At 65.5% G+C, this 56,774-nt stretch carries 51 protein-coding genes (1 of these 51 running past the window's edge); 28 read left to right on the top strand and 23 right to left on the bottom strand.

The window, feature by feature from the left end; genetic code table 11:
* The 3 genes in view from ACTJI5_RS14345 to ACTJI5_RS14335 are tightly spaced (at most 17 nt apart) and all read left to right on the top strand, a layout consistent with a single transcriptional unit that may run on beyond the window.
* A protein-coding gene (locus ACTJI5_RS14345; RefSeq protein ID WP_440860799.1) for an alpha-amylase family glycosyl hydrolase crosses the window boundary here: on the top strand, positions 1-405 show its end. 1,389 nt of this gene lie to the left of the window's left edge; the window shows 405 of its 1,794 coding nt (coding positions 1,390-1,794); its start codon lies beyond the left edge, outside the window; it ends in the stop codon at positions 403-405.
* A gap of 17 nt (positions 406-422) precedes the next feature.
* A complete protein-coding gene (locus tag ACTJI5_RS14340) occupies positions 423-2,063 on the top strand; it encodes an alpha-amylase family glycosyl hydrolase (RefSeq protein WP_440860798.1) in 1,641 nt (546 codons plus the stop codon).
* Complete coding sequence (locus tag ACTJI5_RS14335) at positions 2,063-4,105, top strand: glycoside hydrolase family 97 protein (RefSeq protein WP_440860797.1); 2,043 nt, start codon at positions 2,063-2,065, stop codon at positions 4,103-4,105. Before ACTJI5_RS14340 ends, ACTJI5_RS14335 begins: the two co-directional genes overlap by 1 nt.
* A 101-nt stretch (positions 4,106-4,206) precedes the next feature.
* Here ACTJI5_RS14335 and argJ read toward each other — a convergent pair whose 3' ends face one another.
* The 6 genes from argJ to ACTJI5_RS14305 form a co-directional block, all read right to left on the bottom strand.
* A complete protein-coding gene (gene argJ, locus ACTJI5_RS14330) occupies positions 4,207-5,433 on the bottom strand; it encodes a bifunctional glutamate N-acetyltransferase/amino-acid acetyltransferase ArgJ (protein ID WP_440860796.1) in 1,227 nt (408 codons plus the stop codon).
* A 157-nt stretch (positions 5,434-5,590) separates the two neighbouring features.
* Positions 5,591-7,024, bottom strand: a complete 1,434-nt coding sequence (locus ACTJI5_RS14325) for an aldehyde dehydrogenase family protein (RefSeq protein ID WP_440860795.1) — start codon at positions 7,022-7,024, stop codon at positions 5,591-5,593.
* A 95-nt stretch (positions 7,025-7,119) separates the two neighbouring features.
* Complete coding sequence (locus ACTJI5_RS14320) at positions 7,120-8,430, bottom strand: M20/M25/M40 family metallo-hydrolase (protein ID WP_439512403.1); 1,311 nt, start codon at positions 8,428-8,430, stop codon at positions 7,120-7,122.
* A 146-nt stretch (positions 8,431-8,576) separates the two neighbouring features.
* Positions 8,577-9,188: a flavodoxin family protein gene (locus tag ACTJI5_RS14315; RefSeq protein ID WP_439512402.1), complete on the bottom strand. Its 612-nt coding sequence runs from the start codon at positions 9,186-9,188 to the stop codon at positions 8,577-8,579.
* A 52-nt stretch (positions 9,189-9,240) separates the two neighbouring features.
* A complete protein-coding gene (locus ACTJI5_RS14310; RefSeq protein WP_058537800.1) occupies positions 9,241-10,725 on the bottom strand; it encodes a PQQ-dependent sugar dehydrogenase in 1,485 nt (494 codons plus the stop codon).
* A gap of 105 nt (positions 10,726-10,830) precedes the next feature.
* A complete protein-coding gene (locus ACTJI5_RS14305; protein WP_440860794.1) occupies positions 10,831-11,349 on the bottom strand; it encodes a hypothetical protein in 519 nt (172 codons plus the stop codon).
* A gap of 146 nt (positions 11,350-11,495) precedes the next feature.
* Between ACTJI5_RS14305 and ACTJI5_RS14300 the strand changes: the two genes are divergently transcribed.
* Both ACTJI5_RS14300 and ACTJI5_RS14295 read left to right on the top strand, forming a co-directional pair.
* A complete protein-coding gene (locus ACTJI5_RS14300; protein WP_058537802.1) occupies positions 11,496-11,708 on the top strand; it encodes a helix-turn-helix transcriptional regulator in 213 nt (70 codons plus the stop codon).
* A gap of 5 nt (positions 11,709-11,713) precedes the next feature.
* Entirely contained in the window at positions 11,714-12,364 is a 651-nt protein-coding gene (locus ACTJI5_RS14295; protein WP_440860793.1) for a hypothetical protein, read from the top strand.
* 66 nt (positions 12,365-12,430) lie between these two features.
* Here ACTJI5_RS14295 and glnA read toward each other — a convergent pair whose 3' ends face one another.
* From glnA to ACTJI5_RS14260, 7 genes are all read right to left on the bottom strand, one after another.
* Positions 12,431-13,843 carry a type I glutamate--ammonia ligase gene (gene glnA / locus ACTJI5_RS14290; RefSeq protein ID WP_056368135.1) on the bottom strand — a complete coding sequence of 471 codons (1,413 nt, stop codon included), beginning with the start codon at positions 13,841-13,843 and terminating at the stop codon, positions 12,431-12,433.
* A gap of 71 nt (positions 13,844-13,914) precedes the next feature.
* Positions 13,915-14,253, bottom strand: a complete 339-nt coding sequence (locus tag ACTJI5_RS14285) for a P-II family nitrogen regulator (RefSeq protein WP_058537804.1) — start codon at positions 14,251-14,253, stop codon at positions 13,915-13,917.
* 228 nt (positions 14,254-14,481) lie between these two features.
* A complete protein-coding gene (locus ACTJI5_RS14280) occupies positions 14,482-16,668 on the bottom strand; it encodes a PQQ-dependent dehydrogenase, methanol/ethanol family (RefSeq protein ID WP_440860792.1) in 2,187 nt (728 codons plus the stop codon).
* A 289-nt stretch (positions 16,669-16,957) separates the two neighbouring features.
* Complete coding sequence (gene map, locus ACTJI5_RS14275; RefSeq protein ID WP_310257326.1) at positions 16,958-17,797, bottom strand: type I methionyl aminopeptidase; 840 nt, start codon at positions 17,795-17,797, stop codon at positions 16,958-16,960.
* A 170-nt stretch (positions 17,798-17,967) separates the two neighbouring features.
* Complete coding sequence (clpA, locus tag ACTJI5_RS14270; RefSeq protein WP_440860791.1) at positions 17,968-20,310, bottom strand: ATP-dependent Clp protease ATP-binding subunit ClpA; 2,343 nt, start codon at positions 20,308-20,310, stop codon at positions 17,968-17,970.
* 222 nt (positions 20,311-20,532) lie between these two features.
* Positions 20,533-21,189, bottom strand: a complete 657-nt coding sequence (locus tag ACTJI5_RS14265; RefSeq protein WP_440860790.1) for a hypothetical protein — start codon at positions 21,187-21,189, stop codon at positions 20,533-20,535.
* 98 nt (positions 21,190-21,287) lie between these two features.
* Positions 21,288-21,548: a hypothetical protein gene (locus ACTJI5_RS14260; protein WP_440860789.1), complete on the bottom strand. Its 261-nt coding sequence runs from the start codon at positions 21,546-21,548 to the stop codon at positions 21,288-21,290.
* Positions 21,549-21,658: 110 nt separating this feature from the next.
* Between ACTJI5_RS14260 and ACTJI5_RS14255 the strand changes: the two genes are divergently transcribed.
* A complete protein-coding gene (locus tag ACTJI5_RS14255) occupies positions 21,659-23,131 on the top strand; it encodes a helicase HerA domain-containing protein (protein WP_440860788.1) in 1,473 nt (490 codons plus the stop codon).
* 178 nt (positions 23,132-23,309) lie between these two features.
* Here ACTJI5_RS14255 and ACTJI5_RS14250 read toward each other — a convergent pair whose 3' ends face one another.
* Complete coding sequence (locus ACTJI5_RS14250; RefSeq protein ID WP_058539920.1) at positions 23,310-23,507, bottom strand: DUF1192 domain-containing protein; 198 nt, start codon at positions 23,505-23,507, stop codon at positions 23,310-23,312.
* A 119-nt stretch (positions 23,508-23,626) separates the two neighbouring features.
* Here ACTJI5_RS14250 and ACTJI5_RS14245 point away from each other — a divergent pair, with 119 nt between their 5' ends.
* From ACTJI5_RS14245 to ACTJI5_RS14235, 3 genes are all read left to right on the top strand, one after another.
* Entirely contained in the window at positions 23,627-24,628 is a 1,002-nt protein-coding gene (locus tag ACTJI5_RS14245) for an NAD(P)H-quinone oxidoreductase (protein ID WP_082639891.1), read from the top strand.
* Between the two features lie 72 nt (positions 24,629-24,700).
* Positions 24,701-25,264, top strand: coding sequence for a hypothetical protein (locus tag ACTJI5_RS14240; protein WP_440860787.1), 564 nt, complete (start codon positions 24,701-24,703; stop codon positions 25,262-25,264).
* 89 nt (positions 25,265-25,353) lie between these two features.
* Positions 25,354-25,974, top strand: coding sequence for a glutathione S-transferase family protein (locus ACTJI5_RS14235; RefSeq protein WP_440860786.1), 621 nt, complete (start codon positions 25,354-25,356; stop codon positions 25,972-25,974).
* Here the strand turns inward: ACTJI5_RS14235 and ACTJI5_RS14230 are convergent.
* Entirely contained in the window at positions 25,956-26,690 is a 735-nt protein-coding gene (locus ACTJI5_RS14230; RefSeq protein WP_440860785.1) for an FMN-dependent NADH-azoreductase, read from the bottom strand. The genes ACTJI5_RS14235 and ACTJI5_RS14230 overlap by 19 nt on opposite strands.
* A gap of 105 nt (positions 26,691-26,795) precedes the next feature.
* Between ACTJI5_RS14230 and ACTJI5_RS14225 the strand changes: the two genes are divergently transcribed.
* The 4 genes from ACTJI5_RS14225 (at position 26,796) to ACTJI5_RS14210 (ending at position 30,519) form a co-directional block, all read left to right on the top strand.
* Complete coding sequence (locus ACTJI5_RS14225; RefSeq protein ID WP_440860784.1) at positions 26,796-27,716, top strand: LysR substrate-binding domain-containing protein; 921 nt, start codon at positions 26,796-26,798, stop codon at positions 27,714-27,716.
* 104 nt (positions 27,717-27,820) lie between these two features.
* Positions 27,821-28,456 (top strand): cell cycle transcriptional regulator TrcR, encoded by a 636-nt coding sequence (locus ACTJI5_RS14220; protein ID WP_440860928.1) that lies wholly within the window; start codon positions 27,821-27,823, stop codon positions 28,454-28,456.
* 3 nt (positions 28,457-28,459) lie between these two features.
* Entirely contained in the window at positions 28,460-29,584 is a 1,125-nt protein-coding gene (locus ACTJI5_RS14215) for an MBL fold metallo-hydrolase (RefSeq protein ID WP_440860783.1), read from the top strand.
* An 11-nt stretch (positions 29,585-29,595) separates the two neighbouring features.
* On the top strand, positions 29,596-30,519 hold the full coding sequence (locus ACTJI5_RS14210) for a TraB/GumN family protein (RefSeq protein WP_440860782.1): 924 nt from the start codon (positions 29,596-29,598) through the stop codon (positions 30,517-30,519).
* Between the two features lie 7 nt (positions 30,520-30,526).
* On the opposite strand, the gene ACTJI5_RS14205 is transcribed toward ACTJI5_RS14210, so the two are convergent.
* A complete protein-coding gene (locus tag ACTJI5_RS14205) occupies positions 30,527-30,802 on the bottom strand; it encodes a hypothetical protein (RefSeq protein ID WP_037518141.1) in 276 nt (91 codons plus the stop codon).
* Between the two features lie 133 nt (positions 30,803-30,935).
* On the opposite strand from ACTJI5_RS14205, the gene ACTJI5_RS14200 reads away from it, so the two are divergent.
* Complete coding sequence (locus ACTJI5_RS14200; protein WP_310257356.1) at positions 30,936-32,117, top strand: DUF481 domain-containing protein; 1,182 nt, start codon at positions 30,936-30,938, stop codon at positions 32,115-32,117.
* Positions 32,118-32,267: 150 nt separating this feature from the next.
* On the opposite strand, the gene ACTJI5_RS14195 is transcribed toward ACTJI5_RS14200, so the two are convergent.
* From ACTJI5_RS14195 to ACTJI5_RS14175, 5 genes are all read right to left on the bottom strand, one after another.
* Complete coding sequence (locus ACTJI5_RS14195) at positions 32,268-33,806, bottom strand: M20/M25/M40 family metallo-hydrolase (protein WP_440860781.1); 1,539 nt, start codon at positions 33,804-33,806, stop codon at positions 32,268-32,270.
* Between the two features lie 211 nt (positions 33,807-34,017).
* Positions 34,018-35,541: a fumarate hydratase gene (locus ACTJI5_RS14190; RefSeq protein ID WP_440860780.1), complete on the bottom strand. Its 1,524-nt coding sequence runs from the start codon at positions 35,539-35,541 to the stop codon at positions 34,018-34,020.
* A 69-nt stretch (positions 35,542-35,610) separates the two neighbouring features.
* Entirely contained in the window at positions 35,611-36,447 is an 837-nt protein-coding gene (locus ACTJI5_RS14185) for a hypothetical protein (protein WP_440860779.1), read from the bottom strand.
* Positions 36,448-36,481: 34 nt separating this feature from the next.
* Complete coding sequence (locus ACTJI5_RS14180) at positions 36,482-36,946, bottom strand: Fur family transcriptional regulator (RefSeq protein ID WP_440860778.1); 465 nt, start codon at positions 36,944-36,946, stop codon at positions 36,482-36,484.
* A gap of 102 nt (positions 36,947-37,048) precedes the next feature.
* Positions 37,049-37,483, bottom strand: a complete 435-nt coding sequence (locus ACTJI5_RS14175) for a MerC domain-containing protein (protein ID WP_082639892.1) — start codon at positions 37,481-37,483, stop codon at positions 37,049-37,051.
* Positions 37,484-37,626: 143 nt separating this feature from the next.
* Here ACTJI5_RS14175 and ACTJI5_RS14170 point away from each other — a divergent pair, with 143 nt between their 5' ends.
* A complete protein-coding gene (locus ACTJI5_RS14170; RefSeq protein WP_440860777.1) occupies positions 37,627-38,916 on the top strand; it encodes an NADH:flavin oxidoreductase/NADH oxidase family protein in 1,290 nt (429 codons plus the stop codon).
* 94 nt (positions 38,917-39,010) lie between these two features.
* Here the strand turns inward: ACTJI5_RS14170 and ACTJI5_RS14165 are convergent, their stop codons facing one another.
* Positions 39,011-40,678, bottom strand: a complete 1,668-nt coding sequence (locus tag ACTJI5_RS14165; protein WP_440860776.1) for an AMP-binding protein — start codon at positions 40,676-40,678, stop codon at positions 39,011-39,013.
* A 135-nt stretch (positions 40,679-40,813) separates the two neighbouring features.
* Between ACTJI5_RS14165 and ACTJI5_RS14160 the strand changes: the two genes are divergently transcribed.
* The 6 genes from ACTJI5_RS14160 (at position 40,814) to ACTJI5_RS14135 (ending at position 47,235) form a co-directional block, all read left to right on the top strand.
* Entirely contained in the window at positions 40,814-41,350 is a 537-nt protein-coding gene (locus tag ACTJI5_RS14160) for a hypothetical protein (protein WP_440860775.1), read from the top strand.
* Positions 41,351-41,401: 51 nt separating this feature from the next.
* On the top strand, positions 41,402-43,234 hold the full coding sequence (gene pabB / locus ACTJI5_RS14155; protein ID WP_440860774.1) for an aminodeoxychorismate synthase component I: 1,833 nt from the start codon (positions 41,402-41,404) through the stop codon (positions 43,232-43,234).
* Between the two features lie 129 nt (positions 43,235-43,363).
* Positions 43,364-44,575 (top strand): pyridoxal phosphate-dependent aminotransferase, encoded by a 1,212-nt coding sequence (locus tag ACTJI5_RS14150; RefSeq protein WP_310257373.1) that lies wholly within the window; start codon positions 43,364-43,366, stop codon positions 44,573-44,575.
* A 339-nt stretch (positions 44,576-44,914) separates the two neighbouring features.
* Positions 44,915-45,604, top strand: a complete 690-nt coding sequence (gene msrA / locus ACTJI5_RS14145; protein WP_440860773.1) for a peptide-methionine (S)-S-oxide reductase MsrA — start codon at positions 44,915-44,917, stop codon at positions 45,602-45,604.
* A 168-nt stretch (positions 45,605-45,772) separates the two neighbouring features.
* Entirely contained in the window at positions 45,773-46,918 is a 1,146-nt protein-coding gene (locus ACTJI5_RS14140) for a serine hydrolase (protein WP_440860772.1), read from the top strand.
* Between the two features lie 5 nt (positions 46,919-46,923).
* Positions 46,924-47,235 (top strand): hypothetical protein, encoded by a 312-nt coding sequence (locus ACTJI5_RS14135; protein WP_058539936.1) that lies wholly within the window; start codon positions 46,924-46,926, stop codon positions 47,233-47,235.
* Positions 47,236-47,239: 4 nt separating this feature from the next.
* Here the strand turns inward: ACTJI5_RS14135 and ACTJI5_RS14130 are convergent, their stop codons facing one another.
* Positions 47,240-48,364, bottom strand: coding sequence for a M23 family metallopeptidase (locus ACTJI5_RS14130; protein WP_440860771.1), 1,125 nt, complete (start codon positions 48,362-48,364; stop codon positions 47,240-47,242).
* Positions 48,365-48,570: 206 nt separating this feature from the next.
* Between ACTJI5_RS14130 and sucC the strand changes: the two genes are divergently transcribed.
* The 7 genes from sucC to ACTJI5_RS14095 all read left to right on the top strand — a co-directional run.
* On the top strand, positions 48,571-49,776 hold the full coding sequence (gene sucC, locus ACTJI5_RS14125) for an ADP-forming succinate--CoA ligase subunit beta (RefSeq protein WP_058539938.1): 1,206 nt from the start codon (positions 48,571-48,573) through the stop codon (positions 49,774-49,776).
* Positions 49,777-49,883: 107 nt separating this feature from the next.
* Positions 49,884-50,633, top strand: coding sequence for an electron transfer flavoprotein subunit beta/FixA family protein (locus ACTJI5_RS14120; protein WP_440860770.1), 750 nt, complete (start codon positions 49,884-49,886; stop codon positions 50,631-50,633).
* Positions 50,630-51,559 (top strand): electron transfer flavoprotein subunit alpha/FixB family protein, encoded by a 930-nt coding sequence (locus tag ACTJI5_RS14115; RefSeq protein WP_439512433.1) that lies wholly within the window; start codon positions 50,630-50,632, stop codon positions 51,557-51,559. Before ACTJI5_RS14120 ends, ACTJI5_RS14115 begins: the two co-directional genes overlap by 4 nt.
* Before the next feature lie 6 nt (positions 51,560-51,565).
* Positions 51,566-52,921 carry a DUF389 domain-containing protein gene (locus tag ACTJI5_RS14110; protein ID WP_440860769.1) on the top strand — a complete coding sequence of 452 codons (1,356 nt, stop codon included), beginning with the start codon at positions 51,566-51,568 and terminating at the stop codon, positions 52,919-52,921.
* 92 nt (positions 52,922-53,013) lie between these two features.
* Positions 53,014-54,294, top strand: coding sequence for a serine hydrolase domain-containing protein (locus tag ACTJI5_RS14105; protein ID WP_440860768.1), 1,281 nt, complete (start codon positions 53,014-53,016; stop codon positions 54,292-54,294).
* A gap of 56 nt (positions 54,295-54,350) precedes the next feature.
* Positions 54,351-55,343: a cupin-like domain-containing protein gene (locus ACTJI5_RS14100; RefSeq protein WP_440860767.1), complete on the top strand. Its 993-nt coding sequence runs from the start codon at positions 54,351-54,353 to the stop codon at positions 55,341-55,343.
* 113 nt (positions 55,344-55,456) lie between these two features.
* A partial coding sequence (locus ACTJI5_RS14095; RefSeq protein WP_440860766.1) for a phosphotransferase occupies positions 55,457-56,774 on the top strand: 1,318 nt, incomplete at its 3' end.

Raw genomic sequence — 56,774 nt, 5'->3', positions numbered from 1 at the left:
GCCTCGAAGGTCGCGGCGTATAACGACAATGACCTGATCGGCAGCGACGCGACGACCGCGACGGCCAGTTTCGACCCCGCGCATCCGCTCTATCGCCATATCGCGGCGCTGTCCGAAATCCGGCGCAAGACGCCCGCGCTGACGCGCGGCGCGACAAAGGTTCGCGCCTTCTCTGAAAAGCCCGGATTGCTTGCGGTATCGCGCTTCGATCCCGACACCGGCCGCGAAGTGCTGCTCGCGTTCAACACGTCGGCGGCGCCGCTGTCGGCGAATATTGCCATCGATATGAAAAGCGCGGGCTTTACCGCGCTCCACGGTGACTGTCCGGCAAGCCCCGCCGCGCCGGGCAGCATCCATCTTTCTCTCCCCGCCTTTGGCACGATCATCTGCCAGGCCAGCGAATAAGCGAAGACCACGCCATAATGACCCAGCCCCTCGTCCAGAATGTCAGCTTGCCCGCCGCCGCAGAGGCGCCGTGGTGGAAGGGCGCGGCGATCTATCAGATCTATCCGCGCAGCTTTGCCGATTCGAACGGCGACGGGATCGGCGACCTCGCCGGCATCACCGCGCGGCTCGACTATGTCGCCGCGCTCGGCGTCGATGCGATCTGGCTGTCGCCCTTCTACCCCTCGCCGATGGACGATTTCGGTTATGACATCGCCGATTATGAGGGCGTCGACCCGATTTTCGGCACGCTCGCCGATTTCGACGCGCTGATCCAGCGCGCGCATGCGCTGGGGCTGAAGGTCACGACCGACCTTGTGTTCGCCCACACATCCGATCGTCACGCCTGGTTCGCCGAAAGCCGCGCGAGCAAGGACAATGACAAGGCCGACTGGTATGTCTGGGCCGATGCGAAGCCCGACGGGTCGCCGCCGACCAACTGGCAGTCGGTGTTCGGCGGCCCGGCGTGGACGTGGGACGCGCGGCGCGGCCAATATTATATGCATAATTTCCTGGGCTCGCAGCCGCAGCTCAACGTCCATAACCCGGAGGTGCAGGACGCGCTGCTCGGCGTTGTGCGTTTCTGGCTCGACCGCGGCGTCGATGGCTTTCGCATCGATGCGATCAACTTCTCGATGCACGACCCCGAGTTTCGCGACAATCCGCCCGCGCCGCCGTCGAACAAGGTCCGCACCCGTCCGTTCGATTTCCAGCAGAAAATCCATAACCAGTCGCACCCCGACATCCCGCTCTTCCTCGAACGAATCCGCGCGCTGACCGATCAATATCCGGGCAGCTTCACCGTTGCCGAAGTCGGCGGCGACGATGCGGTGCGCGAGATGAAGCTGTTCACCGCGGGCGAGAGCCGGCTGAACAGCGCCTATGGCTTCGACTTTCTCTATGCCGACCGGCTGACGCCGCAACTGGTGCGCGAGGCGGCCGAACAATGGCCCGATGCGCCGGGGCTCGGCTGGCCGAGCTGGGCCTTTGAGAATCACGACGCGCCGCGCGCACTGTCGCGCTGGACCCCCGAAGGCGTCGATCCGGCGGCCTATGCGCGGATGAAGATGGCGCTGCTCTGCGCGCTGCGTGGCAACATCATCCTCTATAATGGCGAGGAACTGGGGCTCGATCAGGTCGAGATCCCGTTCGAGCTGGTGAAGGATCCCGAGGCGCTCAAGAACTGGCCGCTGACGTTGTCGCGCGATGGCGCGCGCACGCCGCTGCCGTGGGCGGCGGGCGAAAATCATGCGGGCTTTTCGAGCGCCGATCCGTGGTTGCCGCTCGGCTCGACGCACGGCGCGCTCGCGGTCGACCGGCAGCAGGGTGATCCCGCTTCGCTGCTCAACCTCACGCGCCATCTGATCGCGCTGCGCGCCGCGCACCCGGCGCTGCGGCTCGGCCGCGACGCGCGCTGGATTGCCGAGGGCGACCTGCTCGTGTTCGACCGGATCGCGGACGGCGAGCATATCCGCTGCATCTTCAATCTTGGCGGCGGGACGATCGATGTCGCTGGCCATGCGGCGGGCGGCGTTCCGGTCGTCGCACTGAACGGCGCCGGTCCGGCGCATCTGCCGCCGTGCGGCGCTCTCTGGCTGAAACTCGAAGGAACAAATTGATGCGTAGCCTGTTCGCCGCCCTCCCGCTGCTCGCCGTGGCAGCGGTGCCCGCCTTCGCGCAGGACACGCGGCCCGAGCAGACGGCATCGTCGCCCGACGGCGCCATCGTGCTGACGGTTTCGACCGACAATGACCAGCGGCCGACCTGGTCGCTGTCGCGGAGGGGCAAGCTGTTGATCGCGCCGTCGAAGCTCGGCTTCATCCTCGCCGACCGCATCGCCCTGCAACGCGGCTTCACGATCGAAAGCGTCGAGCGCGCGAGCGGCGACACGCGCTGGGAACAGCCGTGGGGCGAGCGCCGCTTCGTGCGCGACCGGCACAATGAGCTGCTCGTCCGCTTCCGCCAGGACAAGAGCTGGGGCGGCCATGCGATGAACGTGCGCTTCCGCCTGTTCGACGACGGCATCGGCTTCCGTTACGAACTGCCCGAACAGGCGGGCCTCCCGACCGCGAAGATCGTCGACGAAATCACCGAATTCGACATCGCGCCCAAAGGTACCGCGTGGTGGATCACCGGCGGCGAGTGGAACCGCTACGAGCAAATCTATCAAAAAACGCCGATAGACGCGGTCGCGACGGCACACACGCCGATCACGATGCGCCTCGACGACGGCACGCACCTCGCGTTCCACGAAGCCGCCCTCGTCGACTATGCCGGCATGTGGTTCAAGCGCGCCGAGGGACAAAAGTTCCGCGCGACGCTGTCGCCATCCTCGAAGGGCGCGCGCGTCATCCGCGACCTGCCGTTCGCGACGCCGTGGCGCACGATCCGCATCGCCGACAATGCGGCGGGGCTGGTCGAAAGCGACCTCGAACTCAACCTCAACGAACCGAACAAGCTCGGCGATGTCAGCTGGTTCAAGCCGATGAAATATATCGGCATCTGGTGGGGGATGATCCGCGGCGACTGGAGCTGGGCCGAGGGGCCCAAGCATGGCGCGACGACCGAGCGGACGAAGCAATATATCGACTTCGCGGCGAAGCACGGCTTTGGCGGCGTATTGGTCGAAGGGTGGAACAAGGGCTGGAACGGCAACTGGTTCGGCCATGGCGACGAGTTCAGCTTTACCGAGGCGACCCCCGATTTCGACCTGAAGGCGGTGACCGACTATGCGCGCAAAAAGGGCGTGCAGCTGATCGGCCACCATGAAACCGGCGGCAATATCGCGGTCTATGAGGCGCAGCTCGACGATGCGATGAAGCTCTATGGCCAGCTCGGCGTCGGGACGGTGAAGACCGGTTATGTCGCCGACGCTGGCGGGATCATCGCGCCGGGTGCCACGCCCGGGGCCACCGCGATGGAATGGCACGACGGCCAGCGTCAGGTGCAGCATCATCTCAAGGTGGTCGAGACAGCGGCGAAATATCATGTTGCGGTCAATCCGCACGAACCGATCAAGGATACGGGCCTGCGTCGTACCTATCCCAATTGGGTCGCCCGTGAAGGGGCGCGCGGCATGGAGTATAACGCGTGGGGCGCCTTCGCGAACGGCCCGGACCATGAACCGACGCTCGTCTATACGCGCATGCTGTCGGGGCCAATGGACTTCACCCCCGGCGTGCTGAGCCTCGAGGGCGCGAACAAGGCGCCGCTCGCCTCGACGCTGGCAAAGCAGCTCGGGCTTTACCTCGCCATCTATTCGCCGATCCAGATGGCGGCCGATTTCGTCGAGAATCTGGAAGCGCATCCGCGCGAGCTGGAGTTCATCAAGGCGGTCCCCGCCGACTGGTCCGAAAGCCGCCTGATCGCGGGCGAAGTTGGCGATTATGCGATCTTCGCGCGCAAGGACCGCCGCAGCGCCGACTGGTATGTCGGCGGGGTCAACGACGCAACCGAACGCACGCTGACGCTGCGCTTCGATTTCCTCGAACCGGGGAAAACCTATACCGCCACGATCTGGAAGGATGGCGAGGGCGCCACCTATCTGACCGACGCGCGGCACCGCATCGCCTATGACAGAATCAAGGTGAAGAAGGGCGACAGCTACAAGCTCTGGCTCGCACCGGGCGGGGGCGTCGCGATGCGGCTTTCACGGGACTGATGAAGGCGTCGCACGGTCAGGCAGCGGCGCACAGCGGCAGGATACAAACTCGGATAAATTCACAAACTTAGAGCCGTGTAGGACACTATTGGAGGCGATCATCAGCTCCGATAGTCGGCGTTGATGCTGATATATCCGTGGGTGAGATCGCACGTCCAAACGGTCGCGCGGCCTTCGCCGAGCCCCAGGTCGGCGCCGACGCGGATGTTTTGACCTTTGAGGTGCGCCGCAACCGGCGCTTCGTCATAGCCATCGACGGGTAGCCCGTCCTTCGCCACCCAATGATCGCCGAAGCGGATTGCGAGACGGTCGCGGTCGGCGGGTTCGCCCGCCTTGCCCACCGCCATCACTACGCGGCCCCAGTTCGCGTCCTCACCCGCGATCGCGGTCTTGACCAGCGGCGAATTGGCAATCGCGAGCGCGACGCGCTTGGCACTGACATCGCTGATGGCGCCGGTCACCTGTATCTCGATGAACTTCGACGCGCCTTCGCCGTCGCGCACGACCTGTTGTGCAAGGTCGAGCGCGACCTCGCGGATCGCGGCATAGAGCGCGTCGGCGCCCGGATCGTCGCGCGTGGTTAGCACGGCGTTGCCCGCTTGCCCGGTCGCGAAGAGCAGCACCGTGTCGCTGGTCGAGGTGTCGCTGTCGACGGTGATGCTGTTGAAGCTACCGCCGGTCGCCTCGCTGAGCATCGCCTGCAACAGCGCGGGAGCGACCGCGGCGTCGGTGAAGATATAGCCGAGCATCGTCGCCATGTCGGGCGCGATCATGCCCGATCCCTTGACGATGCCCGCGACATGGACGGACGTGCCACCGACGATCGCGCTCGCGCCCGAGCCCTTGGCGAAGGTGTCGGTGGTGCCGATGGTGTCGGCGGCGGCTTCCCACGAGCAGGGCTCGGCGGTGAGCGCGGCCTCGACCCCGGCGCGCGCCTTGTCCTTGGGCAAGGGCACGCCGATGACGCCGGTCGAGCTGACGAAGACTTCGCTCGGCTCGCAACCGATATGCCCCGCGACCTGTTCCATGATCTGCTCGACCGCTTCGCGCCCGCGATAGCCGGTGAAGGCGTTGCTGTTGCCCGCGTTGACGATCAGCGCGCGGCCGGTGCCGCCCTTGACCTGTTCGCGGCCGAGCTCGACTTCGGACGAGCAGCACACATTGCGCGTGAACACCCCCGCGACGGTGGTGCCGGGGGTTAGCTCGACATAGGTGAGGTCGCAGCGGTCCCAATTCTTGTACTGCGCGCGCGCGACGCGGCGCGTGACCCCGGCGATGTCGGGGAGGGCCGGGAATGAGTCGGGGGCGAGCGGCGAGCGGGTGGTCATGGGGACGCGCTTAATCGCAGTTCGCCCAAAGCAAAACCCCTCCCGTAAACGGGAGGGGCAGTGAGACTTGCGAGCTTGCTCATTAGTCGCAGCGGGGTGGGCATGGCGACGTTGCTGGCCCACCTCCGACCCCTCCCGCAAGCGGGAGGGGGGAAGATCAGCCCGGAATGCCGCTGATCGACTTCACTTCCATGAAATCCTTGAGGCCGAACAGACCGCCTTCGCGGCCGTTGCCCGACGCCTTGTAGCCACCGAACGCCGCGCCCGGGCCGGGGCCCCACGCGTTGACCGCGACCATGCCGGCGCGCAGCTTCGGCGCCAGGCCGGCGGCCTTCGCCGGATCGCCCGAGATCACCGCCGACAGGCCATATTCGGTGTCATTGGCGATATCGACCGCTTCGTCGAGGTCGCCATAGGCCATGATCGTCGCGACCGGGCCGAAGATTTCCTCGTTGGCGATCCGCATGTCGCGCGTGACGCCCGAGAACACCGTCGGCTTGATGTAATAGCCGCGGTTGACGTTGCTCGGCAGGCCGGTGCCGCCCGTCTCCAGCGTCGCACCTTCGTCGATCGCCGACTGGATCAGGCCCTGGATCTTGTCGAACTGCGCCTTGTTGACGACGGGGCCGATGTGGCCACCCTCGGCCTGCGGATCGCCGACCGAAGTGCCGTCGAACATCGCCTTGATGAAGCCGGCCGCCTCGGCCTCGCGGTCCTTCTGGACAAGGATCCGCGTCGGGGCGATGCAGCTCTGACCGGTGTTGACGAGCACGCCCTGCACCGTCGGCGGCAGCACGGCGGCGAAATCGGCGTCGGGCAGGACGATGTTCGGCGACTTGCCGCCGAGTTCCTGATGGACGCGCTTCACCGTGTCGGCCGCCGCCTTGGCGACGAGGATGCCCGCGCGGGTCGATCCGGTGAAGCTCACCATTTCGATGCCGGGGTGCGCGCTGATCGCGTTGCCGACGGTCGGGCCGTCGCCCTGGACGAGGTTGAAGACGCCCGGCGGCACGCCCGCGGCGTCGAGGATCTCGGCAAAGATCGTCGCGTTGCCGGGGCATTCTTCCGACGGTTTCAGCACCATCGTGTTGCCGCCGGCAAGCGCGGGGGCGACCTTCAACGCGATCTGGTTGAGCGGCCAGTTCCACGGCGTGATCATGCCGACGACGCCGATCGGTTCATAGGCGAGGATCCCGGCCGGATATTTCTCGGTGAAGCTGAAATCCTTCAAGGCCGCGATGGTGCCGAGGAAGCCGCCGATGCCCGCGCCGACCTGCGCGGTGCCCGCGAAGCTGACCGGCGCGCCCATTTCACTCGCCATCGACTTGGCGAGGTCGGGTGCGCGCTTCTTATATTCCTCGACGATGCGGTTCAGCAGGTCGAGCCGTTCCTCGCGCGTCGTCTGCGACCAGCTCTTCAGCGCTTCGCGCGCCGCGGCGACGGCATCGTCGACGTCGGCGGCGGTGCCGAGGACGATCGTCGAGGCCGCTTCTTCAGTCGCCGGGTTGATGACGTCGTGCGGCTTGCCGCCCTTGCTGTCGACCCAGCGGCCGCCGATGTAATTCTGTTTGAGGTGCGTTTCGGTGCTCATGTCCTGTCTCCCATCGGCGGTGAATCCGTCTCGGATTGCTACCTAATCACTGTGGCGGATGAATCAAGCAAAGGCCAACTGCCAATTGCGGCAGGTCAGCGTTTTTCAGCAGAAAGGCGTGACATCAGGATGGCAGCGCGCGTCGCTTGGCGCGCGATGCTGGGGATGTCGACGGCTTCGCCCGGGGCATGGTCGCCGGTGCTGTACGGCCCGAGTCCCGCGAGCCCGTCGACATCGGCGGCGACGAAGCTGATGTCGCCCGCGCCGCGCTTCAGCGGATCGAGCGGCGCCATTTCGGCGAGCCCGAGGTCGCGGTTCACGCCGTTGAGTTTCGCGAGCAAGGCGCGGTTGCCGTCGGTCGGCGCCATCGAGGGATAGCCGCCCGGATCGAAGGCGATCTTGGCATCGGTGCCGGGGGCATGTTCGGCGACGATCGCCGTCATCTTCGCCTTCACGCGCGCGATCTGTTCGGGCGACAGCGCACGCAGGTCGCCGCGCGCGACCGCTACGGGTGCGATGATGTTGGTCTTGCCGGTCACCGTCGCGCGAATGCCGCCCGCGTCGAGATCGGCCTGCTGCCCGCCCGCGATCAGCCCGACGTTGAAGGTCAGGTTCGGCTCGGGCAGCTCGGTGCGGAAACGGTGGACGATGCGCGTGAGCTCATAGATCGCGCCGTCGCCTGCCGCGGCGCTGAAGATGCCCGAGCTGTGCGCGCTCTTGCCCGTCGCGGTCACCGTCCAGCTATCCGACGAGCGCCGCGCGACCGATCCCATGTCGGCACCATTATCCCGCACGAGCCCCTCGAAATCGAGCGCGACGTCGCTGCGCTTGCCCGCGGCGATCAGGTCGGCGCGCGCCTTCTCGATCGGGGTGCCCGAATCTTCTTCGTCGCCGGTCATGTGGATTTCGATATTGGCATCCTTCAGCGTCCCGGCCGCCTGCATCGCGCGCAGCGCCGCGACGATGACGACCATCCCGCCCTTGTCGTCGCCCGCGCCGGGGCCTTGGCCCATATCGCCTTTGCGGACGAACTTCTGGAAGGGCGAGTCGGGTTCGAAGACCGTGTCGAGATGCGCGATCAGCAGCAGCCGCTTGGCATCGGGTTTGCCGACATGCGTCGCGATCAGATGGCCCGCACGGCCGGTGTCGCGCATCGGCTTCCATTCGACCTTGAAACCGAGCGGTTCGAGTTCGGCGCGCATCATTTGCCCGACCTTCTCGACGCCTTCGAGATTGAGCGAGCCGCTGTTCTGATTGACGAGCTTTTCGAGCAGCGCGAGGTTGCGGCCCTGTTCCGCTGTGACCGTCTTTGCCATCGCGCTTTCGGCCTTGCCGAGCTTCGCCTGAGCCGTCGGGGCGAGCGCGAGTTGAAAGGCGATGAGGGCGGCAAAGGGCAGTGATTTCATGGGGGACTCCGGCCCGTGCGTTACAAGTCGTCGCCCCCGCGAAGGCGGGGGCCGCTGGAGACGTGGCTCAAGGCCGATAGCGGCCCCCGCCTTCGCGGGGGGCGACGGGATGGTTTGTGCCTCGCTTGCGACCCGGGCGCAAGCGCTCAGCCGGGATAGGGTGCCTGCTTGAGCAATCTTGCAAGATGCGCCGCGTTGGCGGCGACCATCTTCGCGGTTTCGGTGACCTTGCGCGGGCGATGCTCGAGGTCCTTGAAGTCGGTCGATCCCATCGCCTCGCCGACCCAATAGCAGGCGGCGACCGCGGGGATCGTCCAGCCGACATCGTTCAGCGCCTGGAAGATTTGCGCCGAGACATTGTGCGCGCCATCCTCGTTGCCGACAATCGCCGCGACCGCGACCTTCGAATAGCTCGGCATCCGGCCCGCATCGTCGGTCTCGCTCAGAAACGCGTCCATGCGCTCCATCACGAGCTTTGCGACGCTCGACGCCTGCCCCATCCAGATCGGGGTGCCGAAGATCAAGATATCGGCGGCAAGGATCTGCTCGCGAATTTTCGGCCAGTCGTCGTCTGGCCCCTGGTTTGAGGTCACGCCCCATTTGACGTTGTGCGCGGCGATCCGGATCGGGTCGGCGACCGTCACGTCCAGCGCGGCGAAATGTTCGGCGAGCACCGCGATCATTGCGTCGGTCGAACTGGCTCGGCCCTTGGCCGAAAGCGAGCAGTTGATGGCGGCGGCAGTCAGGGGAGCAGGCATGTCATTTCCTTGCGGGCTGGCACCCCCCGCAAGGAAATAGCCGGGAACCCGCTCAGGTTCCGGGGCGGACCATGAAAATATCGCCGCCGATGCTGATGAGGAAGAGGTTGCCCGCGCTGTCCTCGCCGAACGAGGCGATCGAATTCAGCGTCCCGGCGTCGGGTGCAAAATCCTCGTTCCGCCGCGCGAAGCGCGAGGAGGCGAGCGTCTGGCCGGGGACGAGGCTGGCGAAAGGCACCGACCAGATATTGCCCGAGACGAAATCGGCGAAGACATATTGACCCTGCAAGGACGTCACCGGGCCGCGATAGACATAGCCGCCGGTGATCGAATTGCCCTGCCGCGGACCGCTGCCATGGCCATATTCGGCGACCGGGTCGGTGAGCCCGCCGGGTGCCGTGCCGGTGAAAGGCTGGGTCCCTTCCTTGAAGCGCCAGCCGAAGTTCAGCCCCGGCGCGGTGGTCGTCACCAGGTCGATTTCTTCGACCGCGCCTTGCCCAACGTCGCCGATGATCAGCGCCGAGCCCGAGAAGGAGGTACGGAACGGATTGCGGAGGCCAAGTGCATAGACGTACGGATCGCCACCCCCGCCGATATAGGGGTTGCCGGGCGCCGGGGTGAAAAAGGTCGGCGACGCACCCGCATAGGGATCTTCGACGACCCTGATCCGCAATATCTTGCCGAGCCGTGAATTGGGGTTCTGGGCATTGTTGCCGGGATCGCCCGCGCCGCCGCCGTCGCCCACCCCGACATAGAGAAAACCGTCGGGACCGAAGACCATCGAACCGCCATTATGATTATTCGCACCGGGATGCGGTATCGTGAGTCTCGCCAATATTTGCGGTGTTCCGGAGAGGGTTCCATATTCGCGAATCTCGATATCGCCCGCGGCATTGGTGCAATAGATCATGAAGCGATCGGAATTCGCCGGATTCGGTAGCAGCGCCATGCTCAGCAATCCGCGCTCTCCGTCGATCGAGAGATCGCCGACCGTGAAGCGCAATGTCTTCACGCCGGTCGAGGGATTCAGGCGATAGACCCTGCCGGCCTTTTCCAGCACATAGACGTCGCTGCTGCCCGGAATGCCGAGAACATAGGTTGGCTGGCTGAAACCGGTGCCGACGCGCGCGACAGCGATGCCCTCGCGGCTGTTGGTGACGGTGATGTTGACCGTTTGCGTCGCACTGGCGCTGGCGTCGCTGACGCGGAGCTGGACCGTATAGACATTGTCGCCATTGGCATCGCCGGGCAGGTCGTAATCGGGCGCGCTGTTGAAGCGCAGTGCGCCGGCGGCCGTGATCGAAAACAGCGCCGCGTCAGCGCCGCCGTCGATCGCAAAGGTCAGCGCGTCGCCGTTGGGATCGCTCGCGGTCGCCTGATAGGCGGCGGCGGTGTTTTCGGTCACGCTGGCGGTCTGGAGCGAGGTGAAAGTCGGCGGGACGTTCGCAGCAGGCGGGGTGCCGCCGCCGCCACTTCCGCCGCCGCCGCACGAGGCCAGGATCAAGGGGGTGAGGGCAGCAAGGACGCGCATCCGCATGGCAAATAGCCTTTTCGCGATTGAGCCCACCCAAAATGCAACCTGCCATTCGCCGGCGGCGACCGCAAGTCCGCCGGTTTTCAATGTTGTTGGAACGCTGCCGCCTCAGGCGGGTTCTTTGACCTCTTCGAAATCGTCGAGCTTGTCGAGCGCGTCGCGGGCGATCTTCTGCAGCGCGGAGCGGTTGACCATAAGTCCTTTCGACCCATGTCCCGTCAGATCGTCGATCGTGAAGGCGACCTTGGTGCGATCGGGCGCCATTTCGTCGAACGTGAATTTCAGCCCCGTCGTCAGCGCCCCGTCGTCGACGCTGTAGATCAGATGCGCTTCGCGCGGGATTTCCATCGCGACCGCAATTTTTACCTTATACGCATCGGGCCGCTCGTCGGGCACCATTTGTTCGAACCCGGGCTCGCCCTTTTGCACGACAAGTTCGTAGAGGCGCGTCGACCCGCCGTTGGTGACGAGCGGCAGGCCGGTGAAGGCGCTGTCGTTGCCGAACATCTTGGCGAACACCTGTTCGCGCGGCGCCGCGACGGTCCGCGTCTGGTTCACCAGTTCGGCCATCTTGCCGCAGCCGGTCGCCAGCAGCATCGCGGCAATCGGAATTATCATGCGAAACATCGAGCATTTCCCCCGGAAAAGACAGGCCTCCTCTTAGCACGCACGGCTTACCAAAGCGTAATCGCGAAGGATTGAGGGCTGTAAAGAATGTTTGACAGCCCAGCTGGTGTTATGTAAAGAACTCTTTACAGGAGGGGCGTCGGCTGTTGGAAAATCGGGTTCGCGAATATCGGGAGAAGGCGGCGTGGAGCCAGGGCGAACTGGCCCGCCGGCTCGGCGTGTCGCGTCAGACGATCAATGCGGTCGAAACCGACAAATACGACCCCAGCCTGCCGCTTGCGCTTCGCATGGCCCGCCTGTTCGGGCTCGAGGTGCGCGAACTGTTTATCGATCATTGGACACCGGAGATTGAAGGATGAACAGCATGACCGAGAACCAGCCCGCAACGTGGAAACGATCGGCGATGCGGATGCTGGGTGGTGCATTCATGGGCGGCGCCGCGATGGCGGCCCTGCTGGCCGCTGCAGGATCGGACCTGCTCGATGCGATGGGGCCCTCGCGCCTCGCGCTGGGCGCCGTGGGCGTCGTCTATGCGCTGATGGCCGCGCTCGTCGGCTTCGGCCTCGCAGCACCGCGAGCCGGCGCGGCCATGCTGAATGTCGGCGACGCCGACGAACTGCGCGACGAACGGCGGGGTATGATCCGATCGACCGTGACGATGGCGGCGATCGGCTTGGTGCTCGTCTTGCTGGCGCTGGCGCGCGGCCCCGGTTTCGCTGCTGGACCTGTCCCGCCCGGCGTCGCCATGGGTTTGTTGCTGATTGCCTTCTCCGGCGGCGCGATTGCATCGTGGCGCTGGCGGAACGATTTCGACGAACTCAACCATCAACTGGGGCTCGAAGGCTGTTTCTGGGCGTTTTGCCTCAGCTGGGCGCTGCTCACTATGTGGGCGGCCGCCGATTTTCTCGGCTGGGGCGTAACGCTGACCCCGATCGACGTCGTCTCGACGCTCGCAGCGATGATGCTCCTTGGCGCCTTCGTCGCGATCGGGCGGCGCGGTATGATGACGCGCTGATACGAAAAAGGGCGCCCGGTTCCCCCGAACCGGACGCCCTCCCTTAGGCGGTCTGACCCTGTTGGATCAGGCGCTGTAGTACATATCGAACTCGACCGGGCTCGGGGTCTGTTCGAAACGATAGACTTCGTCCCACTTCAGCTCGACATAGGCTTCGATCTGATCCTTCGAGAACACGTCGCCCTTGAGCAGGAAGTCGTGGTCGGCGAGCAGGCTGTCGAGCGCTTCGCGCAAGGACGCGCAGACGGTCGGGACTTCGCTCAGTTCCTCGGGCGGCAGGTCGTACAGATTCTTGTCCATCGGGTCGCCCGGGTGGATCTTGTTCTGGATGCCGTCGAGGCCCGCCATCAGCAGCGCCGAATAGCAGAGATAGGGGTTCGCCATCGCGTCGGGGAAACGGAACTCGACGCGCTTCGACTTGGCGCCCGCGCCGTACGGGATGCGGCACGAGGCCGAACGGTTGCGGCTCGAATAAGCGAGCAGCACCGGCGCTTCGAAGCCGGGGACGAGGCGCTTGTAGCTGTTCGTCGTCGGGTTGGTGAAGGCGTTCAATGCCTTGGCATGCTTGACGACGCCGCCGATGAAATAGAGGCACATGTCCGAAAGGCCGGCATAGCCGTTGCCGGCGAAGAGCGGCTTGCCCTTTTCCCAGATCGAGATGTGGGTGTGCATGCCGCTGCCGTTATCGTCCTTGATCGGCTTCGGCATGAAGGTCGCGGTCTTGCCGTAAGCATGCGCGACCTGGTGCACGACATATTTGTAGATCTGCATGCGGTCGGCGGTTTCGGTCAGCGTGCCGAAGGTCAGGCCAAGCTCGTGCTGCGCCGCGGCGACTTCATGGTGATGCTTGTCGCACGGCAGGCCGAGTTCGAGCATGGTCGAGACCATTTCGGCGCGGATGTCGACGGCGCTGTCGACCGGCGCGACGGGGAAATAACCGCCCTTGGCGCGCGGACGGTGCGCGAGGTTGCCGCCCTCATAGCTGCGGCCGGTGTTCGTCGGCAGTTCGATATCGTCGATCTCGAAGCCCGACTTGTTATAGCCGGTTTCGAAACGCACGTCGTCGAACATGAAGAATTCGGCTTCGGGGCCGACATAGACGGTGTCGCCGATGCCGGTCGAGGCGACATAGGCCTCGGCGCGCTTCGCGGTCGTGCGCGGGTCGCGGGCATAGCCTTCGCCGGTCGACGGCTCGACGATGTCGCAGAAGATCACAAGCATCGGGGTGGCCGAGAAGGGATCGTCATAGACGGCGTCGAGATCGGGCTTCAGGATCATGTCCGACTCGTTGATCGCCTTCCAGCCTTCGATCGACGAGCCGTCGAACATCAGGCCGTCTTCGAGTTCGTCCTCGCCGAGGACCGAGGCGACCATCGTCAAATGCTGCCACTTGCCCTTGGGGTCGGTGAAGCGCAGGTCGACCCACTCGATGTCGTTTTCCTTGATCCGCGCGATGATATCCTTGGGCTTCGTAGCCATCGTCTATGCTTCCTTCTTGCGAAATGGTCCGGCGTGCCGGGGATTGTTGAGGGTATGAAAAATGCGAAAGATTAAAGCGCGTCCTCGTTGCGTTCGCCGGTGCGGATGCGGAGCGCCGTCTCGACCGGAATGACGAAGATCTTGCCGTCGCCGATGCGGCCGGTCTGCGCGGCGGCGGCGATCGCCTCCACCACACGGTCGGCCATCGAGTCCTCGACGATGACCTCCAGCTTCACCTTGGGCAGAAAGTCGACCACATATTCGGCGCCGCGATACAGCTCGGTGTGACCCTTCTGCCGGCCGAAACCCTTGGCCTCGGTGACGGTGATGCCGCTGACACCCACTTCGTGCAGCGCTTCCTTCACTTCGTCGAGCTTGAACGGCTTGATGATCGCCTCAATCTTCTTCACGCTTTTCGTCCCCCTTTGGGCTGGCCGCCGCTCCTTGCGCGTCAAGCCGGATCAGGCGTGCCTGGTCCGGTCTGCCGTCGAGTCGGTGCGATGTCCCGCCATCTTGCACCAATCAAAAGCCGTGCCAATTGGCGAATCGCGGGGTTCTGGTAAGAAATTTGAAACGAAAGAACGCCGCTGCCCAAGGGGTGGGCAACGGCGTTCTTTGACTGCCCAATTTTTGAGCAGTCAGCGTCCCATCGGGGCCGAGGCGTCGGCGAGATTGGCCTTGGTCCAGTTCGACCGGTCGATGACATAGGCGCGTAGCGCTTCGGCGTCGGCGGGCGTGAGCACCCGCGCGAAGCTCACCATGCCGCGGTCCTTGAGCGCTCCGTCGATGATCACCGACTTCCACGCATCGGCGTTGGTGAGCGTGCCCGAGACGCGCAAATCAGGGGTGAAGCCGTTGCCGATCGCGCTGTCGCCGTGACAGACGATGCAATAGCGCCCGAAATGCGCCTTGCCCGCCGCAACCTGCGCGGGCGTGCCGAACTGCGGCGGCGGGTTCCACGCGAGCGCTGCCGCGGCGGGCGGCGCGGGCAGCTTCACCGTGCCGCCGATCTTCATCACGACGAGACGCGGGATATTGGGGACCTTGCGCGTCACGCCGCCCGCAACCCCGGCGACGAGCGGGAAGGCGCCGCCCTTGCTCGTCTGGAAGGCAACATATTGGACGCCGCCGGCGCGGAAGGTCGAGGGCGCGCTGACGATCCCTGACTGCATGTCGAGATCGAGCAATTGCCTGCCGGTGTCGGCGGCATAGGCGCGGAAGCGGCCGGTGCTCGTGCCCTGGAAGACGAGGTTGCCCGCGGTCGTCATCGTGCCGCCGTTCCACGCCGCGGGATGGTCGACCGCCCACGCGACCTTGCCGGTGCGCGGGTCGAAGGCGACGAGGCGACCGGTCGTGGCGGCGACCGCGGCGCGATACGCCGCCTTGTCGTCGGGCATCATCGTCGCGGTCAGCGACGAACCGATATTGAAGCCGACGACCTTGCGCTTGTCGAGTTCGGTCATGTCGGCGAGATAGCCCTGCGGGATCTGCTGCGCAGGGATGTAGACGAGGCCCGTCGCGGGATTATAGCTCATCGGGTGCCAGTTATGCGCGCCGAGCGCGCCGGGGATCGCGATGAAGGGCTTACCCGTCTTGTAGAAGCGCGCCTCAGGATTTTCGATCGGGCGGCCGGTGGCCATGTCGTAGCCCGTCGCCCAGTTGATCCCGTCGACGAAGGGCTTGGCGTCGATCAGCTTGCCGTTGTTGCGGTCGATCGTAAAGAAAAAGCCGTTTTTCGGCGCATGGTATAGCACCTTGACCGGTTTGCCGTTCACCGCCTGCTCGGCGAGGATGATCGGCTGGGTCGCGGTATAATCCCACGTTTCGGCCGGGGTTTCCTGATAGTGCCACTTATATTTGCCGGTCGTGGCATCAAGCGCGACGACCGACGAGAGGAACCAGTTGTCGCCCTCGCCATTCGAACGCGTGCCATGGTTCCAAGGATTGCCGTTGCCAACGCCGAGGTAGATCTGGTCGAGATCCTTGTCGTAAACGATCGCGTCCCACACGGTGCCGCCGCCGCCCGAGGTCTGCCACTCGCCCTTGTCGGACCAGGTCGCATTGCCCTCGCTCGCGAAAATGTCGTCCGATGCGGCGCCATCCTTCGCCTTCGTCGGATTCGGCGCGGTGTAGAAGCGCCAGCGTTCCTTGCCGGTGTCGGCGTCATAGGCGGTGACATAACCGCGTACGCCGAACTCGGCGCCGCCGTTGCCGATCAGCACCATATCCTTCACGACGCGCGGCGCGCCGGTGATCGTATAGGGTTTCGACGCGTCAAAGGTCTGCGTCGACCACAGCTCCTTGCCTGTCTTCTTGTCGAGCGCGATCAGGCGGCCGTCGAGCGCGCCGACAAACACCTTGTCGCCCCACACGGCGACGCCGCGGTTGACGACGTCGCAGCAGGCCGAAACCGCGCGCTCGCCGGGGACCTTGGGATCGAATTTCCACAAGGACTTGCCGGTCGCGGCGTCCCAGGCGGATACCTTCGACCAGGCGTGGGTGACATACATCACGCCGTCGACGACGACCGGGGTTGCTTCCTGTCCGCGCGCATCCTCGAGGTCGGCGGTCCACGCGATGCCGAGCTCGCCCACATTCTTGTCGTTGATATCGGTGAGTGGGCTGAAGCGCTGCTCGTCATAACTGTAGCCGATCGCGCCCCAGTTATCGCCGTTGCCGCCGGTTTTGAGCAGGGTCTCGCTGGCCTTTTCGGCGTCGTCGAGCGATCCGCCGCCTGAGATGCTGTCGTTCTTCGATGCGTTGCATGAAGCCAATGCCAGTGCCGCGCAGCCCAGCAGCGCGGCCGTCCAGACCCGTTTCGCCATCCCTTGCTCTCCCGTTCGACGCCTATCGTTGACGTTAACGTCAAGACTGCGCGCGAAGGCGCACGGGTGCAAGCGGGAAATGGGGGGTGGGGGAGGGGGCACCTCTTGTCCTCCCCCTCGATGGGGGAGGCAGCGAGACTTGGCAGCTTGCTGCCTAGTCGCAGCGGTGGGGGTGGGGTCTCGGCCCGCACCGAATGGCGGCGTATGGAAGCACCATCACCCTCATCCAACTCCGCCTAGCCGCTTTGCGGCAAGGCTTCGTATCCTTCTCCCATCAAGGGAGAAGGAATTATTGCCAGGGCGGCGCGTTCAGGCCCTTGGGGCTCGCGGTGAAAATCTCGCATCCGGTCTCGGTAATCCCGATGCTGTGTTCGAACTGCGCCGAAAGCGAGCGGTCGCGGGTCACTGCGGTCCAGCCGTCGGCGAGCATCTTCACCGCATATTTGCCGGTGTTGATCATCGGCTCGATCGTGAAGAACATGCCGGGGCGCAGTTCGGGGCCGGTGCCGGGGCGCCCGGCGTGGACGACTTCGGGCGCATCGTGGAACATCTGGCCGAGCCCGTGGCCGCAGAAATCGCGGACGACCGAATAGCGGTGGCGCTCGGCGTGCGTCTGGATCGCGTGCGCGACGTCGCCCATGCGGTTGCCGGGCTTCGCCTGCTCGATGCCGAGCATCAGGCATTCATAGGTGACCTCGACGAGGCGCTTCGCCTTGATCGGCACGTCGCCGACCAGATACATGCGGCTCGTGTCGCCGTGCCAGCCGTCGATGATCGTCGTCACGTCGATATTGACGATGTCGCCCTCGCGCACCGGCTTGTCGTCGGGGATGCCGTGGCACACGACATGGTTGATGCTGGTGCAGCAGCTGTGCGTGAAGCCGCGATAACCCAAGGTCGCGGGGATGCCGCCGCCGTCGAGCATCATCGTGCGAACGAGGTCGTCGATTTCTGCGGTGGTCACGCCGGGCTGGACAAAGGGAACGAGCGCGTCGAGGATTTCGGCCGACAGCCGCCCCGCCTTGCGCATGCCGGCAAAGCCCGCCTCGTCGTGCAGCTTGATCGTGCCGTCGCGAACGCGGGCAGGCGCCGATGCTTCGTCGGCGGTTACGGAGACATAGTCGTACATAAGAGCGATATAGGCGATGTGGCGCCGAATTGCGAGGGCAGTAAGCCCCTCCTGCTTGCGGGAGGGGTTTGGGGAGGGGGCTGTAGCGTCGCCAAGCCCTCCCCGCTGCGACTAGCGGGCAAGCCCGCAAGTCTCGCTGCCCCTCCCGCTAGGCGGGAGGGGAGCAGGTATTATTCGGCCGCCTTCTTCGCCTTGTCGGCTTTGGGCTTGCCCTTGCTCGCCTTGGGCGGCGCCGAGACGATTTCGAAGGCCAGCGGATTGCCGACCTTGGCGTCGTCGCCGGTCTTCATCTTCACCTTGACCTCGCCGCCATGGACGAGCTTGCCGAAGAGCAGTTCCTCGGCGAGCGGTTGCTTGATCTTTTCCTGGATCAGGCGGCCCATCGGACGCGCGCCATAGAGCTTGTCATAGCCCTTGCCGGTCAGCCATTCGCGCGCCGCATCGTCGAGCTGGATATGGACGTTGCGGTCGGCAAGCTGCAGTTCGAGTTCGAGGATGAACTTGTCGACGACGCGTGCGACCACTTCGGGCGGCAGGTAACCGAAGGGCACGATCGCATCGAGGCGGTTGCGGAATTCGGGGGTGAAGAGATTCTTCACCGCTTCCTCCTGCACATCCTCGCGGGTGAACTGGCCGAAGCCGATGCCCTCGCGCGCCATGTCGCTCGCGCCCGCATTGGTCGTCATGATCAGGATGACGTTGCGGAAGTCGACCGTCTTGCCGTGATGATCGGTCAGGCGGCCATGGTCCATGACCTGCAACAATATGTTGAACAGGTCGGGATGCGCCTTTTCGATCTCGTCGAGCAGCAGCACGCAATGCGGGTTCTGGTCGATCGCATCGGTGAGCAAGCCGCCCTGGTCGTAGCCGACATAGCCCGGGGGCGCGCCGATCAGGCGGCTGACCGAATGGCGCTCCATATATTCGGACATGTCGAAGCGCTGGAGCGGGATGCCCATGATCGACGCGAGCTGCTTCGCGACCTCGGTCTTGCCGACGCCGGTCGGGCCGCTGAACAGATAGTTGCCGATCGGCTTTTCGGGATCGCGCAGACCCGCACGGCTCAGCTTGATCGCCGACGACAGCACTTCGATCGCGGTGTTCTGACCAAAGACGACGCGCTTGAGGTCGGTCTCGAGGCTGGCGAGGGTCGCCTTGTCGTCGCTCGACACAGATTTGGGCGGGATGCGCGCCATCGTCGCGATCACGGCCTCGATCTCCTTGGCGGTGATCGTCTTCTTGCGCTTCGACGGGGCGACGAGCATCTGCATCGCGCCGACTTCGTCGATCACGTCGATCGCCTTGTCGGGCAATTTGCGGTCGTTGATGTAACGCGCCGACAGGTCGACCGCGGCGTTGATCGCATCCTGTGTGTAGCGCACCTGGTGATGCGCCTCGAACGCGCTGCGCAGTCCCGCGAGGATCTTCTTGGTGTCCTCGAGCGTCGGCTCGACCACGTCGATTTTCTGGAACCGGCGGAGCAGCGCGCGGTCCTTTTCGAAATGGTTGCGGAACTCTTTGTACGTCGTCGAGCCGATGCAGCGGATCACGCCGCCCGACAGCGCGGGCTTCAGCAGGTTCGACGCATCCATCGCGCCACCCGAAGTAGCACCCGCACCGATCACCGTGTGGATCTCGTCGATGAACAGGATCGCGTGCGGCAGGCCTTCGAGTTCGGTTACGACCTGTTTCAGCCGCTCCTCGAAATCGCCGCGGTAACGCGTGCCGGCGAGCAGCGCGCCCATGTCGAGCGAATAGATGACCGCGGGCAGCAGCACCTCGGGCACGTCGCCTTCGATGATCTTGCGCGCAAGACCCTCGGCGATCGCGGTCTTGCCGACCCCGGGATCACCGACATAGAGCGGGTTGTTCTTCGACCGGCGGCAGAGGATCTGGATCGTGCGGTCGACCTCGGCATTGCGGCCGATCAGCGGGTCGACCTTGCCGACTTTCGCCTTCTCGTTGAGGTTGACGGTGAACTGGTCGAGCGCGGTTTCCTTCTTGTTCTTGCCGCCGCTGTCCTTGTCCTTCGTCTCTTCCTTTTCCTCGGGCTCGGCCTGCGGCGAGGGCTTGCCGCCCTTGCCGACGCCGTGGCTCAGGTAGGAGACCGCGTCGAGCCGCGTCAGGTCCTGCTGCTGCAGGAAATAGACCGCATAGCTTTCGCGTTCGGAGAAGAGTGCGACGAGGACGTTGGCGCCCGTCACTTCATCCTTGCCCGACGACTGGACGTGCAGGATCGCGCGCTGGACGACGCGCTGGAATCCGCTCGTCGGCGAGGGGTCGCTGTGCCCCTCGACCTTCAGGCTGTCGAGTTCGGTATCGAGATAATGGACGACCGCCGATTGCAGGTCGTCGAGCGCGACGCCGCACGCGCGCATCACTTCGGCGGCATGATCGTCGTCGATCAGCGCGTAGAGCAGATGCTCGAGCGTCGCATATTCGTGGTGACGCTCCGAAGCGGCCTTCAGTGCGTTATGTAGTGTCTTTTCGAGGCTTTCCGAAAAGGACGGCATGGTCTTCATCTCCTTGCGGGGACCAGGCCGGGGAGAGCGGCCCCCTTAGAAATGCAACGTGGCGATGCCGCCGCCCCACCGCAAGGGAAAAGCGGATGGCTTTGTGAAATTACGATGACGGGGGTTGCGGTGTGGTTAACGGAGTGTTTGGATTCTGGCTGTCGGAGGGTTGCGTCGCCTTTGGTTCTGGAGGCGGCCGCACTGCCGGCTTGAGCATCGACCCTACATGCGTTCGGTATTTAGTTCCGCACTACCGGCCAGCAGCTTGCCGCGATTCTGGCTTTCTTCGAAGATGTGGAGGAGCGCGGCTTGTTCCTCGAGACGGTGATTTTGACCACTCTCGCTGCCACCCTGCTTCGCGGCCCGATGCGCGTCCCAATATTTGATGCTTACAGGCCCTCCCTCCCGCATCTTGGCTGCCAAACCATGCAAGGCTGCGGCGAGGTTGGCGGTTGATCGATCGCTGTTATCTGTCCCCTTGTCTTGCATTAAAGAGAGCCAGCCAATGTCTTCGGCGTCTTCGCTGGATGCGCTCGCGGCATGGAGGATAGTTTTTTCTTTATCGCTTGCTCTTTCCAGTACCGCTTCAACAAAGCCGATACCAAAGCCTACGGATCGAAACTGCTCGGTGGGCGGCGCAGCAATCAGGCTATCGTTGAGTTCGCAACTCATCGCCGCATAGTCGGTAAAGCCTGCATACCCCTGCGGCTTTCCGGGGTAGTAAGTGAACAATTTCGATGGACTAATCCTAACTTGGCGCTGCGTCGGTCCTGTCCCGCCAACGCTCCTTTTGCGGACAGTCATGAGGTCCGGTTTCAGCAAGCCAACGGCTATGCCAGCAGCTACCATGGAAAGCGCGATCCATGTGACTAGTTCCATGCGGTGTGAGCTCCCGAATTGACTAAGCTTTACCCCGGTTTAGCAGGTTTTACTTTCGTGACAGTAAAACCATGCCCATTCCTAAGGCTAAGTCGCCGTCATCCGTCGCTCGCCCTGTCCACCATATCCATGAAATCGCGCGCAGTATTGCGCTCGCCCTCATGCTTGAACGCGACGTCGAGGTCCGGCGCGACGCCGAGCATGTACATCAGCGCCCACAAAGCGAAGCGGCGGCCGGGGTTAGTCTCCAAGCCGAAGTCGACGCGCATGCGTTCGGTGCCCGCGGCGTGCGCCTCGGGGTGGATCGCCGTAAGGTCGGCGGTGCCGAAATAGCGGCGGAGCTGGTCGTCGAAATCCATGCTGTCCTTTTGGCCCGTTCGCGCCGCTTGGCAAGGTGGCGCGGCAAAATCGGGCGATCCGAAGACCCGCCCGGTTGTCTTTGCCCAAGCGCCCCGATAGGGCGGCGTCCGTGAAGACGAGCATCGAGATCGGAACCGACAGCACCGGGCAGGGCGTGCACATCAACGTCCAGGAGCTGCTGGCGACGCGGCTGCTCGTCCAGGGCAATTCGGGGTCGGGCAAGTCGCACCTCCTCCGCCGCATCCTCGAGGAAAGCGCCGAGCTGGTGCAGCAGATCGTGATCGATCCCGAGGGCGATTTCGTGACGCTCGCCGATGCGTACAGCCATGTCGTGATCAACGGCGGCGACTATAACGAGCGCGAGATCGCCGCGATGGGGGCGCGCATCCGCGAGCATCGCGCGTCGATCATCCTCAGTCTGGAATCGCTCGATATCGAGGCGCAGATGACCTGCGCCGCGGCGTTCCTCAACGCGCTGTTCGATGCGCCGCGCGAACATTGGTTTCCCGCGCTGGTCGTGGTCGACGAGGCGCAGATGTTCGCGCCGAGCGTCGCGGGCGACGTCGCCGACAATGTCCGCCGCGCGAGCCTGTCGGCGATGACGAACCTGATGTGCCGCGGGCGCAAGCGCGGGCTGGCGGGCGCGATCGCGACGCAGCGGCTCGCGAAGCTGGCGAAGAATGTCGCCGCCGAGGCGAGCAATTTCCTGATGGGGCGCACCTTCCTCGATATCGACATGGCGCGCGCCGCCGACCTGCTCGGCATGGAGCGGCGGCAGGCCGAAGCGATCCGCGACCTCGAGCGCGGCCATTTCCTCGGGCTTGGCCCGGCGATCTCGCGGCGTCCGCTCTCGGTGCGCATCGGTGCGACGCAGACCGCGACGCGGATGGGAACGCACAGCCTGATGCCGCTGCCCTCGGCTGGCGGCGAGGATATGCGATCGATGCTGTTCACCGAGATGGAGGCGCCGGTGGCGCCACGCGTCTTTGCACCCGAGCCCGAACCCGTCGCCGCGAGCGAGCTGTTGGAGCGCATCGCGGCGAGCGAGGGGCTCCACGAAGATCTCGACGCGCCGCCCGTGCTCGACATCGTCGAGGCGGCCGAGGAAGCGGGGCACAGCGACGCGGTGGTGATCGCGATGCTCGAGGAAATGCTGTCCGACCCCGACAGCGCCTTCCAGCCCGAAGCCTATCTCTACCAGGATTTTTCGGTGCGCTGCCGGATGCAGAAGCTGAAGAAGGTGCCGCTCGACCTCGCCGCCTTCCGCCGCCGCTTCGCGCTGGCAAAAGGGGGCGTGTTCGATCCGTCCGAGCCGCGCTGGCGCGAAATGCTTGCCGTCGCCGACCGGCTGCCGCACGACATGTTCGCGCCCTTCCTCCAGATCGCCCGCGCCGCGATGGACGGCGAACCCTGCCCCGACGATGACATCCTCGGCCGCGCCTATGGCAGCCGCTCGCCGGGGCGCATCCGCCGGCTGGTCGAATATATGGAAAAGCAGGGCGTCATCGTCGTGCGCGCCGATTTCGGCGGCCGGCGCTCGATCGGCATTCCCGAGTTGGGGCTGAGCACTGAGGCGGAGTAGAAGGGTCCTTTCCCTTCGTCATTCCCGCGAAGGCGGGAATCCCGCTTTCTTCTTCGTGCCTTCGCGCCTTTGTGTGAGATTTTTCAGGTTTCGCGCAAAGGCGCAAAGGCGCAAAAAGACGTAAGAGAAAAGCGGGATTCCCGCCTTCGCGGGAATGACGGAATATCGGGGCTGACCCCTAGCCCTTCCTGAACAGTGCCTCGGCGGCCGCTTTCTGGCTCGTCGCGGCGCTGCGGTGCGCCTTGACGCGCTTGATTTCGGCTTCGAGTATTTCGATGCGTTCGCCCAATTCGTCGACCGACAGCGGATCGAGCGGCTGCTTGATCAGCGCCGTCAGCACATCGTCGCGGCGGCGGGGAAGGTCGTCATCGTCCATGGCGCATCCTCCTGGTCCCTAAGGTTAAAAGGCGCGCGACTGTTGACCCGTGTCGCGGCTCTGTCAATAAGGCGAGGCAGGGGGTAGGGGACGAAACGACCAGTGGGGGAAATAGCAGCGTGACCAGCGTGCCAGTAGAGATGACCGCCATCGCCATCAGTGCGCCGGGCGGGCCCGAGGTGTTGCAGCCGACAACGCGCCCGGTGCCGCAGCCCGGAGCGGGCGAGGTGCTGATCCGCGTCGCCGCGGCGGGGGTCAACCGCCCCGACGTGCTCCAGCGCATGGGATTTTACCCGCCGCCGCCGGGGGCATCGGACCTGCCGGGGCTGGAGATTTCGGGCACGATCGTCGCGGCCGGTCCCGGCGGCGATCCCGAGCTTCTGGGGCAGGCGGTGTGCGCGCTCGTCGCGGGCGGCGGCTATGCCGAATATTGCATCGCGCCCGTGGGAAGCTGCCTGCCGGTGCCGAAGGGCTTTTCGATGGAAGAGGCGGCCGCGCTGCCCGAGACCGTCTTTACCGTGTGGCACAATCTGTTCGAGCGCGGCTATGTGCGCGACGGCGAGACGGTGCTTGTCCACGGCGGCACCAGCGGCATCGGGACGACCGCGATCGGGCTTTGCAAATTGTTCGACATCAAGATCATCGTGACGTGCGGGAGCGCCGACAAATGCGCCGCCGCGACCGCGCTCGGTGCGGATCTGGCTGTCGATTATTCGGCCGAGGATTATGTCGAGGCGGTGAAGAGCTTCACCGGCGGCAAGGGCGTCAATGTCGTGCTCGACATGGTCGGCGGCGACTATCTGCCGCGCAACCTCGCCTGCCTCGCCGAGGATGGGCGCCATGTCACCATCGCGTTCCAGCGCGGCGCGAAGGTCGAATTCGACATCGCCGATGTGATGCGCCGCCGGCTGACGCTGACCGGCTCGACGCTGCGCGCGCGCAGCGCCGATTTCAAGGCAGCGCTGGCGGACGAAATCCATGGCACGCTCTGGCAGCGGCTCGCCGAAGGCGGGTGGAAGCCGGCGATGGATCAAGCCTTCCCGCTCGCCGAAGCCGCCGCGGCGCATGCGCGGATGCAGGCGGGCGAGCATGTGGGGAAGATCGTGCTCCGCGTGGGGTGAACCGAGGGAACATTCGATAAGGATCGGCGGTTGAGCGAGTGGGGGCCAATCAAAAGAGGATGATCTCTCCTAATGAAGATGCGTAGTTTGTTGCTTCCCGCCACCGCTCTCTCCTTTGCCCTTGCGGCCTGTTCCGGGTCAGCCGAAACCGAAAAAACGCCGACCGCATCCTATGACGGCGACGTCGTGCCCGAGGGCAGGGCGGCCGAACCGGTGCCCACGATCAAGCCCACCGACATTCCGACGCGCGGCGGCGACGGGTCGCCGATCGAACTGGCGGCGCTGACCGAAGCTGATGTCAGCGGCGCGAAGCTGAAGGGCGAACTCGCGTGCAGCTTCGCCGCCGACGAAGCCGCGCAGCCGATCCTGCACGCGCAGGGCGACGTCGCGTCCACCGAGCCGTCGCGCGGCATCGTGAAGGTCGGCGATACGATCGAAGCAGCGTCGGCCAACGGCGGCTTCGACGCGATGGCGAAGGGCACCAAATTCTTTGCCAAGGGGCTTGAGCTTCGCGTCGCGCTGGTCGGCCCCGCCGCGGGCGGTGGCGAGTCGCCGCCGCGTCCGGCGACGCTGACCGCCGACCGCGCCGACGGCGCGCAGCGCGTCTTCGCGGGGCTGTGGCGCTGCGGTCCGTAACGCCCGCTTGCGGGCACCGCGCGCACGCCGCATAGAGGCGTCGCCGCGGTGTCGGGGGATGGCGGCGCTTCATCACGATGGAGGCTGCAATGGGCGACAGGCCGATCCTTCACGAATATGCCGCGAGCGGCAATTGCTACAAGATCCGGCTGACCGCGGCTTTGCTCGATTGCCCGATCGAACGGCGCGAATATGACATCATGAAGGGCGAGACGCGCACGCCCGACTTCCTCGCGAACGTCAACGCCAATGGCCGCATCCCGGTGCTGCAGGTCGGCGACAAATTCTTGCCCGAAAGCAATGCCGCCTGCTTCTGGCTCGCCGACGGGACGCACCTCGTCCCCTATGACCGGTTCGAGCGCGCCGACATGCTGCACTGGATGTTCTTCGAACAATATAATCACGAACCCAATGTCGCGACCTTGCGCTTCTGGATGAAGTGGATCGGCGCCGACAATTTGAACGACGCGCAGCGGATGCTGATCCCGGCGAAGCAGGCGGCGGGGGCCGCGGCGCTGAAGCTGATGGACGAGCATCTCGCCGCGCACGACTGGCTCGCGGGTCAGCGCCTCTCGCTCGCCGACATCGCGCTCTATGCCTATACGCATGTCGCCGAGGAGGGAGGGCTCTTCGCGCTGTCCGACTATCCGGCGGTACAGCGCTGGCTGGCGCGGGTCGAGGCCGAGCCCGGCTATGTAAAGATGGGATAGCGGTCAGATCGGCAAGCGTGTTCGCCCAGTTCGGCAACCAGCCGGTCCACCAGCGCATCGACGCTGCTTTCCGCGGCGGCGATCGATTGGGCGAGGCGTTCGTCGGCGAACTCGTCAAATTCGACCGCGATCGAATCGGTATCGCGAAGCCCGATATAGGCGAGCGGCGCTTTCAAGCTGGCCTCGACGAAATTGACGTCAGCCTGGCGCCCGCCCGGATCATAACCATAATCGCCGCGCGCGCCGAGGATGACCAGCCGCTTGCCGGGGGGCAGCATCGGCCAATAGGGCTCGCCCGCCCGCGCGCGGTCGAAACCGAAAGTGACGCCGACGCGAACGATGTTGTCGAGCCACGCCTTCAGCGGTGCCGGCATGCCGAAATTATACATGGGCGCCCCGACGACGACGAGATCCGCCGCCATCAGTTCGGCGACCAGCCGGTCGCTTTCGGCCAGCCGCGCGCGCTGTTCGTCGCTGCGCCGGCCGGGCGGGGAGAAAGCGGCGGCGATCCATTCGGCGTCGACATGCGACGGCGGAGTGAGGCCGACGTCGCGATAGACCATCTCATCCTGCGGTCGCGCGCTCGACCAGCGGCGTATCAGGCGGTCGCCCAGCCGCCGGCTGTGCGAGCCATGCCGGTCCCGGCCCGAAACGCCCGGACGGGCGCTGGAATCGATGTGAAGTATGCGAAGGGGCGATCTTTCGGGAGCGTTCATGGAATAATCCAGTTCATTTGATGGGATGACTGGACGCATATATTCCCCTATAATTGGCGCAGTCGAACGCGAATACTTCAGCCAATGGATCGATTTTCCTCATCCATGACACGAAACCGGAAATTGCCGCCGCTGGCGGCGTTGCGCGCCTTTGAGGCGGCGGCACGTCATCTCAGTTTCCAGCGAGCAGCCGGTGAGCTGGCCGTCACGCCGACGGCGATCAGCCACCAGATTCGTCTGCTGGAGGATGTGCTGGGGCTCGCGCTGTTCACGCGCCAGGTGCGGCAGGTCGCGCTGACCGAAGCGGGCGAGCGATTATATCCGACCTTGCGCGACGGGTTCGATGCATTCGACCGGGCGCTTGCCGATCTCGCGCCGGGGTCCCGGCGTGCGGCGGTGACATTAACCGCGACGATCCAGTTTACGGCACGCAGGCTGCTGCCCGCGCTCGGCTCGTTTCGCGAACGCTTTCCCGATTTCGATCTGCGGCTGCATTCCTCGAACGAGCCCGTCGATCTGGCGGCGGGACTGGCCGATGTCGCGGTTCGTTATGGTCGCGGGCCCTTTGACGGGCTGGTCGGCCGGCCGCTTTTTTCGGAACGCTTCGGATTGCTCTGCAGCCCGAAGCTCGGCCTCACCGGACCGGAGGATCTCGCGCGCGCCACTTTGCTGCACGTCGAATGGCGCCAGCCCGCCAACGCGTCCGACTGGCGGCGGTGGGCACGGCTTGCCGGGATGGAGGGGCTGGCCGTCGATGAAGGGCCGCGTTTCAGTTCGGACGATCACGCCGTGCAGGCGGCGGTCGCAGGGCATGGCGTTATGATCGGAAGCTTGATCCTCGCCCGGCCGGAGATCGATGCCGGGCTGCTGGTCCATCCCTTCGGCCCGGTCATCGAAGGGGAGAGCTACCATATGCTTGCGACGCCCGCGAACATGGCCTGCGCCGATGTGCGCGCGGTTTGCGCGTGGCTCGTCGAATCGGTCGCGGGCTTCGCCGCGGGCGACCACCCCTTGCCCGCAGCCTAAAACAGGTCTACATCAGCCGCCGAACGGCCGCCTCGCAAGGGGCGGCCCTTATTATTTCCGCTTGGAGAGTTTCCGTCATGGCCAACGCCGATGCCACCCCGCTGATGCCGCACGCGACCGCCGCCTGGCTGGTCGACAACACCGGCCTCACCTTTGTCCAGATCGCCGAATATTGCGGCATCCACATCCTCGAAGTGCAGGCGATCGCCGACGAGACCGCCGCGACCAAATATACCGGCCGCGACCCCGTCCGCGCGCACGAGCTGTCGATGGAAGAAATCGAAAAGGGCCAGAACGACCCGAACTACAAGCTCAAGATGAGCAAGCAGGCGCAGGACACGATTCGCCGCACCCGCGGCCCGCGCTATACCCCGGTCAGCAAGCGCCAGGACAAGCCCGACGGCATCGCCTGGATCCTGAAGAACCATCCCGAAGTGTCCGACGGCGCGATCGGCAAGCTGATCGGCACCACCCGCAACACGATCGGCGCGATCCGCGACCGCAGCCACTGGAACAGCGCCAATATTGTCCCCAAGGATCCGGTGACGCTCGGCCTCTGCTCGCAGCGCGAGCTCGACGCGCTCGTCGCCAAGGCGGCGAAGAAGGCCGGCATCAAGGCGCCCGAAGACAGCCGTTTCGAGGGCGACCGCGAAGCGCTGCTCGAAGAGCTGCGTGCCGAACGCACCGCCGCGAACGAAGCGCGCGCCGCCGAGGAAGCCGAAGCCGACGGCGAAGCCTGAGGCATGGCGGGGACGGACGAGGATAATATCCCGGCGGCCAGCGGCTCGCCGGATGCTTCGCTGACCCAGGACGACAGCTTTACCGCGACGAGCCATGCGGGCCTCACCTATCCATGGGGCGAAGCCGCGCCGGGCGCGGGCGAGACGATCCGCATCGCGAACGGCATCAGCTGGGCGCGCATCCCGATGCCGGGGTCGCTCGGCCATATCAACAGCTGGCTGCTCGATGATGGCGACGGCGTGGCCGTCGTCGATACCGGCATCTGCCTGACGATGTGTTCCGATGCGTGGAAGGCACTTTTTGCCGGCGCGCTGAAGGACAAGCGCATCACGCGCGTGATCGGCACGCACCTCCATCCCGACCACATCGGCCTCGCGGGCTGGATCGCGAAGAAGCAGGACGTGAAGCTGTGGATGACGCGCGGCGAGATGCTCACCGCGCGCGCGATCGTCGCCGATTCGTCCGACACCGCCCCCGACGAGGTGCTGACGCAGTCGCGCGCCGCGGGCTGGGATGAAGCGGCGATCGAGGCGTCCAAAGCGCGCGGCTGGAACATGTTCCAGCGAATGATCTTCACGCTGCCGCGCTCCTATGTGCGGATCAAGGATGGCGACCGCCTCGACATGGGCGCGCACCAGTGGCGCGTCGTCACCGGGTCGGGGCACAGCCCCGAACATGCGTGCCTGTGGAACGAGAAAGAGGGCGTACTCGTCTCGGGCGACCAGGTGCTGCCGCGGATCAGCTCGAACGTTTCGGTCAATATCACCGAACCCGACGCCGATCCCCTGGGCGAATGGCTCGCGTCGATCGACAAATTGCTCGCGACGGTGCCCGCCGATGTCGTCACCTGCCCCGCGCATGGCGAGCCCTTCAAGGGGCTGCATGTCCGCCTGATGGCGCTGCGCGACGAGCATCGGATGCGGCTCTACAATCTCGCCGAAGCCGCGGCGAAGGCGCCGATGCGCGCGGTCGACAGTTTCCCCCTGCTCTTCAACCGCCCGATCGGCGAACATAATCAGGGCCTCGCGACGGGCGAAGCGCTCGCGCATCTCAAACGGCTCGAGGTCGAAGGGCGCGTGCAGCGCGAGGACCGTGATGGCGTATGGTGGTATCACGGCGTAGCCTGATGCGGTGTGCGATGGCGATACTGCTCGCGGCCGCGACGGTGGCATCGCCTGCCGCGCGGGCGACCGAACCGGCGGCCGCCGATCAGGCGAATGACGAGATTGTTGTCACCGCGCGCCGTTCGGGTGCGCCGATGTGGACGATCCAGACGCCGACCGGCGTCGTCATCCTCGTCGGCGAGATCGCGGCGGTTCCGAAGGCAACGCCGTGGCGGCCCGAGCGGCTCGAAGGCGCGACCGACCGGGCGCAGCGCGTCATCCTCGGCACCAAGGCGAAGGTGTCGCCGGGCGACATCCTGCGGCTGATCTTCAAGGGCGGCGGGCTCACCAAATTGCCGAAGGAGCGTGTCGCCGCCGACTATCTCGATGTGCGCCAGATGCAGCGGCTCCATGCGCTCGAAACGCGCTTCGATCAGGACTATGCGCGCTCGAATTTCCTGATGACGGCGTTCGACCTGCTCTCGAAACGCTTGTCCTTTAACAAGGACAGCGCCGACGACGCGTCCGACGTCGTGCGCAAGGCCGCGCGGCAGTCGAAGATTCCGACGCAGCCCGTCGGTGAGGTACGCGGCGAGGATATGCTCGACAATCTGTTCGCCGCGGCGCCCGAGACGCATATCCCCTGCCTCGAAGCCGCGATGACGGCGGTCGAGGCGGGCGGCGATGTGGTGATCGAGCGCGGCCGCGCGTGGACCGAATTCGACGTGCCCGCGGTGATGGCGAGCCCGCTCGAGGAGGCGCTCGGGCGCTGCTGGCCGTGGACGAACGACAGCTTCGGTCCCGAGCTGCGTCAGACGTGGTTCGGTGCGATCCGCGATGCGACGGTGCAGCCCGGCGTGACGCTGGCGGTGGTTCCGCTGCGCATATTGGCCGAAAAGGACGGCGTGCTCGACCGGCTCAAGGCGCAAGGCCTGCCGATTACCGGCCCGGCCTGGTAGTCACGGCCTATCGCGGTCTTTGCATGATCCAGCTGAACGCCATCGCGTTGAAGATCGTATAGAGGCCATAGAGCATCAGCGCGGTGAACCAGTTCCGCGTCGCAATCGCCATCGCGCCGACGAGCAGCAGGAATTCAAAGACATAGGTGATGTTCGGCCCGACCTTGTCGGCAAGTGGTTTGACCATCTGCTGGATCAGCGGGTCGTCGCTTTCCATGAAGGCGCGGTGCATCGCGAAATTGCCGACACCGGCACAGAAAATGGCGATGAGCGCGATAACCATAGGTTTGCAAATGGGGGACGCGGGGTGGAAATGCCAGCAACTTTCGGTTTATAGGGGCGCATCGCTCGCGCACCGGCCCCGCGCGGTCGATCGAACGAACCCGGCTCCTGCCCCCCAGAGAAGGACGTCTTCGGTGACAACTCTCCCCCGCCTGGCCGCGCTTTGCCTGCCGCTCGCTCTAGCCGTTCCGTCGGCGCACGCGTCGCAGGAACCGGTCGATCCGCCGCAGCCGAACCCCGTGCTCGTCGACCCGGTACTGGCCAATCCGATTCCCACGGCACTGATGGAGCCCGACCCGGTGTTGCCCGACGCGGTGCGCGCGATGATCGACGCCGCCTTCGCGAGCGGCGACAATGACGATGTCGAAGCGGTGGCCAAGGTCGCCAGACGGACCAACCCGCGTAATATCGGCGAAATCGACGCGCTCCTCGCTTATTATCGCAGCGAGCATCCCCCCGAGACGCCGCCCGACCCGGTGGGCAATATGCTCGCAGCCGCGATGGCGACCGCCAAGGATGCCGATGTCGAGGCGGTGGCAAAGCTCGCGAAGGAAACCAATCCCGAGAATGCAGCGGAGATCGAGGAACGACTCCTCGCCTATCGCGCCGAACGAAAGCGTCTGCGGGACGAGGCGGCGGCGGCCGAGCGCGCTCGACTGGCCGCGTCGAAATTCTGGCAGAACTGGAAGGGCGAGGGGCAGATCGGTGCGTCGCAGAGCAGCGGCAACACCGAGTCCGTCGGGCTGAGCGCCGGCGTCGCGCTTGCGCGAAAGGGGATCGACTGGACGCACAAGTTTCGCGCGCAGGCCGATTACCAGCGCACCAACGGCAAGACGTCGGTCGAACGCTATCTGAGCGAGATCGAGCCGCAATATCGGATCAACGACCGCACCTTTGCTTTTGGCCTCGGCCGCTGGGAACATGACCGGATTCTCGGGTACGACACGCGCTGGAACCTGTCGGGCGGGCTCGGCTACAAGGTCGTCGATAGCAAGAAGATGACGCTGAGCCTGAAGGGCGGCCCGGCGTTTCGCCAGACCGACTTCGTGAACGGCGAAGAGGACACCGAACTGACCGCGCTCGCGGGGCTCGATTTCGGCTGGCAGATCTCGCCGACGCTGCGGCTGACACAGGTCGCATCGACGATCATCGGCGAGGCCAATGGGTCGACCAGCTCGCAGACCGCGCTCAGCGCCAAGCTGACCGGCGCGTTGTCGGCGCGCATCGCCTATTCGGCGCAGATCGACACAAGCCCGCCGCCGGGCATCGAAAGCGTCGACACGCAGACGCGGTTTACGCTGGTGTACGGGTTCTAGAAGTTTGATCCTCCCTGTCGCGAAGCGATGGGGAGGGGACCGCGCATCGCAGATGCGTGGTGGAGGGGCCGTGACGTCGCGTCTTCGCCCCTCCGTCAGCGCTTCGCGCTGCCACCTCCCCATGCCTGCGGCACAGGGAGAATCTTCCGCCTATTTGATCGCCGCCAGCACGTAGAGGAATTCGGCGAAGCCCATCGTCGCGTCGACGAGCCCGGCGACCTTGGGATTGGTCGAATCGATCAGAAAATATTCGTCGGGGGCGTGCGCACCCGATCCGTGGCCGATACCGAAATGCGCCGCGGGGATCGACACCGGCGGCGCGGTGAAGGTCGATCCCGGCCAGCTGCCCGCCATCCGCGGGTTGAGGCTCGTCGCGACGCCGAGCTTCTTGTACGTCGCGAGTTCCGAGCGGACGAGGCGGCTGTCCTCGGCGACCTCCGTCGGATCGTAGCCGCCGGATACATTGACCTCGACATCGGTGAAGCCATGCTTGTCGAGATGCGCACGCAGCTTCTTCTCAGCCTCGGCGCGCGTCTGGTTGGGAACGAGGCGCAGGTCGAGCTTGGCGACCGCCTTGCCGGGCAGCACGGTCTTGCCGCCGGGGCCGGTATAGCCCGCGACCAGCCCCTCGATATTGACCGTCGGTTCCTGCGCGAGACGGATCAGCGCGTCGTCGTAGGAGAGATTGTCGATCCAGTGGGTGATGCCAAGCGCCGCTTTCTGCTGCGCCTCGTCGCCCGCCTTCGCGGCTTCGCGGATCAGCGTCTTTTCGCGGTCGGTGAGCGGGCGGACATTTTCGAACCAGCCCTCGATCGCGGGCTTGTTACCGTCGGGGGTGACGAGCGTCTGCAATGCCTGCACCAGCCGCCATGCGGGCGAATCGACCATGGCTTTGAGGCTCGAATGGACATCGCCTTTCGGACCGCGGCCCCATTTTTCGCCGCTCGCGATCAGTTCGAGCTCGATGATCCCCTTCGAGCCGAGGTTGACCGTGACGTTGCCCGTCTTGCCCTGCGAGGCAAAGGGAATGAAAATGCCTTCGCACTTCTTGAGTGCGGCGAGGATGTTCGGCTTGGTCGCGATCTGGCGGAAGTGCGGCGAGCCGATCTCCTCCTCACCCTCGCACACGAGCACGATGTTCACCGGCAGTTTGCGCCCCGCGGCGCGGATCGCGTGGAGCGCGGCGAGGAAAGTCGCCTCGGGCCCCTTCTGGTTCACTGCTCCGCGGCCCATGATCGCCTGCCCGAAACCGGGGCGCTCGACCATCTTGCCCTCGAGCGGGGGCGACGACCATTCGGCCGGGTCATACTGTTTGACGTCGTACATGAAATAGATGCCGAGCGTGCGCTTCGCGCCGACATCGATCGTGCCGAACACGCCGGGGTGGCCGTCGGTCGGCACGATCTCGACATTGGTGAAGCCCGCGTCCTTCGCGAGCTCGGCCATATAGGCCGCGCCCTCGGGCATGCTGCGATTTTCGGCGGCGATCGAGGGGAGGGCGATCCAGTCGCGGATGCGCTTGATCGACGCATCCTTGCCCGCCTCGGCGGCCTTGCGGATATCCGTCATCGTACCCGACTGCGCCCAGAGCGGAACGGGCTGCATGAACGCGGCACCCGCCCCCAGCATCGCGGTGCCGCGCAACATGTCGCGGCGGTTCAGTCGGTTAAGCTCACGGAAATCCATCATGCGTCCCCTGCCTGCTTCGTATGCGAAGCAATGTGCCGCATCGGCGGCGAAACGCAAGCGCGTGTCGGGGACTTACCGTTACGTGGGTAGCGACCGGCCGTCGTCCCACGATCGTCATCCCGGCGAAGGCCGGAATCTCGCCGTTTCGGAGGTTTCGCGCCGCTAGGCGAGACCCCCGCCTTCGCCGGGGTGACGAAGGACGAGGGAGGAGTTACGCCTTCTCGAGCAACCCTTCGTCCTTGATCCGTTTCTGCCACAGCTTCGGCGCGTTGACGTGGACATTCTGGCCTTCGCTGTCGACCGCGACAGTGACGGGGAAGTCCTGGACTTCGAACTCGTAGATCGCTTCCATGCCGAGGTCGGCGAAACCGACGACCTTCGACCCCTTGATCGCGCGCGCGACCAGATAGGCCGCGCCGCCGACCGCCATGAGGTACGCGCTCTTGTGCTTGGCGATCGCCTGCGTTGCGGCGGGGCCGCGTTCGGCCTTGCCGACGCAGGCGAGCAGACCTTGGTCCAGCATCATGTCCATGAACTTGTCCATGCGCGTCGCGGTCGTGGGCCCTGCGGGGCCGACGATTTCTTCGCCGACCGGGTCGACCGGGCCGACGTAGTAGATGACGCGGCCCTTGAATTCGACGGGAAGTTCCTCGCCCTTCGCCAGCATGTCGGCGATGCGCTTGTGCGCGGCGTCGCGGCCGGTGAGCATCTTGCCGCTCAAGAGGATGCGGTCGCCCTGTTTCCAGCTTGCGACGACTTCGGGGGTGAGATTGTCGAGATCGACGCGGATCGCGGCCGTATCGGGCTTCCAGTCGATCTGCGGATAGTCGGCGAGCACGGGCGGTTCGAGGAACGCCGGGCCGCTGCCGTCGAGTGTGACGTGCGCGTGGCGGGTGGCGGCGCAGTTCGGGATCATCGCGACGGGCTTTGACGCGGCATGCGTCGGCCAGTCGGCGATCTTGATGTCGAGCACGGTTGCGAGGCCGCCGAGCCCCTGCGCGCCGATGCCGAGCGCGTTGACCTTTTCATACAGCTCGATGCGCAGCTCTTCGGTCGGGTTCGACGGGCCGCGTGCGAGCAGCTCGGTCATGTCGATCGGGTCCATCAGCGACTGCTTCGCGAGCAGCATCGCCTTTTCGGCGGTGCCGCCGATGCCGATGCCGAGCATGCCCGGCGGGCACCAGCCGGCGCCCATCTGCGGCACCATTTCGAGCACCCAGTCGACGATCGAATCCGACGGGTTCATCATCTTGAACTTCGACTTATTCTCGCTGCCGCCGCCCTTTGCGGCGACGTCGATCACGACCTTCGCGCCGGGGACCATTTCGACGTTGAGCACCGACGGCGTGTTATCCTTCGTGTTCACGCGGCTGAAGGCCGGGTCGGCGAGGATCGAGGCGCGCAGCTTGTTGTCGGGGTGGAGATAGGCTTTGCGCACGCCCTCATCGACGACCTGCTGCAGGCTGCGGGGTGAGTCGAGGCGGCAGTCCATGCCCCATTTGATGAAGACGGTGACGATGCCCGTGTCCTGGCAGATCGGGCGGTGCCCCTCGGCGCACATGCGGCTGTTCGAGAGGATCTGCGCCATCGCGTCCTTCGCGGCGGGCGAGACTTCGCGTTCGTAGGCGGCGCCCAGCGCGCGGATATAGTCCATCGGATGGAAATAGCTGATGTACTGGAGCGCGTCGGCGATCGTTTCGATCAGGTCGTCTTCGCGGATGATCACGGTGTTCATGTGCAGCCCTTCGCCCTTTTGCAGGATTCGCGGCTTCCCTAGACCCGCACGGTCGGGGTGGACAAGGGGTCAGGTGCGGCGGCGGCCGAAGACAGGGCGCGTCGGGGTGGCGGTTTGTACTTCGCCGGGTTCGGGCACCGCCGCCCCTAGATCGACGAGCGGGCGTTTGTGGGCGAACGCCCGCCAACTGCCCGTAGCGGCCAGCGCCAGAAGCAGAAGCCAGCCGCCCGCCGCCGATGGCATCAGCGCCCAGGCGAAGGCGGCGGGGGTGATGATCGCCATCACGGTCGGGATCGCGGCTAGGATCGCGATCGTCCCGAACAGCGCCCACCAGCGCCCGAGCTGCGTCGCCGCGGCGCCGATCATGACATTGGTCGCGGCGAGCAGCAGGAACTTGGCGGCAACGGGGTAGGGCAGGCTCGCCATCGCGGGCGAATAGTCGCCCAGCGTGAAGGCGGCCTGGATGTCGAAGAGCAGGTAATTCTCCCATGCGTCGCAAAGCGCCGCGGCGACCGGCAGCACGGCGGCGGCAAGAAGCGCGCGGAGGCGAAGCTCGTGCCAGAGTGCGATGCACCCGCTGGCGAGAAAGCCCGCGTAGAGCAGCATATAGAGATAGTCGCGCTCGTTGCCGGTCCGCATCGCAGCGAGGCGCGTGACCTGCTGCGGGTCGGTATAGAAGCCGAAGATCGCTTCGAGGTCGGCTTGACCGCCGGCGAACTCGAACGCGAGGACCGGGGCGCCATAGCCGGGCGCGATGTCATGCCCCGTCTGCGGAAAGACCTGACCCAGATAGAGTCCGAAGAGCAAAGTCGCGATGCCGAATGCCAGCGTCCAGACCCACGCGCGCGTCGGCGCGGGCGGGCGCGTCCGCTGCGTTTCGATCCAATGCTGGAGCCCCCCGACCATCGTTTAGATGTCCGGTGGAGCGCGGCGGCTCACCTTATTGGCACTCGGCGCATTTGCCGCGCACCTCGATCACCGGGCGCTCGGCGGCGAAGCCTGTCGCCTCGGCCGCGGCGCGAACGCCGCCCGAAATCTTGTCGTTATCGACATGCACCGCGGTGCCGCAGCTGTCGCAGATCAGGAAGATGCAGTCGTGGAGGCAGCCGGGATGGCTGTTCGCGACAAAGGCGTTCGCGCTTTCGACGCGGCGGACGAGGTTGTTCGCCACGAACAGGTCGAGGATGCGATAGACGCTGTTCGGCGCGACGCGCTTGCCGCGCTTCTGCGAGACGATGTCGGCGATTTCATAGGCGCTCGCGGGCTTGCCGATTTCGGCGACCGCGTCGAAAATCTGCGCGCGCATGTCGGTCCATGCTTCGCCCGCGCCTTCGAGCGCGCTCTGCGCCGCCTTGGCGAGCGAGGCGCCGCTGGCCTCGACGTGCGGATGATCATGCTTGCCCATTGGCGTTTCCTCGAAGCGTGGGAAATCCCGCGCTAACTATCGTCCCAATGTAGGCTGTTTAGGGCGTGCCCGCAAGTTGCGGACATCTCCGATGCGGTGGGATCAGTGTCGCGCGCGGCGGTTGAGGTCGTGGCCCAGGGCGACGACCGCGACGCCGATCATCGTTGCGATCACTTCGCTGCCGTCGTGCGGCCGCGACAGCGCGCCCGCCATCATGCCCAGCCCGAAGCTGCCGACCGCGAAGGGCATCATATAGCCGTGGCTGAGCACGCCCGAAACGAGCGTGATCAGCGCAAAGCCGATCGCGATGATCAGCCCGATCTCGTGGAACAGATGATTGTCGAGAAACACCCCGCCGACCGACGCGATCGAGGCGAAGAAGATCGTCGTGGCGAGACAGTGGACGAGGCACAGCCCCGACAATCCCATCGCCAGCTGGTCGCCGCTCAAGGATGTCAGCGGCCGCGAATCGCGCGCAGCCCGAACCACCGCGCCGAGACGCGTCAGGACAGGGGCATGGCTGGCGACTTGGGTCACCCGATTCTCCGTTGGTGCAATAGCGAGCCGAGATATGGCATATCATGACAAAGGTTACAACATTACATTGTCATATTCTTTCGGGTTGCGGACACGGCCGATCGGGCTACATAAGTTGCGGAACGAAACCTGAAGGGGGCGCGATGTCTGAACTGGCCCGGCCGCTGAGGCTGCCTTGCGGCGCGATCCTGCCGAACCGGATCGCCAAGGCGGCGATGACCGAGGGGATGGCGACCCCCGACGGCCGCCCGACCCCCGAACTCGACCGGCTTTACGGCCTGTGGTCCGACGGCGGCGCGGGGCTGCTCATCGGCGGCAATCTGGTGATCGACCGCGATCATCTCGAGCGCCCGGGCAATGTCGTGATCGAGCGGGTGCCCGACGCCGACATGCACGAACGCCTCTCGCGCTGGGCTGCCGCGGCAACGCGCGGCGGCAATCATTTCTGGGCGCAGATCAGCCATAGCGGGCGGCAGACGCCCGCGGTGGTCAACCGTCACCCGAAATCGGCATCGGACGTGAAACTCGGGTTGCCCGGCGGGCAGTTCGGGCAGCCCGAACCGCTGACTCGCGACGAGGTCGCCGAGCTGGTGCAGCGCTGGGCGGTCGCGGCAAAGGCGTGCCAGGACGCGGGCTTCACCGGGGTGCAGGTGCACGCCGCGCACGGCTATCTGATGTCGCAGTTCCTGAGCCCGCTTTCGAACCGCCGCACCGACGATTATGGCGGCAGCCTCGAGAACCGCGCGCGCCTGCTGCTCGATGTCATCGCGGCGATCCGCGCGGCGACGGGGCCGGCCTTCCCGATCTCGGTCAAGCTCAACAGCGCCGATTTCCAGAAGGGCGGCTTCGCTTTCGAGGACAGCCTGACCGTCGCGGGGTGGCTGGAGGCCGCCAGCGTCGACCTGATCGAGATTTCGGGCGGCACCTATGAACAGCCGAAGCTGCTCGGGATCGAGGGGATGGAGGACAGCGCGCCGCAGAATGTCGCGCCGTCGACGCTCGCGCGCGAGGCCTATTTTATCGATTTCGCGCTGGCGATGCAGGCGCGCGTGTCGGTGCCGTTGATGGTCACCGGCGGCTTTCGCAGCCGCGCAGCGATGGAGCAGGCGCTCGAGCGTGGCGCGGCCGACGTGATCGGGCTCGGCCGGCCGATGTGCCTGATGGCGGACGCGCCCAAGCGCCTGCTGGCAGGCGACGAGGCATTGCCGCGATATGAGGACGGCCTCGGGCTCGTTCCCGGCTGGCTGGGCTTCCTCAAGCGCTTGCAGATGGTCAAGGCGATCGACGGCTTCGCGGGCATTTACTGGTTCTACCAGCAGCTCTGGCTGCTCGGCCACAAGGGCCGGATCGACGAAGGGCTGAGCGTCTTTTCGGCCTTCCGCACGCTCGAAGCGCGCAACAAGGCGATTATGAAGGCGCGGGCGGAGAGCTGATCCTTCCATTTTCGTCATTTCCGCGAAAGCGGGAACCCATTTGCAACGGTCGCTCGCTGGGTTCCCGCTTTCGCGGGAATGACGAGGGAGGGGCTTAAGCTCCCTCTTCGGCGCGCAACGCCTTCCGGTCCAGCTTACCGATCATCGTCTTGGGCAGGTTCAGCCGCACCTCGACCTCCTTCACCCGCTCATGCTTACCAAGCTGGGGGTTGAGCCAGGCGGCGAGCGCCTCGCCGCTCACCTGGAACCCGTCCTCCAGCGTCACGAAGGCCTTGGGCGCCTCGCCGCGATAGGCGTCGGGAACGCCGAGTACGATCGCTTCCTTGACCGCGGGATGCTCGTAGAGATGCGCCTCGATCACGCTCGGGTACACCTTGAACCCGCCGACCGCGATCATGTCCTTCAACCGGTCGACGATGCGGATATAGCCATTGGCCTCGACCACCGCGACGTCGCCGGTGCGCAGCCAGCCGTCGTCGGTGAAGCTGTCCTTGTCCGCGTCGGCGCGGTTCCAGTAACCTTGCATGATCTGCGGCCCCTTGACCGCGAGTTCGCCGGGCTCGCCGTCGGGGGCGTCCTTCGACGGATCCTCCTTGTCGAGAAGCCGAATGTGCGTCGCGGGGAGCGGCTGGCCGATCGTGCCCGGCTGGACCGGGCCTTCATAGGGATTGGTCGCGACCACGCCCGAGCTTTCGGTGAGGCCATAGCCTTCGACGAGCGAGGCACCCGTCGCCGCGGTGAATTTCTCACGCAATTCACCGGGCATCGGCGCGCCGCCCGAGATGCAGATGCGCAGTGAAGAAAAGTCGGTCTTCGCGAGATCGGGGTGATCGAGCAACGCCTGATACATCGTCGGCACGCCGGGCAGCGCGGTCGTTTTGGTGCGCGTGATCGCGTCGAGCGCCTGCTTCGCATCGAAGCGCGGCAGCATCGTGATCGAACCCCCGTTGAGCACCGTGCGGTTGAGCACGCAGGTGTTCGCGAAGACGTGGAAGAAAGGGAGAACGCCGAGGATGCGGTCCGGGGCGTCATGGTCGGGGTCGATCGCATTGACCTGCCGCGCATTGGCGGTGAGGTTCTGGTGCGTCAGCTTGGCGCCTTTTGGTGTTCCCGTCGTGCCGCCGGTATATTGGATCAGCGCGATGTCCTTTTCGGCGTCGATCGCGACGGGTTCGGGCCGGCCGTCATTGTCGGTGAGCGCCGAGAAACGGATGACGCGGGGGTCTTCGGGGAGCGCCGCGACCTCGGTCCGCTTGAACAGGCGATAGAGCACCGACTTCGCCGCGGGCAGCCCGCCCGCGACCGAGCCCACGACGAGCTGTTTGAGGCTTGAGCCGTCGAGCACCTTCAATGCAGTGGGGAGCAGCGCCGCGGCGCTGATCGTGAACAGCGTCTCGGTGCCCGAATCCTCGACCTGCGCCTCGAGCTCGGCGACCGTATAGAGCGGCGAGAAATTGACCACCGTCGCCCCGGCGGCGAGCGCGCCATAATAGGCTGCGACATAATGTGGGACGTTGGGCAGGAAGAGGCCGACGCGGCTGCCCTTGCCGATGCCCTGCAATTGCAATCCGCGTGCGACGCGGGCGGCGCCGCGCGCGACCTCGGCATAGCTGAACTGGCGGCCGAGGAAATCGAGCATCGGCGCATCGCCGCGCCGCGCGACGCTGGCGGCGAGCATGTCGGGCAGCGACAGCGGCGCAAACTCCTGGTCCCAGGCCGTGGGATGGCGATAATCGGTAGACCAGGAAAAGCGGCTGTCCATCGGGGGTTGATATCCTCTTCGAATAGGCGGGGTTCCTTACACTAGGGTCAGTAAGGTGATTTGCAACCGGGCTCGCTTGCGGCGCGCAGTCCGGACGGCTAGGCAGCGCATATTGTCTTCGCCAGGGGTTTTGTCATGCTGAAGCTGTCATCGCGCGTCGCCGCGCCGCTCGTCCTTCTCGCCTGCGCGCTCGCCGTTCCGGCTATCGCGAAGGACAAGCTGCCGACCGCAAGGCCCGCGCAGATCCAGGAGCTCTACGCCTGCCGCGACATCGCCGATCCGGCGGCGCGCCTCGCCTGTTTCGACCGCGAGGTCGGCGAGCTGTCGACCGCCGATCAGGCGCGCGAAATCACTTTCACCGACCGCGAGACCGCCAAAAAGGCGCGGCGCGGACTGTTCGGCTTTGCCTTCCCCAAGCTCGGCGGAATTTTCGGCGGCGATGAGGATGAGGTCAAGGAGATCGAAACGACGATCCGCTCGGCGAGCATCGACCGGTCGGGCAAATATACGCTGGTGATGGAAGATGACGCGGTGTGGGTGCAGATCGACACCACCCGCCTGCCGCGCCAGCCGAAGGCGGGGCAGAAAGTGAAGATCAAGGTCGCGACGATGGGCAGCTATTTTGCGTCCATCGACGGCGGCCGCACGATCCGCATGAAGCGCGACCGCTGACCGCCGCGGGCGCGCGACCGGCACCCATGACACAGCGATGACGATACAGCGATGACGGGCGGCGACGCGATCCCGCTTCCGGGGACGGGCTGTCCGCCCTTCGTCCTGCTCGACGACGCGCGCGCCGAGGGCGCGGCGGCGGCGCGATTGTTCGTCGATCCGGTCGAGGTGTTGACCGCCCATTCCGCGGCCGAGGTTCCGGCGCTGCTTTCGGCGCTCGACGCGGCGCAGGCGCGCGGACTCCATTCGGCGGGCTATCTGACGTACGAGGCGGGCAAGGCGCTCGCGCCGGCATGGCGCGGGGCGGTCGATGCCGAAACCGGCGATGCGCCGCTCGGCTGGTTCGGGTTGTTTCACCAGGTCCGGCGGATCGACGCCGACAAGGTGGCGGGCCTGCTTCCCGATCCGGCGTCGGCGTGGATCGGCAAGGTCGCGCCGCGCGTCGCGCGCGCCGACTATCTGGCCGCTGTCGAGGCCGTGCTGGGCTTCATCCGCGCCGGCGATATCTATCAGGCGAATTTCACCTTTCGCGCTGACGTTCCGGTGCGCGGCAATCCGCTTGCCATTCATGCACGGCTGCGCCGCACCGCGCGCGCGGGTTATGGCGGGGTGATCTGGACCGGCGAACAGGCGATCGTCTCGCATTCGCCTGAACTCTTCTTCGCGCTGCGGTGCGGGCAGGTGATGGCGCGGCCGATGAAGGGAACCGCGGCGCGGCTTGCCGATCCCGAGGCTGATGCTACTGCGGCGCGCGAGCTTGCCGAAGATCCCAAACAGCGCGCCGAAAATCTGATGATCGTCGACCTGATCCGCAATGACCTGTCGCGCGTCGCGGTGCCGGGGTCGGTCGCGGTGCCCGACCTGTTCCGTGTCGAAAGCTTCCCGACGATCCACCAGCTCGTCTCCGATGTCAGTGCGCGCCTGCCCGAAGGCGCCGGGGCGGTCGACGTGTTGCGCGCGGCTTTTCCGTGCGGGTCGATCACCGGGGCGCCGAAAGTGCGCGCGATGGAAATCATCGACGAGCTGGAATCGGGGGCGCGCGGGCTTTACACAGGCTCGATCGGGTTCATCGAGCCGGGGGGCGATGCGGCATTCAATGTCGCGATCCGGACGCTTTTGTTACCGCAAAGCGCCTTGCAGGACGGTCCTGCTTGCGCCACGCTGGGACTGGGCTCCGGAATCGTCGCCGACAGCGAACCGGTTGAAGAATGGCGCGAATGTCTGGCCAAGGGGGAATTTGTGGGCGCAGCGGGGGAAAGCTTCGACCTCATCGAAACGATGTTCTTCGATCCGGTCGAAGGCGTCCAGCGGATCGAAGGGCATCTGGCGCGGATGAAGGCGAGCGCCGCGGCGCTGGGCTTCGTGTTCGACCGGCACGGCGCGCGCAACGTCCTGCAATCGGCGACCTTCCGCCTGCGCAGCGCCGCGCGCGTGCGGATGCGGCTCGCGCCGTCGGGCGCGCTCGCGATCGAGGTGTCGCCGCTGCCACGGCTTGCCGAACTGCCCGTGCCCGTCGCGGTGCGGCCCGCGCCGATGGCCGCCGACGATTTCCGCCTGACGCACAAGACGAGCCTGCGTGCCGCCTATGACGGCGCGCGGCACGAGAGCGGCACGGCCGAGGTCGTCTTCGTCGACGAGCCCGGCTTCGTCACCGAGGGCAGCTGGAGCAATATCTTCGTCGAACGCGATGGCCAGCTGCTCACCCCGCCGCTCGCGCTCGGGCTGCTTCCCGGGGTGCTGCGCGCCGAACTGATCGACAAGGGGCGCGCGGTCGAATCGCACCTGCGGATCGCCGATCTGGAAAGTGGATTCTTTATCGGCAATTCGCTGCGCGGGCTGATCCCCGCACGGCTGGCGGACGCTGCGGCATCCGCGATAGGCTGACCTGCCGGCTGCATAGGTAAATTATCAAGCTGCGCGCTTGCGAATATCGGTTAGACGCTTTAGGCGCGGCCGCGCGCAATTTCCTGTCCTTTTGCAGCCCGAACCGCGCAAGCCACGGAAGATATCGTCATGTCGCTGAAGCCCCATGTCTCCGCCGCCCTCAACCGCATCCAGCCCTCGGCCACGCTCGCGATGACCGCGCGCGTGACGGCGCTGAAAGCCGCGGGCGTCGATGTGATTGGCCTCAGCGCCGGCGAGCCCGATTTCGATACGCCCGACTTCGTCAAGGAAGCGGCGATCGAGGCGATCCGCAATGGGCAGACCAAATATACGCTCGTCGACGGCACCGTGGCGCTGAAGGACGCGATCCGCGGCAAGTTCCGCCGCGACAACGGCCTCGAATTCGGGCTCGACCAGATTTCGGTCAATGTTGGCGGCAAGCACACTTTGTTCAACGCGCTGGTCGCGACGGTCGACAAGGGTGACGAGGTGATCATCCCCGCGCCCTATTGGGTGAGCTACCCCGACATCGTCGCCTTTGCGGGCGGCACGCCGGTGATCATCGAGGGCACCGCGGCGCAGAATTACAAGATCACCCCGGCGCAGCTCGATGCCGCGATCACGCCGAAGACACGCTGGGTGATGTTCAACTCGCCCTCGAACCCGTCGGGCGCCGCCTATTCGGGCGAAGAGCTCGACGCGCTTGGCGAAGTGATCCGTCGCCACCCGCATGTGATGGTGATGACCGACGATATGTACGAGCATGTCTGGTACGCCGATTTCGCCTTCACCACCTTTGCGCAGCGCTGCCCCGACCTGATCGACCGCATCCTGACGGTGAACGGCTGTTCGAAAGCCTATGCGATGACCGGCTGGCGCATCGGCTATGCCGGCGGCCCCGCATGGATCATCAAGGCGATGGGCAAGCTGCAGTCGCAGTCGACGTCGAACCCCTGCTCGATCGCGCAGGCCGCCGCCGCCGCCGCGCTCGGCGGGCCGCAGCAGTTCCTCGACGATCGCAACGCCGCATTCCGTAAGCGCCGCGACATGGTCGTCGCGATGCTCAACGACGCGCCGGGGCTCGACTGCCCCGTCCCCGACGGCGCCTTCTACGTCTATCCCGACGCGTCGGGCTGCATCGGCAAGAAGACTCCCGACGGCAAGCTGATCGACAGCGACGAGGCGCTGATCGACTATTTCCTCGACAGCGCCAAGGTCGCGGCGGTGCACGGCGGTGCCTTCGGCCTGTCGCCGGCATTCCGCGTCTCCTACGCGACCTCGGAAGCCGTTCTCAAGGAAGCGTGCGTGCGCATCCAGCAGGCGTGCGCGGCGCTCAGCTAACGCCTCCCCGGCGCAAACTATCTGCGCACGATTATTTTGTACCGATCGGTCTTGTAATCGCGGAGACGGCGACTATTTGAACCTGAACGGCGGTTAACCGCCCGGTTCACCGGATAGTAAGTCATTCCCGTTAGGGTGACTGCCATCACTGCACGGCTGGTCGGGGCGCTCCATATCGTCGGTGTAACCAAAGCGGTCAAAGCCGCGAATCGACAAGATATGAAAAGAGGCCCATATGCTCTCCATGCTCCGCTCCGACTGGTTCCTGACCATGCTCGCTGGCTTCGCGATTGGCGCGACTTACATCGTGCTCAATCAGCCGGCACTGCCGATCCCGGTGTGACGCTGCTCCGGCGCAGCCTTTCGCTTCGCGCCGTCACGGCGCTGGTCGCAGGCGCGATCGTCGCGCAATGCACCCCGGCGCAGGCCGAAAGCGTCGTCAAGCTGCCCGCCGCGCTCGTCGATCCCGCCGTCAATGCGAAACGCGCGACCGCGGTACTCGCGGGCGGCTGTTTCTGGGGCGTCGAGGGCGTCTTTTCCAACGTCAAAGGCGTGATTTCGGTCGAATCGGGCTATCATGGCGGCAACGCCGCGACCGCAAAATATGAGCGGACCCACGACGGAAAGTCGGGCCATGCCGAGGCCGTTCGCATCGTCTATGACCCGTCGCAGGTCAGCTACGGCAGTTTGCTGCGTATCCTCTTTTCGGTGATCGCCGACCCGACGCTCAAGAATCGTCAGGGTCCCGACACGGGCCCGCAATATCGCGCCGCGATCGTGCCGCTCGACGCCAGCCAGCGCCAGGTCGCGACCGCCTATCTGTCGCAGATCGGTGGCGGCAAATATTTCGCGAAGCCGATCGTCGTGCCGGTCGAGGCGTATAAGCGCTTCTATCCCGCCGAGGCGAATCACCAGGATTTCATGCGCCTGAATCCCAAGAACGGCTATATATTGCGCTGGGACGCGCCCAAGCTCGCGGCGCTCAAGCGGCTTTACCCCGATATGGTGCGCGCAAAGCCAGCACCCTGACAATTCCGCGCGCGTAAAGCCCGAGCCCGAAATACGCCCGGTTCCGCGATTGGTCGCGGCAGAAGAATCATTCACCGCAAAACGCTGGCCCCTCCCGCGCGCCTGCGTGACGCAGGAAAAGTCCGAGAGGGGTCGGGATAATATAAAAGTCGCAAGTGCGGGGTTCGAATGAAGTTCAGGTTTTCCGGCAAGCCGCTCCTCGCCGTGTCGATGAGCGCCGCGGTGCTTGCGGGCTGCGTCAGCAGCGCCGCGATCGTTCCGCAGCCGCGCGCGCAGCCGCCAGCGGCAGTGCGCGGCCCGTCCGGTTCGGTGACGGTGCCGATCGGTCAACCGGTGCGGTCGGCGATGCCGCGTCCCGTCGGCCCCGTTGATCCGGGCTTCCGCCGCGCTCCTGCGGGCCTCAACGAGCGCATCTATGAACTGTGGCGCGCCTTCCCCGGCAAGACCGGCATCGCGGTGCAGCGCATCGACGGCGAATGGTCGCTGTCGCAGCGCGGCGGCGAGCTGTTCCCGCAGCAGAGCGTGTCGAAGCTGTGGGTGGCGCTGGCGGTGCTCGACGCGGTCGATCAGGGCCGGATGACGATGGACCAGCGCGTCCGCATCGGTCCCGAGGATTTGGTGGTCTTTCACCAGCCGCTCGCGGCGCGCGTCCGCGCCGAGGGATCGGTGACGATGAGTGTCCGCGACCTCATCGAAACCGCGATCACCCACAGCGACAATCTTGCGAACGACAGCCTGCTGCGCACCGTCGGAGGACCTGCCGCCGTGCGCGCCTTCATCGCGAAAAAGGATCTCGGCTCGATCCGCTTCGGCCCCGGTGAACGCCTGTTGCAGGCGGGGACCGCGGGGTTGACCTGGCAGCAAAGCTATTCGGTCGGCCGCAATTTCGAGAGCGCGCGCGCGGCGCTGTCGGCCGCGACGCGCCAAGCCGCGATGGACAATTATCTCGCCAATCCGGTCGACGGCGCCAGCCCCGCCGCGATCGCGAGCGCGCTGACGCGGCTCGCGCGCGGCACCTTGCTGTCGCCCGAATCGACCGAATATCTGCAAGGCGTGATGAGCCGCACGCGGAGCGGGCCGCGGCGGCTCAAGGCCGGGCTGCCACCGGGCTGGCAATTCATGCACAAGACCGGGACCGGACAGAATCTTGGCGGCATGACCGCGGGCTATAACGACATCGGTATTGCCACCGCGCCCGACGGCACCCGCTATGCGATCGTCGTGATGATGGGCACCACCTCGTCGGGTATTCCCGCGCGCATGGCCTTGATGCAGTCGGTGTCATCGGCCGTCGCCGAATATCACGGAAGGTAATCCCGATGAAGCTTGCTGCCCTGCCGCTGGCCCTGCTGGCGCTCGCGCTCGCCGGATGCGCGACGCCCGAAACGCGGCTGCGCACCGGCCTCAACAATGCCGGCCTGTCGAAGGCGATGTCGGCGTGCATGGCCGAACGCATGGTCGACCGGCTGTCGCTGGTCCAGCTTCGCCGCCTGTCGGCGCTCGGCAGTCTCAAGGACAAACGCGTCACCGACCTGTCGCTCGACCAGTTTTTCCGCAAGGTCCGCGCGCTCAAGGATCCCGAGATACTGACGGTGTCGACCAGCTCCGCCGCGCTCTGCGCGCTGCGCTAAATTCTCAATCGCCCGGAAAGCGCACGACGAGGTTCGGCGGCGGAAAGCTGTTCCGCACCGTTTCGGAGCGGTCGGCCGGCAGCCATGCTTCGCGACGGGAAAAGCTTTCGATCGTGGCATATTGCCCCAGCCGCGTAAGCGAGGTGACGACATAGGGCTGGCCCTCGGCGCCGAGGATCGACGCGCGGTCGGCGAGGTGGAAATGGAGGTGCGGCGCGCTCGCCTGCCCGGTGAAGCCGAGGAAGCCGACGACCTGCCCCGCCTTGACGCGGTCGCCGACCGCGACCGGCGCGCCCTGTTTCATATGCTCATAGGTCGCGATGCGGCCGCCGCCGATGTCGAGCATCACGAAATTGCCGCTGGCGTCGGCAATCCCGGGCCTCGGCCTGCCCGATACGGTGGCCGGGTCGGGGACATCGTCGCGCACCGCGACGACCGTACCGTCTGCGACCGCGAGCACCTCGGCGCCGAAGCCATGGTGATTCGCCGGGATATTGGCATCGCCCGACGACAATTTTCCTTTCGTGTCGACCTTCATATAGTCGATCGCGAAACGGCCGGGCAGGGTGGCCGATCCTTCGGTGGCATAGAAGACGCGGCGATGCCCGCGCTCCATGCCGGGATCATACACCGCGACCCACGGGCCGCCGCGCAGCGGCGGCGACAGGCGGGGCAGAGCAGCGGCCTCCGGCGTTGCCGTGCCGCCCGAAATTGTGAAATCACCCTCATTGGTGTCGATCTTGCTCAGCGTCAGGCTGTGCGAGATCGATCCGCGGAGATAGGCGGCGGGGACGGGCGCGCCGATATAGACGACAGCGCGGCGACCGATGGGAATGATCCGCGAATTGGCTTCGGGCGGCCCGACGAGATCGATCGCCGTGGGCAGTTCGTCCCGGCTATAGGTCTTGATCGGCGTGTCGCCTGCCTTGATCGCGAGCGCGTTCAGCTCGAGCGGATGGCTGGAAAAATTGGTGAGGTGGAGTTCATAGACGAGCTGGTCGGCGTCGCCGATCCGAACGATTTTGGGCGCCTCGACGATTTGTACATCGATCGACTGGTTCACTTGTGCCGTCGCGGCGACCGGACCGGCGAGCGTCAACCATGTCAAAACAAGAAGCTTTATCCGCATCTTCGCGTCCCTCATCCCGATCCCTCGACCGTGCCCGATTATCAACTCGGGCCCGGGGCGTCATCCGAAAGACGGACCGGCTCGCCGCAAGCCTTTGCCGGGCACAAGAATATCTGGGGCTACCCGGGGGTAGAATTGGCGCCAAACTTGTGCTTAGGCGGCGCCGATCCTCTCCCTTCACAGAGTCGAAAGGCCCGGCAGACCTCATGAACATCCACGAATATCAGGCAAAAGAACTGCTCGCGAAATTTGGCGTTGCCGTCCCCAAGGGCATTGCCGCGATGACCGTCGAGGAAGCCGTCGCCGCGGCGAAGCAGCTCCCCGGGCCGCTCTATGTCGTGAAATCGCAGATCCACGCGGGTGGCCGCGGCAAGGGCAAGTTCAAGGAACTCGGCCCCGACGCAAAGGGCGGCGTCCGCCTCGCCAAGACGATCGAGGAAGTCGAAGCGCACGCCAAGGACATGCTCGGCAACACGCTGGTGACGATCCAGACCGGCGAAGCCGGCAAGCAGGTCAACCGCCTGTACATCACCGACGGCGCCGACATTAAGCAGGAGTTCTACCTCGCTTTGCTCGTCGACCGCGCCACCAGCCGCATCGCGGTTGTCGCCTCGACCGAGGGCGGCATGGACATCGAAACCGTCGCGCACGACACGCCCGAAAAGATCCACACGATCACGATCGATCCCGCCACGGGAATCCAGCCGCACCATGGCCGCAGCGTCGCCGCGGCGCTCGGCCTGTCGGGCGATCTCGCCAAGCAGGCGGCCAAGGTGCTTGGTGGCCTCTATGCCGCCTTCCTCGGCACCGATGCCGAGCAGATCGAAATCAACCCGCTGGCTGTCTGCGAAGGCGCGAACGGCGACGAATTGCTCGTCCTCGACGCCAAGGTGGCGTTCGACGGCAATGCGATGTTCCGCCACAAGGATCTCGCCGAGCTGCGCGACCTGACCGAGGAAGATCCGGCCGAGGTCGAAGCGTCGGAATATGACCTCGCCTACATCAAGCTCGACGGCAACATCGGCTGCATGGTCAATGGCGCGGGTCTCGCGATGTCGACGATGGACATTATCAAGCTCAACGGCGAATTCCCGGCGAACTTCCTCGACGTCGGCGGCGGCGCGAGCAAGGAAAAGGTCACCGCGGCGTTCAAGATCATCCTCAAGGATCCCGCCGTAAAGGGCATCCTCGTCAACATCTTCGGCGGCATCATGAAGTGCGACATCATCGCCGAGGGCATCGTCGCCGCGGCGAAGGAAGTGAACCTCTCGGTTCCGCTCGTCGTCCGTCTCGAAGGCACCAATGTCCAGCAGGGTAAGGATATCCTCGCCAATTCGGGCCTGCCGATCGTTGCGGCCAATGATCTGGGCGATGCGGCGAAGAAAATCGTCGCAGAAGTCCGCGCGGCCTGACGCCTCGACCACCCCTCCCCACCGTGAGGGGGAGGGGTGAGGTTGACGTTTACGTAAACCGCAATTATGGCGCAGTGCACAATTTGTTGAGAGGAGCTTTGCAAGCCATGAAAATCCTCGTCCCCGTCAAGCGGGTGCTCGATTATAACGTCAAGCCGCGGGTCAAGTCCGACGGCACCGGCGTTGACCTCGCCAATGTCAAAATGTCGATGAACCCGTTCGACGAGATCGGTGTCGAAGAAGCGATTCGCCTGAAGGAAAAGGGCGTCGCGACCGAGATCATCGCGGTTTCCGTCGGCCCGGCGAAGGCGCTGGAAACGCTGCGCACCGCGCTCGCGATGGGCGCCGACCGCGCGATCCTCGTCCAGACCGACGATGCCGTCGAGCCGCTCGCGCTCGCAAAAATCTTCAAGGCGATCGCCGACGCCGAACAGCCGGGTCTCGTGATCCTCGGCAAGCAGGCGATCGACGACGACAACAACCAGACCGGCCAGATGCTCGCTGCGCTCACCGGCTGGGCGCAGGGCACCTTCGCCAGCGCGGTCAATGTCGAGGGCGATAGCGTCAATGTGACGCGCGAAGTCGACGGCGGCCTCGAAACGGTGAAGCTCAAGCTTCCCGCGATCGTCACCACCGACCTTCGTCTGAACGAGCCGCGCTACGCGTCGCTGCCGAACATCATGAAGGCGAAGTCGAAGCCGCTCGATACCAAGTCGCCCGCCGATTACGGCGTCGACACGGCGCCGCGCGTCAAGACGCTCAAGGTTTCGGAACCGCCCGTCCGCTCGGCCGGCGTCAAGGTCGCCGATGTCGATGAACTGGTTGCCAAGCTTAAAGCGCTGGGAGTGCATTCATGAAAACGCTCGTTTGGGTCGAACATGACGGCAGCGCCGTCAAGGACGCCACGCTCGCCGCGGTGACTGCCGCCGCGAAGCTTGGTGAAGTCCATCTCCTCGTCGCCGGTTCGGGCGTCGATGGCGTCGCCAAGGAAGCCGCGCAGATCGCCGGCGTCCAAAAGGTCCACGTCGCCGACAACGCCGCTTTCGGTCATAACCTGCCCGAAAATGTCGCGCCGCTCGTCGCCGACCTCATGGGGTCGCACGATGCCTTCGTCGCGCCCGCGACGACCACCGGCAAGAATATCGCGCCGCGCGTCGCCGCGCTGCTCGACGTGATGCAGATTTCGGAAATCCTGTCGGTCGAAGGTCCGAAGACCTTCACCCGCCCGATTTACGCCGGCAACGCGATCGCGACCGTCGAATCGTCGGACGCGAAGCTCGTTCTCACCGTTCGCGGCACTGCCTTTGAAAAGGCCGCGACCTCGGGCGGTTCGGGCACGGTCGAAGCCGTCTCGGCCGGCGGCGACACCGGCATCTCGAGCTTCGTCGGCGCCGAAATCGCCAAGTCGGAGCGCCCCGAGCTGACCTCGGCCAAGATCATCGTGTCGGGCGGCCGTGCGCTCGGTTCGAGCGAGAAATATGAAGAAGTCATCGTCCCGCTCGCCGACAAACTCGGCGCCGCGCTCGGTGCTTCGCGCGCTGCGGTCGATGCGGGCTATGTCCCCAACGATTATCAGGTCGGCCAGACCGGCAAGATCGTCGCACCGCAAGTCTATTTCGCGATCGGCATCTCGGGCGCGATCCAGCATCTCGCCGGCATGAAGGATTCGAAGACGATCGTCGCGATCAACAAGGACGAAGACGCCCCGATCTTCCAGGTCGCCGACTTCGGCCTCGTCGCCGATCTCTTCAACGCCGTTCCCGAGTTGACCGGCAAGATCTGATCCGCCGTGGCTGGCGATCACCCCGGCGTGCCCGGACTGGGCGACGCGCCGTTCAACGCCGGCGGGCGCCGCGCCACGCGTTCGGCGCCGCGCCCGGATGACGAAAACAGCGAAGCGATCGGGGGCGAAGAGGCTCTCGATCGCTCGTTGATATTGGCGAGCGTCGCGCGCGATGCGCGGCTCGACAAGAAATTCCTGCTGCTGATCATCCTTTCCGCGGCGATCGCGACGCTGGGCCTGTTGCAAAGCTCGACCGCGGTCGTGATCGGCGCGATGCTGGTATCGCCTTTGATGGGGCCGATCATGGGGATCGGCTTTGGTCTGGCGACCATCGAAAGCAATCTGATCCGCCGTTCGCTGGTGACGCTTGCCGCCGGGATGGCGGTCGCGATCCTCGTCGCGATGCTGATCATCTGGTTGTCGCCGATCAAGGATGTCACCCCCGAACTCCGCGCGCGAACCCAGCCGACCCTCCTCGACCTCGGCGTCGCGGTGGTCGGCGGCATCGCGGGCGTTTATGCGATCATGCGCAAGCTGTCGGGCGTCATGGTCGGCGTCGCGATCGCGACGGCGCTGGTGCCGCCGCTGTCGACGGTCGGCTTCGGGCTGGTGACAGGGCGGATGGATTTCGCGCTCGGCGCGGCGCTCCTGTTCCTGACCAACACGCTTGCTATTGCCTTTGCGGCGACGATCGTCGCGCGGCTCAATCATTTCGGGCCATCGCTCACGCGCCAGCATACGGCGGTGCAGGCCGTCGGCATCGTTGCGGCGCTCGGCATATTGTCGATCCCGCTTGCGCTGTCGCTCAACAATATCGTCCGCGAAATCGGCGCGCGCACGACCGTACAGACCGAACTCAATCGCCTGCTCGGCAAGGACGACCGCGTCGACAGCCTGAACGTCCGGGTCGAAAATGACGAAATTGCAGTCGATGGCGTCGTGCTCGTCGGTCAATATGCCGCGCAGCTGAACGCCAATCTGGCGCGGGCCGTGCGGGCCAAGGTGCAACGCGACGTGCGCGTCAGCATCGCCCAGTTGCGCCAGCAGACCAACGCCGCGGTGGAGTTCGAGGAACGGCTGAACCAGCGTATCGCGACGCTCGAGCAACGCGAAGACGACAGCCGCGAAATCCTCGCCGGCCTGACCGTCGGCGAGCTTGTCGCGCGCGAACGCGTGCTGATCGACGCGCAGGCGCGGCGCGTCGTCGTTCAGCGCGACCGCGAGGCCGAGGGCGAGCAGGTCGCCGCCGCGGTCGACCGCATCATCGCGGCGGTGCAGGCGGGCTATCCGGAATGGCTGATCCAGAACGGCAGCCTCACGGCAGTAGAGACGCCCGTGGCGGAAGCCGCCGCGACCGAATAGGCTTGCGCAGACCTATTCGGGTTGACCTGTCGCGCCCGATCCCATGTGATGCGCGCCGGAACCCGGCGGACGGCGGGCAGGGGAGAGGCGATATGCGCGGCAAGCGACTGGCGTTGGCGATGATGATGGCGAGTGCGGGTCTGGCGGCGAGCACTCCGCCGCTCCATGCACAGGCGGCGCCGCGCGAAGTGGTGACGATCGACAAGGCGCGGATCGATGCGGCGCTGAAGGCGATGATCGCCGACGGCCGCGCCGCCGGAACCTCGGCGCTGATCTGGCAGGATGGGCGCGAGGTTTATTTCGGCAGCGCCGGCATGGCCGACCGCGAAGCGAAGCGCCCGATGCGCCGCGACACCATCGCGCAAATCTATTCGATGACCAAGCCGGTTACCGGCGTCGCGCTGATGCAATTGTGGGAAGCGGGCAAGTTCCATCTCGACGATCCGCTCGCCAAATATCTTCCCGAATATGCGAATATGCGCGTCTATGCGGGCAAGGATGCCGCGGGTCAGCCGCGCTATGTCGCCGCCGATCGGCCGATCACTGTCCGCGACATCCTGCGCCACACCGCGGGTTTCGCTTATGGCGCCGGGCCGACGCCCGCACATGACGCCTATGTCGCGGCCGAACCGCTCGCACTGACAATCCCCCTTGCCGAGGCGAGCAAGCGTCTCGCGGGCGTGCCTTTGCTGTACCAGCCGGGTACTCAGTGGGAATATAGCATCGCGGTCGATGTGCAGGCGGCGCTCGTCGAGAAGCTCTCGGGCCAGCGCTTCGCCGCCTATGTCCGCGCGCATATCTTCGAACCGCTGGGGATGCGGGAGACCGCGTGGCGCCAGCCCGATGGACGGCTGCCGCGCTTTGCCGCAATGAATGTGAAGAAGGACGGCAAGCTGGTCCAGCAAGCTGCGGCCGAGGCGCAGGTGCTGAATTTCAGGGACCATGCGCTGACCCCCGGCGGCTTCGGCCTCGCCTCGACGCTCGACGATTATCAACGCTTCGCGCGCATGCTGCTGAACGAGGGGGAACTCGACGGCGCGCGCATCCTCAAACCCTCGACCGTGAAGCTGATGGCGACCGACCAGCTCGACCCGGCGATCACCGAACGCGCGTGGCTCCCCGGCAAGGGCCATGTCGGTTTTGGCTTCGACTTCGCAATGCGCAACGGCCAGCCACTGACTGCCGAAGAAAGCCGCGGCGCGACGGGCGAATATTTCTGGGACGGCATGGCATCGACCCTCTTCTGGGTCGATCCGGCGAACAGGCTGACCGCGGTCTTCTTCGTCCAGACCATCCCCTATGACGGCACGCTCCACCGCGATTTCCGCGCCGCGGTCTATGGGCCGGACTATCGGGGCCCCGCGGGCGACTAGCGCTGTCATCCTTTTGTCATCGCGATGCCCTTGAGCGGCGCGAGGAGTTTTCTTCGATGTCTCAACCCGACAAACGCACCCTGCTCGCCGAAGGCCTTGCGGCCGGCGATGACGATAGCGCGCTGCACGCGCGCCTTGCCGCCGCGGGCGTGTCGGCGGCGGCGGCGAAATATGAGGTCGACCGGCTGGCGAAGGATCCGATGGCCGCGATGCTGCGGCGCCAGGCGGCGCGGATGGCGAAGCAGGGCTGGCTGCTCGCCAATCAGGAGCGGCTGGCGCGTGAGGCTAAAGGCGGCTTCGCGCTCGACACGCTGGCTGCGCCCGATGCCGGGCATTTCTATCGCCACTATTATGAGGTCAACCGGCCCGCGAAGCTGACGGGTATCGTCGATCATTGGCCGGCGCTGACGCGCTGGTCGCTCGACCATTTCGCCGCGGCCGGGGGCGATGCCGTCGTCGAGGCGCAGGTCGAGCGCGAGCGCGACCCCGACTATGAACTGGCGAAGGACGATCATCGCCGCCTCGTCCGTTTCGGCGAACTGATCGACTGGCTCCGCAAGGACGAGGCGAGCAATGACGTCTATCTCACCGCCTACAACAGCGGCACCAACGCCGCCGCGCTCGCTCCCTTGTGGGACGATCTGGCGCCGATCGCGCTGCTCGACGATACGCGCCCGCGCGATGGTTTCTTCTGGCTCGGGCCCAGGGGCACGCTCACCCCCTGGCATCACGACCTCACCAACAATCTGCTCGTGCAGGTGATCGGGCGCAAGCATGTGCGGATGGCGCCGCCATGGGCGTTCGCGCGGATGCGCAACAGCCGCCACTGCTTCTCCGACTGGGGCAATGAGGCGCTGCCCGCCGGCCATGGCGATTCGGCCGTACCACCGGTGCTCGATACAGTCATCGGCCCGGGCGAGGCCATCTTCCTGCCCGTCGGCTGGTGGCATCAGATCGAAGCGCTCGATCTCTCCGCCAGCATGAGTTTTACGAGCTTTCGCCGGCCCAATGTCCATGTTGAAGACTATGTGTCGTGGGGCGCCTTGTAACATTCCTGTGAATTTGGAACTCCTTGAGGCAGCATTTTTTCTTTCTTGATCGCCGGCTATCCTGACGCGATTGTCGGCTTGCGCTCGCTCCGCTTAGTCCGCACCATCGCGGCATGACCTCGCTTCCTGACTTTCTCCCAGCGTTGATGACCCGCGTTGCGGGTGCTGGCGTTTTGTCGGGCCTGACGCGTTTGTCGGGCGGCGCGAACATGGAGAGCTTTGCGTTCGATTGGGCGAGGGAGGCCTATGTCCTGCGCCGCGCGCCGTCGGCGGATTATATGGCGGACCGTCCGTTCGGGCATGTCGACGAGGCGGCGCTGGTGATGGCGGCACATGATGCGGGGGTGAAGGCGCCCGAGGTTGTGGGCGTGCTTACGGACGCCGACGGCCTAGGCACGGGCTATGTGATGCGGCGGGTGCTGGCGGAGGTGTCGCCGGCGAAGATATTGGCGGGTCCGCCGCCGTCGCTGCTGGAGGATCTCGGCCGCGAGCTGGCGCGCATCCACAGCATCCCGCTGGACCGCGTGCCCGCTGCGATCCCGCTGATGGACACGGCGACGGCGCTGGCGGAGCTGCGCGCGCGCTTCCTGTCGTACGGCGGCGACCGCCCGGTGATCGCGTTGGCGATCAGATGGTGCGAGGAGCATCTGCCCGCGCCCGCCGATCCGGTGCTCGTCCATGGTGATTATCGCATGGGCAATGTCATGGTCGATGCGGACGGGCTGGCGGCGGTGCTCGACTGGGAGCTGGCGCACCGCGGCGATGCGCATGAGGACCTCGCGTTCGGCTGCATGACGGTGTGGCGCTTCGGCGCGCTCGATAAACCGGCGTTCGGGGTCGGCAGCCTCGAGGAGTATTTTGCGGCCTATGAGGCGGCGGGCGGGGTGACGGTCGACAGGGGCCGCTTCCGCTTCTGGCTGATCTATCGCACCTTGTGGTGGGCGCTCGGCTGCCTGCAGATGGGGCAGATGTGGCGGAGCGGCGCCGACCGGACGGTCGAGCGCGTCGTCATCGGCCGGCGCACGGCGGAGCAGGAGCTCGATCTGGTGTGCCTGCTCGAAGACGAGGCGCCCGAGGCCGAGCGGGCGCGGGACTTGCCACCGTCGAAGCCGGTCGTACCGGAACCCGCTGGCGAGCCAACGAACCGCGAGATCGTGCAGGCGGTGCGCGACTGGATCGAAGGATCGATCAAGCCGCAGGCTGAGGGGCACGCCAAGTTCGAGGCGGTGGTCGCGATGAACGCGCTCGGCATCGTGCTGCGCGACCTCGATGCCGGGGTGCGCGCCGAGGATGCCGAGCTTGCTGCCGCGCTGCTGTCGGGAACCACGACGCTCGCCGAGCCGGGCCTGCTCGCGAAGCTGCGCCGCGCCGTGCTCGACAAATGCGCGATCGACAGCCCCAAATATGCCGCGCTCGCTGCGGCGCGCGCCG

This window comes from Sphingopyxis sp. 22461 (assembly GCF_052044915.1).
In the GTDB taxonomy this organism is placed as follows: Bacteria; Pseudomonadota; Alphaproteobacteria; order Sphingomonadales; family Sphingomonadaceae; genus Sphingopyxis.
Note: the sequence above shows the minus strand (reverse complement) of the source record. Positions and strands in the feature narration are given on the sequence as shown.

Coding starts and splice junctions, on each gene's coding strand:
- ACTJI5_RS14260 (WP_440860789.1), bottom strand. CDS start 21,548: ATGGATTTCGACGACCAGCTCCGCCGCTATTTCGGCACCGCCGACCTT.
- ACTJI5_RS14170 (WP_440860777.1), top strand. CDS start 37,627: ATGTCTGAACTGGCCCGGCCGCTGAGGCTGCCTTGCGGCGCGATCCTG.
- ACTJI5_RS14140 (WP_440860772.1), top strand. CDS start 45,773: ATGAAGTTCAGGTTTTCCGGCAAGCCGCTCCTCGCCGTGTCGATGAGC.
- ACTJI5_RS14135 (WP_058539936.1), top strand. CDS start 46,924: ATGAAGCTTGCTGCCCTGCCGCTGGCCCTGCTGGCGCTCGCGCTCGCC.
- clpA (WP_440860791.1), bottom strand. CDS start 20,310: ATGCCGTCCTTTTCGGAAAGCCTCGAAAAGACACTACATAACGCACTG.
- ACTJI5_RS14335 (WP_440860797.1), top strand. CDS start 2,063: ATGCGTAGCCTGTTCGCCGCCCTCCCGCTGCTCGCCGTGGCAGCGGTG.
- ACTJI5_RS14305 (WP_440860794.1), bottom strand. CDS start 11,349: ATGTTTCGCATGATAATTCCGATTGCCGCGATGCTGCTGGCGACCGGC.
- ACTJI5_RS14180 (WP_440860778.1), bottom strand. CDS start 36,946: ATGGGCAAGCATGATCATCCGCACGTCGAGGCCAGCGGCGCCTCGCTC.
- ACTJI5_RS14205 (WP_037518141.1), bottom strand. CDS start 30,802: ATGGTTATCGCGCTCATCGCCATTTTCTGTGCCGGTGTCGGCAATTTC.
- ACTJI5_RS14295 (WP_440860793.1), top strand. CDS start 11,714: ATGACCGAGAACCAGCCCGCAACGTGGAAACGATCGGCGATGCGGATG.
- pabB (WP_440860774.1), top strand. CDS start 41,402: ATGACGGGCGGCGACGCGATCCCGCTTCCGGGGACGGGCTGTCCGCCC.
- ACTJI5_RS14120 (WP_440860770.1), top strand. CDS start 49,884: ATGAAAATCCTCGTCCCCGTCAAGCGGGTGCTCGATTATAACGTCAAG.
- ACTJI5_RS14215 (WP_440860783.1), top strand. CDS start 28,460: ATGGCGGGGACGGACGAGGATAATATCCCGGCGGCCAGCGGCTCGCCG.
- sucC (WP_058539938.1), top strand. CDS start 48,571: ATGAACATCCACGAATATCAGGCAAAAGAACTGCTCGCGAAATTTGGC.
- ACTJI5_RS14265 (WP_440860790.1), bottom strand. CDS start 21,189: ATGGAACTAGTCACATGGATCGCGCTTTCCATGGTAGCTGCTGGCATA.
- map (WP_310257326.1), bottom strand. CDS start 17,797: ATGTACGACTATGTCTCCGTAACCGCCGACGAAGCATCGGCGCCTGCC.
- ACTJI5_RS14240 (WP_440860787.1), top strand. CDS start 24,701: ATGAAGATGCGTAGTTTGTTGCTTCCCGCCACCGCTCTCTCCTTTGCC.
- ACTJI5_RS14225 (WP_440860784.1), top strand. CDS start 26,796: ATGACACGAAACCGGAAATTGCCGCCGCTGGCGGCGTTGCGCGCCTTT.
- ACTJI5_RS14185 (WP_440860779.1), bottom strand. CDS start 36,447: ATGGTCGGGGGGCTCCAGCATTGGATCGAAACGCAGCGGACGCGCCCG.
- ACTJI5_RS14115 (WP_439512433.1), top strand. CDS start 50,630: ATGAAAACGCTCGTTTGGGTCGAACATGACGGCAGCGCCGTCAAGGAC.
- ACTJI5_RS14315 (WP_439512402.1), bottom strand. CDS start 9,188: ATGCCTGCTCCCCTGACTGCCGCCGCCATCAACTGCTCGCTTTCGGCC.
- ACTJI5_RS14250 (WP_058539920.1), bottom strand. CDS start 23,507: ATGGACGATGACGACCTTCCCCGCCGCCGCGACGATGTGCTGACGGCG.
- ACTJI5_RS14150 (WP_310257373.1), top strand. CDS start 43,364: ATGTCGCTGAAGCCCCATGTCTCCGCCGCCCTCAACCGCATCCAGCCC.
- argJ (WP_440860796.1), bottom strand. CDS start 5,433: ATGACCACCCGCTCGCCGCTCGCCCCCGACTCATTCCCGGCCCTCCCC.
- ACTJI5_RS14280 (WP_440860792.1), bottom strand. CDS start 16,668: ATGGCGAAACGGGTCTGGACGGCCGCGCTGCTGGGCTGCGCGGCACTG.
- ACTJI5_RS14325 (WP_440860795.1), bottom strand. CDS start 7,024: ATGAGCACCGAAACGCACCTCAAACAGAATTACATCGGCGGCCGCTGG.
- ACTJI5_RS14210 (WP_440860782.1), top strand. CDS start 29,596: ATGGCGATACTGCTCGCGGCCGCGACGGTGGCATCGCCTGCCGCGCGG.
- ACTJI5_RS14130 (WP_440860771.1), bottom strand. CDS start 48,364: ATGCGGATAAAGCTTCTTGTTTTGACATGGTTGACGCTCGCCGGTCCG.
- ACTJI5_RS14235 (WP_440860786.1), top strand. CDS start 25,354: ATGGGCGACAGGCCGATCCTTCACGAATATGCCGCGAGCGGCAATTGC.
- ACTJI5_RS14230 (WP_440860785.1), bottom strand. CDS start 26,690: ATGAACGCTCCCGAAAGATCGCCCCTTCGCATACTTCACATCGATTCC.
- ACTJI5_RS14220 (WP_440860928.1), top strand. CDS start 27,821: ATGCCGCACGCGACCGCCGCCTGGCTGGTCGACAACACCGGCCTCACC.
- ACTJI5_RS14100 (WP_440860767.1), top strand. CDS start 54,351: ATGTCTCAACCCGACAAACGCACCCTGCTCGCCGAAGGCCTTGCGGCC.
- ACTJI5_RS14190 (WP_440860780.1), bottom strand. CDS start 35,541: ATGAACACCGTGATCATCCGCGAAGACGACCTGATCGAAACGATCGCC.
- ACTJI5_RS14165 (WP_440860776.1), bottom strand. CDS start 40,678: ATGGACAGCCGCTTTTCCTGGTCTACCGATTATCGCCATCCCACGGCC.
- ACTJI5_RS14195 (WP_440860781.1), bottom strand. CDS start 33,806: ATGATGGATTTCCGTGAGCTTAACCGACTGAACCGCCGCGACATGTTG.
- ACTJI5_RS14160 (WP_440860775.1), top strand. CDS start 40,814: ATGCTGAAGCTGTCATCGCGCGTCGCCGCGCCGCTCGTCCTTCTCGCC.
- ACTJI5_RS14340 (WP_440860798.1), top strand. CDS start 423: ATGACCCAGCCCCTCGTCCAGAATGTCAGCTTGCCCGCCGCCGCAGAG.
- ACTJI5_RS14310 (WP_058537800.1), bottom strand. CDS start 10,725: ATGCGGATGCGCGTCCTTGCTGCCCTCACCCCCTTGATCCTGGCCTCG.
- glnA (WP_056368135.1), bottom strand. CDS start 13,843: ATGGCTACGAAGCCCAAGGATATCATCGCGCGGATCAAGGAAAACGAC.
- ACTJI5_RS14320 (WP_439512403.1), bottom strand. CDS start 8,430: ATGAAATCACTGCCCTTTGCCGCCCTCATCGCCTTTCAACTCGCGCTC.
- ACTJI5_RS14105 (WP_440860768.1), top strand. CDS start 53,014: ATGCGCGGCAAGCGACTGGCGTTGGCGATGATGATGGCGAGTGCGGGT.